Source organism: Streptomyces macrolidinus (assembly GCF_023887685.1).
Taxonomy (GTDB): Bacteria; Actinomycetota; Actinomycetes; order Streptomycetales; family Streptomycetaceae; genus Streptomyces; species Streptomyces macrolidinus.
This window is the reverse complement of record NZ_JAMWMR010000009.1, coordinates 56,781-114,451: the sequence shown is the minus strand read 5'-3', so window position 1 is coordinate 114,451 and position 57,671 is coordinate 56,781. Positions and strand designations below refer to the sequence as shown.

Here is a 57,671-nt window from a genome sequence, read left to right as displayed (position 1 = left end):
GGACGGCAGATCGACCCTGGGCAGGCTGAGCCCGGTGACGGAGGCGGTCGCGGTGGCCGCGGCGACGGCGACGAGTGCGGCCGGGACCTTGCGCAGGAGGTGCCCTGTCCGTCCGGGGAGCCGCGGCCAGACGAGCAGCACGGCCAGGGTCAGGGCGCTCACGGACAGGGCGGCCGGGTGCAGGCGGGCCAACTGTGCGGGCAACGCTCGGAGGTTGTCGAGGACCGCGCTCTGCGGGGTGCCCCCGAGCACGATGTGGAGCTGGGCCATGGCGATGGTGACGCCGATACCGGCGAGCATGCCGTGCACGATCGCGGGGCTGACGGCAAGCGCCGTACGCGCCACGCGCAGGCAGCCGAGGCCGATTTGGGCGAGACCGGCGAGGACGGTGACGGCGCAGGTCGTACGCCATCCATAGCGCTGGATGAGATCGGCGGTGACCACGGTGAGTCCGGCGGCGGGGCCACTGACCTGCAGCGGGGAGCCGCCGAGCCGACCTGCGACAAGCCCTCCGACGGCCGCGGCGACCAGACCGGCCTGGAGCGGGGCACCGGTGGCGAGGGCGATACCGAGGGACAGGGGGAGGGCGATCAGGAAGACCGCGAGGGAGGCCGACAGATCGGCGCCCGCGATGCGGAAGCGGCGGGGCGGGGTCGGCGGTGGACTGTGAGGTGGATGCAGGCGCTTCGTCCGAGTCGAGTCGGCGGTGCGGGCGGGGACGTAGGCGGACATGTTCCTTCTCCTCCGGCGCGGCGCGGTCGCGGAACGGTGGTCCCCGGGCCTGAGGGGCCGGGGCACAGAAGTGGGTCCCGACGCACAGCGGCGGGATATTCCAACACTGGGTAAATGGGTCGTAATGCAAGGTAAAGGAAGCGTATCGAAGGTCAGAGTGAATAGGGCAATGAGTCACCCGGAGGGGTGAACGAGTCATTTCATCGGCTTGTAATACAAGACGTGTCGGCAGCTCAGATGCCCTGGGTCGGACTGCTTTGAGGGCGACCGGGACCCGAATGACGCCGCAGAGCACCTGGCAGCACGGCGGCTTCTGCTGAAGGGAGCAGAGCGGGGGGGGGAAAGACGCCACCCCAGCGGCTCGTCGCGGGCGTCGCTATGGCTGCACCTGTGTCACCGCGACCGCCGGCTGCTCGCCGGGATGAGCCGCTCAGAGGCGGCGTGATGAGGGAAAGGGCAGAGGTGGGAAGGAGTGCGGAAGGGCTGCGCGGCTTGCTGATGCGGCGCGCGTCCTTCCTCGGGCATCCCTACAAGCCGCCGACCATGGAATGCCGCTTCATGGTCGACCGGTCGGAGGCCAAGGCCCAAGCGCCCCCGACCGGTTCGGCGGGGCACTCACACCGCAGCGGTCAGGCCCTCGCCGAGGACGAAGTCCGGGTCGATCTGTGCCGCCAGGTCGGAGCCGGTGCGCTCATTGCCCCAACTCGCCGCGTTCTTCAGGTGGAAGTGAACCATCTGGCGTGTGTAGCGCTCCCAGTCGCGCAGTTCGTACGTGGCGTCCGTGGCCATCTGGAGAACGCGCAGCGAGCGGCGGTTGGCGTCCTCGAGGAGTTCGAACCGGGGCGGGTGGCCCTTCTCCATGGAACGCACCCAGTCCGAATGCCCGATCGTGACGAGCAGGTCGTCACCGACCTCCGCCTGGAGGAAGTCGATGTCGTCCTGACCCTGCACCTTGTTGCCGACGACCTTCAGGACGACCCCGAAGTCGCGGGCGTACTCCTTGTACTGGCGGTAGACGGAGACCCCCTTCCGGGTCGGCTCGGCGACGAGGAAGGTGATGTCGAAGCGGGTGAACATGCCGGAGGCGAAGGAGTCCGAACCCGCCGTCATGTCGACCACGACGTACTCGTCACGGCTGTCCACCAGGTGATTCAGACACAGCTCCACCGCTCCCGTCTTGGAGTGGTAGCAGGCCACCCCCAGATCGGCGTCGGTGAAGGGGCCGGTCACCATCAACCGGACGTCGGCCTCGTCGAGTCGCACCGGATGCGCGCAGGCGTCGTACACCGGATTGTCTTCCCGGACGCGCAGCAGCCGTGAGCCTGCGCCGGGCGGTGTGGTCTTGATCATCGTCTCGGCGGAGGCGATCCGCGGGTTCGAGCCGCGCAGGTACTCCTTGATCAGCGGCAGTCGCTCCCCCATGGCGGGCAGCGCCCTGGCCTTCTCCTCGTCCAGCCCGAGCGCGGCCCCGAGGTGTTGGTTGATGTCGGCATCGACTGCGACGACGGGTGCTCCGGCGGCGGCGAGATGGCGGATGAACAGGGAGGACAGGGTGGTCTTGCCGCTGCCGCCCTTCCCGACGAAAGCAATTTTCATGTTCACGAAGCGTAGCTGTGTGATGGCTGTACGTGGTAGCCGAGCGTGAAGAAGACCACTCCTTCGAAGGAAGGGATGTGAGGGTGCGTAGGGTCGGACTCATGAGTTCGACAGGTGCGACCGATCCGCTTGCGGCCCTGGGGGCGCTGCCCGGTGTGGCCGAGTCCGTGGAGTCCGTACGCAAGGCCGTGGACCGGGTCTACGGACACCGGATCATGCGGCGCCGCAGCAACGAGATCACCTCCGAGGCGGCGCTGCGCGGCGCGCGCGGTTCGGCGGCACTGTCCGGTGCCGACTGGGCCCTGGAGGAGGTGCGCCGGCGCACGGACTTCAGCGGTGAGGACGAGGCCCGTACGGTCGGCGCGGCTCTCAGGCTGACCGCGGAGGCAGGGCAACTGCTGTCCATCTGGCGGCAGTCGCCCCTTCGGGTGCTGGCGCGGCTGCACCTGGTGGCGGCTGCGGACTCCGGCCTCGGGGTAGGGCGCCCGCGACAGGACGGCGAGCCGGTGGACGAGCCGCTCGTGGAGCTGCCGTTGCCCAGTGCGGCCGAGGTGTCGGGTCGCCTCGAGGGACTGTCCGAGCTGATCGTCGCGGGTGGTTCGGCCCCCGCCCTCGTCACCGCGGCTGTCGTGCACGGCGAACTCCTCGCCCTGCGTCCCTTCGCCTCTCACAACGGCTTGGTCGCGCGGGCCGCCCAGCGCATCGTTCTCGTGGGAAGCGGTCTCGACCCGAAGGCGGTCTGTTCGGCGGAGGTCGGCCACGCGGAACTGGGACGCGCGGCCTATGCGGCGGCGCTCGACGGCTATGCGTCGGGCACCCCGGAGGGCATGGCGGTGTGGATCGCCCATTGCGCGAAGGCGGTCGAGCTGGGCGCCCGCGAGTCCACCGCGGTCTGCGAGGCGCTCCAGCGCGGCGCGGCGTAGTCCCTGGGCGGCACGTGGTCATGAGGGAGGACCCGGTGCGGGCCCTTTGTCACAGAGTTGCGGCGGTACGAGATCTCGTACCGCCGCTGGCATGTTCATCGGGTTACCAAGCGTCCTCGATGTGTTGCCCATCAGGTCGGGAACTTCTGCCCGCCTCCTGGTGCGGCTGGCCCGTAATCGACGGGTCGACGTCGCGTGGGTGCCCAGTGTTCATGCTTCGGTCCGTGGGGCCAGTTGCGTTATAAAGGTGATCCTTTCGGATGGCTTCCTTTGGTCTCGCGGGCCTTAAGTCCTTTGTACTCCAGGGCCGAAGTGAGTGGAAGTCCTGGATGAGCTTCTTTACTTTCCTACTCAAAGAGGTATGAACCGGGCGCGTGAGGTGAGCCTGCGGGCGCACGCGTGGGCTCACACGGCTGGTGTCCGTCGTCGGTTCGCGTACCAGACCAGTCCTGCGGTCGCCACTGCCGCGCCTATCGCGGCCGCTGCGACGAGCGCGGGGCGCGGCCGTACGGACAGCCGCTGCTTGAGCGGGACCGGTCGATGGAAGTCCAGAATCGGCCACTCACGCGTGAGTGCCTCACGGCGCAGCGCCCGGTCCGGGTTCACCGCGTGCGGGTGGCCGACGGACTCCAGCATCGGCAGGTCGGTCACCGAATCGCTGTAGGCGTAGCAGCGCGCAAGGTCGTACCCCTCGGACTCGGCGAGTTCCCTGATCGCCTCCGCCTTCGTCGGCCCGTACGCGTAGTACTCCACCTCGCCCGTGAAGCAGCCGTCGTCGCCCACGGCCAGCCGGGTGGCCACCACCCGGTCGGCGCCGAGCAGGTGACCGATCGGTTCGACCACCTCAGCGCCGGATGTGGACACGATCACGACGTCGCGTCCGGCGGTGTGGTGGCCCTCGATGAGGGAGGCGGCCTCGTCGTAGATGATGGGGTCGATCAGGTCGTGAAGCGTCTCGGCGACGATCTCTTTGACCTGTCGGACGTTCCAACCGCGGCACAGCGCGGACAGATACTCGCGCATCCGTTCCATCTGGTCGTGGTCGGCGCCGCCCGCCAGGAACACGAACTGGGTGTATGCGGTACGCAAGACGGCTCTGCGGTTGATCAGTCCGCCTTGGTAGAAGGACTTGCTGAAGGTGAGTGCGCTCGACTTCGCAATGACCGTCTTGTCCAGATCAAAGAAGGCCGCTGTCCGGGGCAAGGAGTGGTTTTCCACGGCTCCGAGCATAGGCGCCCACCATTCGGCGTAAGGTGAGGCGTGTGGGTTTGCCTGAGAAGGCTCTCGGGTACACCATGGAAGTCACGGATCGTTCGCGACCGTGCTAACCCGGTCCGACTCCTCCCCCCCCGAGTCGGCCGTGGGGACGACCCCCGCTCTCCCCCCCGGCGGGGGTCGTCGCATGTCCGGGTGGGTTTTCGCCTCTCCTCAGTCCGTTCCGGAGCCGTGCAGCGGCTCTCCGGGCGATGATCGCTCACTCCCAAGATCCGTCACGGTACGTAGCCGTCGCGCTGCTCTGTGGAAGCCATCGAGGGCTCACCGTTATGGGTGACAGCGATATTCACAACCACTCAGCAGTCCACAGTTTTCGACCAAGATCCACATGATTTCCGGGACCGCTGCATCGTGATTCCAACGCGCTCCCACCGCCGGCGAGTTCATGGCCGGTTCGGTTTGTCGAGCGCGTATGGCCGGTTCGTATCGGCCGTTCATATGGAGGCCGGTTGCCGGTTCTCCGCACGAGCGGGAAGCGCGGGGCCACAAGGGCGCCGCGTGCCGGGCGGAAGACGCAGCGAAGGGGGCTGGAGATCGTGGCGGGAGCCATCACACAGGACGGGGCGGCCGTCGCCGAAGGACGACGGAGCGGGCCGCTGATCGTCACCGAGGACGCCGAACTCCTCGACGACTTGCTGCGCTTGTGCGCGGCGGCGGGCGCCAGACCTGAGGTCCATCCCGGGGTGCCCCGGCCTCGGGGCAGTTGGGAGGCCGCGCCGCTCGTCATCGTCGGCGACGATGCGGTGCGCCGCGTACGAGGGGCCGTGCGCAGACGCGGAGTGGTGCTGGTCGGGCGGGATCAGGACGATTCCGACGTCTGGCGGCGGGCCGTGGAGATCGGCGCCGACCATGTCCTGTTGCTGCCGGACGGTGAGCAATGGCTTGTCGACCGCATCGCCGACGTGGCCGAAGGGGTGGGCAGGCCCGCGCTCACCGTGGGCGTCATGGGAGGCCGCGGCGGGGCCGGCGCGTCCACACTGGCCTGCGCCCTGGCCGTCACCTCGGCACGAGAGGGGACGCGCACGCTGCTCGTGGACGCCGATCCACTGGGCGGCGGGCTCGATGTGCTCCTCGGTGGAGAGACCGCCGAAGGACTGCGCTGGCCGGCGTTCGCCGCATCCCGCGGCCGGGTCGGGGGTGGCGCCTTGGAGGAGTCCCTGCCCGAGCTGCACGCACTGCGGGTGCTGAGCTGGGACCGGGGCGACACGGTCGCTGTCCCGCCTCAGGCGGTTCGTGCCGTCCTCGCCGCGGGCCGGCGGCGCGGTGGCGCGGTCGTCGTGGACCTTCCGCGCCGCGTCGACGAGGGCGTCGCGGAAGTCCTCGCCCAAGTGGACGTCGGGGTGTTGGTGGTCCCCGCCGAGCTGCGCGCGATCGCCGCCGCGCGACGGGTGGCGACCGCCGTCGGCATGGTCCTGGCCGATCTGCGGATCGCGGTACGAGGGCCGTACGCGCCCGGCCTCGACGACCGTGAGGTGGCGCGGCTGCTGGGACTTCCGCTGGTCGGCGAAGTGCCGTACGAGACACCGCCGCCGGACGGCTCGGTACCGCCCGGAGGAGCGGTGCGGGGGCCGCTCGCCCGGTTCTGCTCGGCCTTCTGGGAGCGGGCGTCGGCGGGGCGGGGGACTGACGCATGAGTACGAGCTGGGTTGAGCCGGTGGGCGCGGACCCTGGCGCGAGGCGTGATGCGAGGGCGAGTGAGGGACTTGGGTACGCGACCGATATCGGCGAACGCGCACGGCTGTTGGACGGCGTGCGGCAGTGGCTGGCCGAGAGCGGGGCCGAGCCGACTCCCGCGCATGTGGCACAGGCCCTGCGGGCGCAGGGAAAGGTGCTCGGGGACGCGGAAGTGCTGGGCGCTGCCCACCAGTTGCGTTCCGAGTTGGTCGGTAGCGGCCCGTTGGACTCCCTGCTCGCCGATCCGACCGTGACCGACGTCCTGGTGGCGGCCCCGGACCGGGTATGGGTGGACCGGGGCGGTGGGCTGGAGCTGACGCCGGTGTCCTTTCCCGATGCGGCGGCCGTACGCCGTCTCGCACAACGCCTGGCGGCCGTTGCGGGGCGGCGGCTCGACGACGCCAGACCGTGGGTCGACGCCCGCCTGCCGGACGGCACCCGGCTGCATGCGGTTCTGCCGCCCGTCGCGGTCGGCTCGACCTGTCTGTCCCTGCGGGTCGTACGGCCACGGGCGTTCACCCTTGACGAACTGGTCACGGCGGGGACGGTGCCGCCGGGTGGTGACCGCGTCCTGCGGGAGCTGATCGCTTCTCGGCTCTCCTATGTGATCAGCGGCGGAACCGGTTCAGGGAAGACCACGCTCCTGAGCACGCTGCTGGGCATGGTCCCGCCGTCCGAACGGATCGTGCTGGCCGAGGACTCGACGGAGCTGCGGCCCGACCATCCCCATGTGGTGCGCCTGGAAGGACGGCCCGCGAACCAGGAGGGCGTGGGGCTCGTCCAGCTCGAGGACTTGGTGCGGCAGGCGCTGCGGATGAGACCCGATCGGCTGGTCGTCGGCGAGGTGCGCGGTCCCGAGGTTGTGTCTTTGCTCGCTGCCCTGAACACCGGTCACGAGGGCGGCTGCGGCACGCTCCACGCGAACGCGGCGGCGCAGGTGCCGGCCCGGCTGGAGGCGCTCGGGACGGCGGCGGGCCTGGACCGTGCCGCGCTGCACAGCCAATTGGCGGCTGGGCTGTCGGTGGTCCTCCACCTGGTGCGCGACCGGAACGGGCGGCGCCGGATCGCGGAGGTCCATGTGCTGGAACGGGACACGTCGGGCCTGGTGGTGACCGTGCCCGCGCTGCGGTGGGGCGCCACGGCGTTCACCCGCGAGCGGGGCTGGGAGCGGCTGCGGGAGCTGCTGCGAGGTGGGAGCGAGGGGAGTGAGGCGCCGTGACGGAGGTCGGACAGTTGTCGGTGGGTGCGGGACTGGTGTGTGCCGGTACGGCGGCATGGGTGATGAGCGCCTCGAGCACGTCGGGGCGGCGAGCCCGGCTGCTGGTCACGGGCGGCGGCGAGGCACCAGGGGGCGGTTCCCCGCCCTGGGCAGGGGTTCGTGCGCGTGTGCGGAGGTTGCGGGTCGAGTGGTGGTCGGTCGCCGTGGGTGCGGTGATCGCGGTGCTCGGTGCGTCCGTCCTGCCCCTGCTGGCCGGGGTCGGGGGTGTGCCTCTGCTGCGCCGGGTGCGGCTCGCGCGGGAGGCGCGGCTGGCGCGCGACCGGCGCGGCGAGGCGGTGATCGCGTTGTGCGGGGCGCTCGCCGGAGAGGTGCGCGCGGGGTGCCAACCCGGCGAGGCGCTGCTGCGCGTGGCCCGTGACGATGGTGGCCTCGGCGAGGCCCAGGCGACGGTGCTGGCGGCAGCGCGATTCGGCGGGGATGTGCCGGACGCACTCGCCAAGGCGGCACAGCAGCCGGGCGCCGACGGGTTGTCGGGACTTGCCGCGTGCTGGCGAGTGGCCGTGGACCGCGGTGCGGGCCTGGCCTCCGGGCTCGACCGGCTGGAGGCGGCGCTGCGCGCCGAGCGAGATCAACGGGCCGACCTGCAGGCCCAGTTGGCGGGGGCCCGTTCGACGGCGGTGCTGCTCGCGGGCCTGCCGGTCCTCGGTCTGCTGCTCGGCACCGGGCTCGGCGCCCGCCCACTGCACGTACTGCTGCACACGGGCGCGGGCCTGGCCTGCCTTGTGCTCGGCGGCGTGCTGGAGGGCGCGGGGCTGTGGTGGGCGCTGCGGATCGTGCGGGGAGCGGAGGCGGCATGAGCGCCGAGACCGTCCACAGGTGGGGAGTGGTCTGGGGAGCGTCCGCGCTGTGCTGGGCGGCGTGGCTGCTCGTCACGGCAGGACGTGAGCGGAGAGTGCGGCGTCGACTGGACGCGGCGCTGACGCAGAACAGCACGTGCGAGGAAGGCAGTTCGGGAACGCCCTGGATCCCCTTCGCTCGACGCAACATGCGGGCGCGGGCGGGCTTGCGGGTACCGCAGGGGCCGGGCCCGGTGCCCGACGGCGTGCGGCGGCGGAACGAAGTGCGGAACACCGTTCGGCGGTGGCTGCCGGTCGTGGGGGCGCTGTGCGTCGGGTGGGTGCTGATCGGAGGCGTGGGCGGACTGGTCGCCGGGGTGATCACCGGAGTCGGTGTGAAGCGGTGGCGAGCCCGGGAGGAATGCAACCGCCTCACGCGGGACTACGACCCCGCCGAGGTGGCCCGTCGGCTTCCGCTGGCCGCGGATCTGCTGGCGGCGTGCATCACCGCGGGCGCGAGCCCCGTGTCGGCCGCTCGGGCGGTGGGCGAGGCGTTGGGAGGCCCGGTCGGCGAACGGCTGGCCCGCGGGGCGGCCGAGGTGCGGCTCGGCGGCGACCCGGCGGACGCGTGGCGGCGATTGGCCGCCCTTCCCGGCGCCGGAGCGCTGGCACGGCTTCTGGAACGGGCGGGTGACTCCGGCGTACCGGCGGCCGTGCCCGTCGGGCGCCTCGCGACACAGGCCCGTGCCGAGTGGGGGCGCGCCGCGACGGCACGGGCGCGCCGGGCGGGCGTCATGGTCACCGCGCCGGTGGGGCTGTGCTTCCTGCCCGCCTTCATCGCGGTCGGGGTGCTCCCCGTCGTGATCGGACTCGCGGGAGGGCTCCTGGAAGGAGGTGGCGGATGACCGCGCACGGTACGCGGTGAACGACGACGGATCGGATGGGCCCGGTGGCCGGGAGGCACCGGACGGACCGATCGGTTCCAGCGGATCGAACAGCCCGAACGGATCGGTCAGGTCGACAGGACGAGAACTGCACGGGGGTTGAGATGTGCAAGACAGAACGAGTACGAGCCCGGATGCGGGCGTTGGCAGGGCGGGTACGGGCGGCCGTGCGCGGGGACGCGGGCATGGTCACATCGGAGTACGCCGTCGGCATTATCGCGGCAGTGGCCTTCGCGGCGCTCCTCTACAAGGTGTTGACGAGCGGGCAGGTCAGCGAGGAACTGCAGGGAATCGTGAAGCGGGCGCTCGATGTCCGGATGTGATGGGGAGAAGGGGCGTCCCAGACGCTGCGGAGGGCGCCGGGACGGTGGGTTCGTGACGGCGGAGGCCGCGGTCGTGCTGCCTGTCCTGGTGTTCGTCCTCGGCGTCTTCGTCTGGGCCTTGCTGGCCGTGTCCGCGCAGATCCAGTGTGTGGACGCCGCTCGGGCAGGGGCTCGGGCGGCGGCCCGGCAGGAGTCACCCGGTGTGGTGGAGGACACGGCGGCGCGGGCCGCGCCGAAGGGAGCGAAGGTCACCACGAGCCGCCAGGGCGACCTGGTGCATGTGACGGTCCTCGCCCGTACGCCGGGTCCGGCCGCGCTGCCGCTCGAAGTACGTCAAGAAGCAGTGGCGTCGGCGGAGGACGCGGTGGGGGTGGGCCAGTGAGGAGACATGAACCGGCGGGTGGGCGCGCGAGGAAGCGCGGGCCGACGGGAGAGAGCCGGTGCTCCGGGTTGGTGGCCTTCAACACCCGGATGCGGTCGCTGAGTTCGGACCGCGGCTCGGCGACTGTCTGGGTGGTGTGTCTGATCGGCGCTCTGTGCGCCGTGTTCGGGGTGCTGCTGTTCCAGGGGAAGGCCGTGCTGGCGCGCCATCGTGCCGCTGCCGCGGCCGACTTGGCGGCGCTCGCCGCCGCCGACCACTGGACGGAGGGAAGTGAGGCGGCGTGCGCCACGGCGCACCGCGTCGCGGAAGCCCAGGGCAGCCGGTTGCTGCGGTGCGTCGTCATGGGCGGTATCTCGGACGTCACGGCGGCTACGGCCGTGGGGCCGCTCTCCGCCGAGGTCAGGGCGAGAGCGGGCCCGGCGGATCCGGTGGGGCCGACGACGGCGTCCCCGGCGCCGCCCGGCTCTCCTCCTGCGGCTCGGCCGCCCGGCTCTCCTTCTCCTCCGGCGCCCCGCGCAACAGCACCGTGAGAAGGCGCACCGCCCCCCTCTTGTGCAGCGGGTCATTGCCGTTGCCGCACTTGGGGGACTGGATGCAGGACGGGCAGCCCGCCTCGCACTCGCAGGAGGCGATGGCCTGGCGGGTGGCGGTCAGCCAGGCACGGGCCGTGTGGAAGGCGCGTTCCGCGAAGCCCGCGCCGCCCGGGTGGCCGTCGTACACGAAGACCGTGGGCAGCAGGGTGTCCGGGTGGAGCGGGACGGAGACGCCGCCGATGTCCCAGCGGTCGCAGGTGGCGAACAGCGGAAGCATGCCGATCGAGGCGTGTTCGGCGGCGTGCAGGGCGCCGCCGAGGATCTCCGGGTTGATCCGGGCATGGTCCAGTTGGTCTTCGGTGACCGTCCACCACACGGCACGGGTGCGCAGCGTACGAGGAGGGAGGTCCAGTTTTGATTCGCCCAGTACCTCGCCGGTGATCACACGTCGACGGAGGAAGGAGACGACCTGGTTGGTGACCTCGACGGATCCGTAGCACAGCCGGCCCTCGCCCCAGGGGACCTCGATGTCGGTCTCCAGGACGGAGATGGACGTCGTGTCGCGGGCGATCGTCGAATACGGCGGGTCGGCCTGCTCGACCAGGGCGACCGAGTCCTCCAGGTCGAGGGAACGCACCAGGTACGTACGGCCCTGGTGCAGATGGACCGCCCCTTCGTGCACCGTCGTGTGCGCGGCGCCGGCGTCGACCGTGCCGAGCAGTCGCCCGGTGCCCGTCTCGACGACCTGCACGGGGCGCCCGCCCTGGCCGCGGATGTCGGCGAGGTCGGCGGCCCGCTCACGACGGGTCCAGTGCCAGGCCTTCGTCCGGCGGCGGAGCAGCTTCGCGGCTTCCAACTGCGGCAGCAGTTCCTCGCAGGCGGGTCCGAACAGCTCCAGATCCTCGTCCGTCAGCGGGAGTTCGGCGGCAGCGGCGCACAAGTGCGGGGCGAGGACGTAGGGGTTGTCCGGGTCGAGGACGGTGGACTCGACCGGCTGGGCGAAGAGGGCCTCGGGATGGTGGACGAGAAAGGTGTCCAGCGGGTCGTCGCGGGCGACCAGGACAGCCAGGGCGCCCTGTCCGGCCCGGCCGGCGCGGCCCGCCTGCTGCCACAGCGAGGACCGGGTCCCCGGGTAGCCGGCGATGAGGACGGCGTCCAGGCCCGAGACGTCGACGCCGAGTTCGAGTGCGGTGGTGGCGGCGAGGCCGAGGAGTTCACCGGAGTGGAGCGCGCGTTCGAGAGCGCGGCGCTCCTCGGGGAGGTAGCCGCCGCGGTACGCGGCCACCCGCCGGGCCAGGGAGCGATCGATTTCGGCCAGACGTTCCTGGGTGATCACCGAGATCAGCTCGGCGCCGCGGCGGGAGCGTACGAAGGCGACCGAGCGGACGCCCTGCACGGTCAGGTCGGTCAGCAGATCGGCGGTCTCGGCAGTGGCCGTGCGGCGGACGGGCGCGCCCTTCTCGCCATGCAGTTCGGTGAGCGGGGGCTCCCAGAGGGCGAAGACCAGGTCGCCACGAGGGGAGGCGTCGTCGGCCACCTCGACGACCGGGAGGCCGGTGAGGCGGCCCGCGGCCACCGAGGGCTCGGCGGCGGTCGCGGAGGCGAGCAGGAAGACGGGAGAGGAGCCGTAGCGGGCGCAGACGCGGCGCAGACGGCGCAGGACCTGGGCGACATGGGAGCCGAAGACGCCGCGGTAGGTGTGGCACTCGTCGATGACGACGTACTTCAGGGCGCGGAGGAAGGAGGACCAGCGTGGATGGGAGGGCAGTATGCCGCGGTGCAGCATGTCGGGGTTGGTGAGGACGTAGGTGGCGTACTGGCGTACCCATTCGCGTTCCTCGGGCGGCGTGTCACCGTCGTACACGGCCGCGCGGACCGCCGTGCCCAGAGGTTGTGAAAGTTCCTTCACGGATCGGCACTGATCTGCTGCCAGGGCCTTCGTCGGGGCGAGGTACAGGGCGGTCGCGCCGCGCCCGTTCGGGGCCTCCGCACCTTCCAGCAGGCGCGACAGCACCGGTACCAGATAGGCGAGCGACTTGCCCGAGGCGGTGCCCGTGGCGACGACCACCGAGTCGCCGTCCAGGGCGTGCTCGGCGGCGACCGCCTGGTGGGCCCAGGGGTGCTCGATACCCGCGGCCCGGACGGCGGCGATGACCTCGGAGCGGATCCTGTCCGGCCAGATGGCATGGCGGCCCTCGCGTGAGGGCAGGTGCTCCGTATGGGTGATGCGCGCAGCCCGGCTCGGCCCCGCGGCGAGCCGGTTCAGGACCGTGTCCGGGGCAAGGCGGGCCACGGGGTCCGCCGTGGGTCGATCGGATCGGTGATTCTTGGCCATCGGCACCGAGTGTGTCACTGGCGTGACGGACAATGGGACCAAGGCGTCGTGCACGCCTGCCGGTAAGTGATTGAATGCCATCGCGGCTGGCGAACCGTCCCGGGGGCTCTGCCGAGGTGTCCCGAGGGGCGACCGCTCGATAGCAAGGTGCTGGAGGATCCGTGGACCTGTCCCTGTCGACCCGTACCGTCGGCGATCGTACGGTCGTCGAGGTCGGTGGCGAAATCGACGTATATACCGCGCCCAAGCTGCGTGAGCAGTTGGTCGAGCTGGTGAACGACGGGAATTTCCACCTCGTCGTCGACATGGAGGGCGTGGACTTCCTCGACTCCACCGGGCTCGGCGTGCTGGTAGGCGGCTTGAAGCGCGTGCGTGCCCATGAGGGCTCCCTGCGGCTGGTGTGCAACCAGGAGCGCATTCTCAAGATCTTCCGCATCACCGGCCTCACCAAGGTGTTCCCGATCCACACCTCGGTCGAGGACGCGGTGGCGGCTACCGACTGACCGGTTCCGGGCCGAGGCGCCCGGACGGCAGAAGCAAGTAGGGGTGCCGGGCTCGTGCGGCCCGGTTCCCGGACCCCACGCCCGAAGTTCCGAGGGGGATGTATGGCCACCGTTGAGCTCCGCTTCAGCGCGTTGCCCGAGCACGTCAGGACCGCCCGACTGGTGGCGGCAGCGGTGGCGCGCAGGGCCGGGGTGGACGAGGCCGTACTCGACGAGGTCAGGCTTGCCGTGGGCGAGGCCTGCTCTCGGGCCGTCGGACTGCACCAGAGCAGCGGCATCTCGGCGCCGGTGCGGGTGATGCTGACCGAGGAGGAGAAGCAGTTCTCCATCGAGGTCGGCGACGAGGCGCCGCATGCGCCGATCGGTGGAGCACCGGGTGGCCCCGGTGCCGCCGACCCGGATGCGGAGACCGAGGAGGACGAGATGGGCCTCGCGGTCATCAAGGGCCTCGTCGACGATGTCGAGGTGTCCGTCGGCAAGGACGGCGGACTGATCAGGATGAGCTGGCCGGCCATGCCGCCCGGCACGCTCCCCGCCTGACCCTCCTCGCACCCCCTCTGCTCACCACCCCGAACGAGTCACGCCATACGAGTCACGCCATACGAGTCACCACAGAAGGGCCCCGTCCAGAACATGGACAGGGCCCTTCTTTTTGTACAGTCCTACCGCAATCCATGAATTGCTTCACCGTCATTTGCGCGATAATTTGATCAAGCGTCCATCTCGTCAATGTCTTTGAGGCGTTACCGCTTTCGGGTTCAATGCCTTGTGCACGATCTTTTGCTGAAGAGCGCGTGAAGGCTCGTTTCCGTTTACCTGGCCCTGTTTTGACCGGGTTCCGCTACCTACAATCCGTCCACATCTTGAGCTCAGCCCAAGCGTCAAGGAGGACGAATGGCGGGGCTTTCCACCCCTCAGCAGTTTCACTACCCCACTTCCCTCGCAGCCGCCGTACTGACCGACAGCAACCGTCACATCGTGATGGTCATCGGGGCGGTGGCCCTGGCGGCCCTCGTGGTCGCCGGAATCCTGGTGCGGCAAGTACTCGCGGCGGGCGAGGGCACCGACAGCATGAAGAAGATCGCGGCAGCGGTCCAGGAAGGCGCCAACGCCTATCTGGCACGGCAGTTGCGCACGCTCGGCGTATTCGCCGTGATCGTGTTCTTTCTCCTCATGCTGCTGCCCGCGGACGACTGGAATCAGCGTGCCGGACGCTCGGTGTTCTTCCTGATCGGTGCGGCGTTCTCGGCGGCCACCGGTTATATCGGTATGTGGCTCGCCGTACGAAGCAATGTGCGAGTCGCCGCGGCGGCGCGCGAGGCGACCCCGGCGGCGGGCGAACCGGAGAAGGATCTCACCGCCGTTTCGCACAAGGCCATGAAGATCGCTTTCCGTACGGGCGGCGTCGTCGGCATGTTCACGGTGGGGCTCGGGCTGCTGGGCGCCTCCTGCGTGGTGCTCGTGTACGCCGCGAACGCGCCGAAGGTCCTGGAGGGCTTCGGCCTCGGTGCGGCGCTGATCGCCATGTTCATGCGTGTCGGCGGCGGCATCTTCACCAAGGCCGCCGACGTCGGCGCCGACCTGGTCGGCAAGGTCGAGCAGGGCATTCCGGAGGACGACCCGCGCAATGCCGCGACCATCGCCGACAACGTCGGCGACAACGTCGGCGACTGCGCCGGTATGGCGGCCGACCTCTTCGAGTCGTACGCCGTCACGCTCGTCGCCGCGCTGATCCTCGGCAAGGCGGCGTTCGGCGACTCCGGGCTGGCCTTCCCGCTGATCGTGCCCGCGATCGGCGTCGTCACCGCGATGATCGGCATCTTCGCGGTGGCACCGCGCCGCGCCGACCGCAGCGGCATGTCCGCGATCAACCGGGGCTTCTTCATCTCCGCGCTGATCTCGCTGGCGCTGGTCGCCGTGGCCGTCTTCAGCTATCTGCCGTCGTCGTACGCCGACCTCACGGGCGTCTCCGACGTGGCGATCCGGGCCAAGAGCGGTGACCCGCGGATCCTCGCACTGGTCGCCGTGGCCATCGGCATCCTGCTCGCCGCCGTGATCCAGCAGTTGACCGGCTATTTCACCGAGACCAACCGCCGTCCCGTGCGGGACATCGGGAAGACCTCGCTGACCGGGCCCGCCACCGTGGTCCTCGCCGGTGTCTCCGTCGGTCTGGAATCCGCCGTCTACACCGCGCTGTTGATCGGACTCGGCGTGTACGGGGCGTTCCTGCTCGGCGGCACATCGATCATGCTGGCGCTGTTCGCGGTGGCGCTGGCCGGTACGGGACTGCTCACCACGGTCGGCGTGATCGTCGCGATGGACACCTTCGGTCCGGTCTCCGACAACGCCCAGGGCATCGCCGAGATGTCCGGCGACGTCGTGGGCTCGGGCGCGCAGGTGCTCACCGACCTGGACGCCGTCGGCAACACCACCAAGGCCATCACCAAGGGCATCGCCATCGCCACGGCCGTGCTCGCGGCCTCGGCGCTGTTCGGCTCGTACCGTGACGCGATCACAACGGCCGCGCAGAACGTGGGCGAGCGGGTCGGGGACGGCGGACCGCTGAGCCTGATGATGGACATCTCGCAGCCCAACAACCTGGTCGGCCTGATCGTGGGCGCGGCGGTCGTCTTCCTCTTCTCGGGGCTGGCGATCAACGCGGTGTCGCGGTCGGCGGGCGCGGTGGTCTTCGAGGTGCGGCGGCAGTTCCGCGAGAAGCCCGGGATCATGGACTACACGCAGCAGCCGGAGTACGGCAGGGTCGTCGACATCTGCACCAAGGACGCCCTCAGGGAGTTGGCCACACCCGGTCTGCTCGCCGTCATGGCGCCCATCGCCGTCGGGTTCACGTTCGGCGTCGGGGCGCTCGGCGCGTTCCTCGCGGGCGCGATCGGCGCGGGCACGTTGATGGCGGTCTTCCTCGCCAACTCCGGCGGCGCCTGGGACAACGCCAAGAAGCTCGTCGAGGACGGTCATCACGGCGGCAAGGGCAGCGACGCGCACGCCGCGACGGTGATCGGCGACACGGTCGGCGACCCCTTCAAGGACACCGCGGGCCCGGCGATCAACCCGCTGCTGAAGGTGATGAACCTGGTCTCGCTGCTCATCGCGCCGGCGGTCATCAAGTTCTCGTACGGCAGTGACAGGAACGTCGGCGTCCGGATCCTGATCGCCGTGCTCTCCCTGCTCGTGATCATGTTCGCCGTGTACGTCTCCAAGCGGCGCGGGATCGCGGTCGGTGACGAGGAGGGCGAGGCCGAGAGGGTCGCCAAGTCAGCAGATCCGGCGGTGGTGTCCTAGCCGGTTCCCCGGCACCCGCTTGCGCATCCGGCCCGACGCGGCCGTACCTGCGCCGACCGGGCGGGCGCACAGCGTTCATCACGACGCCGTGCGCCCGCCCGGTTCGTGTGCGCTCCGTCCGGCCCACTCTCGTGAGCCTTCTCTCGCCTGGTGCAAACAGCCGCAACGACGGGCATACGCGGCATTCGTCACCCGGGCGTCGGCCGGGCGACGTGTATCTTCCGGGGCCGAGAGAGCCTTGGAAGGGACCAATCCGGTGAACAAGAAGCTTGCGGCCGTACTGTCCGGCGGTGCGGTACTGGCACTGGCGCTGTCGGGATGCTCCAGCAGCGGTGGGAACGACGAGAAGCTGACGGCCTGGGCCACGAAGGTCTGTGACGCGACGAAGCCGCAGGTGAAGAAGATCTCCGAGGCCAACGCCGCGCTGGAGGAGGGCAAGTCGGAGGCCAGGCCGCCGAAGGAGGTCCAGAAGACCTATGCCCAGGCCTTCCAGGACCTGTCGGACGGTCACAAGGGCGTCGGGGCGGCCTTCGAGAAGGCGGGGGCGCCGGATGTGGACGGCGGCGCGGCCAAGCAGAAGAAGGCCGTCAAGGAGCTCGACGACAAGGCCGCGGCGTACGCCGATCTGAAGAAGCAGGCGGACGAGCTCGACACCAAGGACCAGACGAAGTTCGTCGTAGGGCTCAACGGGATAGCGAAGCAGAGCAAAGAGCTGAGCAAGATCGGGGACGACGCGATGAACCAGCTCGTGGAGGGCGACGTCGGCAAGGCGATGTCGAAGGTGGAGAGCTGCAAGAAGCCCGGCTCCGCGTCCGCTTCGCCGTCGGCCGGCTGAGCGGCGCGTTCGGCGCCCTCCGTACGCGCGTACGTATCTCCGATCTCCGTACGCGCGTACGTACGCATACACGTACGCGCGGAGCAATGAGGAACGGGCTGCCGCAGCGGGGGACACCGGCGACGGGACTTCCCACGCCACAATGGGGGCGTGAGTAACTCCAGTCCGGCCACCCTGCCTTCCCTCGACCACACCGATGTCACTGCGGAGCTGCGTGACGCCCTGCTCGCGGCCTCCTTCACCGCCGACGGGCTGCTCGAACTGCTCGGCGCACCCGCGTACGCGGCGCTCGCCCGGAGCGAGAACGTCCCCGCGCTCCGGGCGACGCGCGGAGACACTCCGGTGGAGGCGCTCGTACGGCTGTTCCTGTTGCAGCAGCCCGTGCCGCACGCGCGCGTGGCGGGTGTGCTGCCCGTCGACGAGTGTGTGGCGGCCGGCTGGCTGCTGCGCACCGGTACGGACGAGGTCGCCGCGACCGTGGACGTACGACCCTACGGCGGGCCCGGTGGCGAGGACTGGTTCATCGTGTCCGACCTCGGCTGCGCGGTCGGCGGGGCGGGCGGCATCGGCAGCCCGGAGGAGAACGTCGTCCTGGGCGTCGGCGGCGCCTCCACCACCCTCGCCGGGATCACCGTACGGCCCCCCGTCGGCTCCGCCCTCGACCTCGGCACCGGCTCCGGCATCCAGGCGCTGCACGCCACCCGGCACGCCACGCGCGTGACCGCGACCGACGTCAACCCGCGTGCGCTGCACATCACCGCGCTCACGCTGGCGTTGTCCGGCGCCCCGGCCGCGGATCTGCGCCAGGGCTCGCTCTTCGAACCGGTCCAGGACGGCGAGACGTACGACCTGATCGTGTCCAACCCGCCCTTCGTGATCTCGCCCGGCGCCCGGCTCACCTACCGCGACGGCGGCATGAGCGGGGACGATCTGTGCCGCGCGCTCGTTCAGCAGTCGGGGGAGCGGCTGAACCGGGGCGGGTTCGCGCAGTTCCTCGCCAACTGGCAGCACGTGGAAGGGGAGGACTGGCAGGACCGGCTGCGCTCCTGGGTGCCGCGCGGCTGCGACGCCTGGATCGTGCAGCGCGAGGTCCAGGACGTCATGCAGTACGCCGAGTTGTGGCTGCGGGACGCCGGGGACCACCGCCGTGACACGACGGAGTACCAGGCGCGCTACGACGCGTGGCTCGACGAGTTCGAGGCGCGCAAGGTGCGGGCGGTCGGCTTCGGCTGGATCGCCCTGCGCAGGACCGATGCCGCCGAGCCCTCGATCACGGTCGAGGAGTGGCCGCACCCGGTCGAACAGCCCCTCGGGGACACCGTGCGCGCGCACTTCGACCGCGTCGACTACCTGCGGGCGCACGACGACGCGGCCCTGCTCGCCGGACACTTCAGGCTCGCCGCCGAGATCGTCCAGGAACAGGTCGGGCTGCCCGGCGCCGAGGACCCCGAGCACGTGGTGCTGCGCCAGCACCGCGGCATGCGCCGCGCCACCAAGGTGGACACGGTCGGCGCGGGCTTCGCGGGCGTGTGCGACGGCACGCTGAGCGCCGGTCGCATCCTCGACGCCATCGCCCAACTCGTCGGCGAGGACCCGGTGCTGCTGCGCGATCGGACGCCCGCCCAGATCCGGCTGCTGATCGAACAGGGGTTCTTGGAGCCGGTGCGGTGAGGGGCGGGCGGTGACGGGCGGCTCCGCGGGAAGCGAAACCGGCCAACGCCGCGGATGACCCGTAGCCGCGGTGTGAGCCACATCGCATGCCGCCCACGCGCGCGTCGTCGCCGTAGCGGGGATCGCGCCGTGGCTCGGCACTTCACGTGGCCTGTGACGTCGCGGTTTCCCCGTAGCGCGACGCCGGAGAGCGTAGTAACCGGAAGGTGACGCTCCGAACAGGGTTCGAGGAGATGCCGGACACTCCGGGCGGCAGGAATGGTGGTAGTCGGGTTACCGTTCGAGTGGCCGTTGTGGGCTTTTCCCCTTCGACACGGGGACGGGATGTACCGTCACAGTCCGCAGCGTCACCATGATCCGACCCCCAGACGAAGGCCTGGGGAGGCGCCAACGTCGACCGGAGAGAAGAGCGAAGTTGTCCCCGACCAGCGAGACCGCACAGGGCGGCCGCCGACTCGTCATCGTCGAGTCGCCTGCCAAGGCGAAGACGATCAAGGGCTACCTCGGCCCCGGCTACACCGTCGAGGCGAGCGTCGGGCACATTCGCGACCTTCCGAGCGGCGCCGCCGAGGTGCCGGAGAAGTACACGGGAGAGGTCCGGCGTCTCGGGGTGGACGTCGACCATGACTTCCAGCCGATCTACGTCGTCAACGCCGACAAGAAGGCGCAGGTCAAGAAGCTCAAGGAGCTGCTGCGCGACTCCGACGAACTCTTCCTCGCCACCGATGAGGACCGCGAGGGCGAGGCCATCGCGTGGCACCTCCAGGAGGTGCTGAAGCCGAAGGTCCCGGTCAAGCGGATGGTGTTCCACGAGATCACCAAGGACGCGATCCAGGAGGCCGTGCGCAACCCGCGCGAGCTGAACAAGAAGCTGGTCGACGCCCAGGAGACCCGGCGCATCCTCGACCGCCTCTACGGCTACGAGGTCTCTCCTGTCCTGTGGAAGAAGGTCATGCCGCGGCTGTCGGCGGGCCGTGTCCAGTCCGTGGCCACGCGGCTCGTCGTGGAGCGCGAGCGCGAGCGCATGGCGTTCCGCTCCGCCGCGTACTGGGACCTGACCGGCACGTTCGGCACGGGCCGCGCCGGTGACCTCTCCGACCCGTCGTCCCTGGTGGCACGGCTCGCGACGGTCGACGGCAAGCGGGTCGCGCAGGGCCGTGACTTCGACTCGCTGGGCCGCCTGAAGAGCGCGAACACGCTCCACCTCGACGAGGACAACGCCCGCGCGCTGGCCGTCGCCCTGCAGGACACGCGGTTCGCGGTGCGCTCGGTCGAGTCCAAGCCGTACCGCCGCTCGCCGTACGCGCCGTTCCGTACGACGACGCTGCAGCAGGAGGCCAGCCGCAAGCTCGGCTTCGGCGCGAAGGCCACGATGCAGATCGCGCAGAAGCTGTACGAGAACGGCTACATCACGTACATGCGTACGGACTCCACGACGCTGTCGGACACGGCGGTCGCGGCGGCCCGAGCCCAGGTCACGCAGTTGTACGGCGCCGACTACCTGCCGCAGCAGCCGCGTACGTACGCGGGCAAGGTCAAGAACGCGCAGGAGGCGCACGAGGCGATCCGCCCGTCGGGCGACCGCTTCCGCACCCCGGCGGAGACGGGGCTGTCCGGCGACCAGTTCAGGCTCTACGAGCTGATCTGGAAGCGGACCGTCGCCTCCCAGATGAAGGACGCCACGGGTGACTCGGTCACGGTCCGGATCGGTGGCACGGCCGCCGACGGGCGCGACGCCGTGTTCAGCGCGTCCGGCAAGACGATCACCTTCCACGGCTTCCTGAAGGCCTACGTCGAGGGCGCCGACGACCCGAACGCCGAGCTGGACGACCGCGAGCGCCGGCTGCCGCAGGTCGCCGAGGGTGACGCGCTGACCGCCGAGGAGATCACCGCCGACGGCCATGCGACCAAGCCCCCGGCGCGCTACACCGAGGCCTCCCTGGTCAAGGAGCTGGAAGAGCGCGAGATCGGTCGCCCGTCGACGTACGCGTCGATCATCGGCACGATCCTGGACCGCGGCTATGTGTTCAAGAAGGGCACGGCCCTCGTCCCGTCCTTCCTGTCCTTCGCCGTCGTCAACCTCCTGGAGAAGCACTTCGGGCGGCTCGTCGACTACGACTTCACCGCCAAGATGGAGGACGACCTCGACCGCATCGCCCGCGGCGAGGCACGGGCCGTGCCGTGGCTGAAGCGGTTCTACTTCGGCGAGGGCACGGGCGACGGCGGTGCCGCGGAGGCCGGCAACGGCGACGGGGACCACCTCGGCGGCCTCAAGGAACTGGTGACCGACCTGGGCGCGATCGACGCGCGCGAGGTGTCGTCGTTCCCCGTGGGCCACGACATCGTGCTGCGGGTCGGCCGCTACGGCCCGTACATCGAGCGCGGTGAGAAGGACTCCGAGAAGCATCAGCGCGCCGACATCCCGACCGACCTCGCGCCGGACGAGCTGACCGTCGAGCTGGCCGAGGAACTGCTCGCCAAGCCGAGCGGGGAGCGCCCGCTGGGCACGGACCCCGAGACGAACCGGCCGATCGTCGCCAAGGACGGCCGCTACGGCCCGTACGTCACGGAGATCCTGCCCGAGGGCACCCCGAAGACGGGCAAGAACGCGATCAAGCCGCGTACGGCCTCGCTGTTCAAGACGATGTCCCTGGACACGGTGACGCTCGCCGACGCGCTGCGGCTGATGTCCCTGCCGAGGGTCGTCGGTAAGGACGCGGAAGGCGTCGAGATCACCGCTCAGAACGGGCGCTACGGGCCGTATCTGAAGAAGGGCACGGACTCGCGTTCGCTCGAGTCCGAGGAGCAGCTCTTCACGATCACGCTGGCGGAGGCGGAGGCGATCTACGCCCAGCCGAAGCAGCGGGGGCGCGCTGCGGCCAAGCCGCCGCTGAAGGAGCTGGGCGAGGACCCGGTCAGCGGCAAGCCGGTCGTCGTCAAGGACGGCCGCTTCGGGCCGTACGTCACCGACGGTGAGACCAACGCGACCCTGCGGTCGAGCGACAGCGTCGAGACGATCACTCCGGAGCGCGGCTTCGAGCTGCTCGCGGAGAAGCGGGCCAAGGGGCCCGCCAAGAAGACGGCGAAGAAGGCCGCGGCCAAGAAGACCACCGCCAAGAAGACGACGGCCAAGAAGGCGACGTCGACGGCGGCGAAGAAGACGGCCGCGAAGAAGACCACGGCCAAGAAGGCGACCGCGAAGAAGACCACGGCCCGGAAGACGGCGGCGTCGGCCGCCTCGAAGGCCGCGGAGGACTGAGCCCGCGCGTTCTCCCCAGCGGGCCGCCGTGTTCTCCTCGGCGGCCCGTCATACGGTCCGTCATGGTTTGCGCGATGCGCCCCGGCAACACTTTGGTGTCGGGGCGTGCGCGTGTTCGGGCAGCAGCACCGGACTGTCCGTGGCTGCCGATAGGCTGAAAGCATGACGCGAGCCGAGCAGCCAACGGCCCACACCCCGGCCCCCGACGACGCCCTGATCGCGGATTCACGCGAGCGCGCCGTCCGCGCCCTGCTGCGCAGGCCGCAGTTCAAGCGGTTGTGGAGCGCCCAGCTCGTGGGCGGCGTCGGCGACGTCCTCGCCCTTCTGGTCCTGGTCCTGCTCGCCTTCCAGGCGGCCATCACCGAGGGCTCCTTCGGCGGCGGCTACCGAGGCGTCTCGTTCGCTATCGCGACCGTCTTCGGCGCGCGCATCCTCGCCACGCTGCTCTTCGGGGCCGTCCTGCTCGGCCCGCTCACCGCGCTGACCTCCCAGGAGGGGCCGCTCGACCGCCGCTGGACCATGGTCGGCGCGGACGGACTGCGGGCCGCCCTGCTGATCGTCGCCCCCCTGTGGATCGACTGGTCCCCGGCGAACGCCCTCGCGGCGCTGCTGATCACCGCCTTCCTGACCGGCGTCGCCGAACGCTTCTGGAACGTGTGCCGCGAGAGCGCGGCGCCCGCCCTGCTGCCCGCGCCGCCCCCGGAAGGCGCCACGGTGCGCCCGCTGCCGGACCATCTGGACGCGCTGCGGCGCCTCTCGCTGCGTACGCGGTTCGTGGCGGTGCCCCTGGCCGCCGCCGGGATCGTCGTGGCGTCGCTGCTGAACAACCTGCTCGGCGCGGGCATCGCCTGGTTCGACCAGCACCACGCGGCCCTCTCCGCCTACGTCGCGGCCGGGCTGTTCGCCGCCTCCCTGTCGCTGGTCACCTTCCTCGAACTGCCCGACACCCGCACGCCCCGCGCGCGGTCGCCGCTGGAGGGCCTGCGCCGCCCCCGGACGGGCACGGTCGTCGACAAGGGCCGTACGGGCGCGATCCTGCTCCTGGTGCTCGCGTGCGCGGCGGTCGCCGGAGCCGTCTCGGCCGTCGTCGCCGTCTCCGCCCCGCAGGCCATGGACCTGGACGGCGGCCCGGTGACGTACGGTCTGCTGATCCTCGCGCTGACCGGCGGTACGGCCGTCGGTATCCGTACGGCGCCTCACATGCTGCCGTCCCTCTCGCGTCGTCGGCTGCTCGCGCTGGCGATCGCCTTCACCGGTGTCGCGCTGCTCGCCGCGGGTCTCGTCCCGGACGTCACCACCGTGCTGCTGATCGTGGCGCTCGCGGGTGTCGGCGCGGGCGCCGCCGCGAACACCGGGCACGCACTGCTCGACCAGGAGACCGAGGAGCACCGCCGCGCCCGGACGACCGAGCACCTGCACGCGGTCGTACGGGTCTTCGTCGCCCTGGGAGCGCTGGTGGCACCGGTGGTCGCCGGGCTCATCGGGCCGCACCGGCTGGAGAACGGCAAGTTCGTGTTCGAACACGGCGGTGCCGCGTTCGTCCTGATGCTGGTCGGCGCGCTGCTGCTGCCGGTCGCCGCCCTCGTCCTCGCCAAGGCGGACGACCGCTCCGGCGTTCCGCTGCGACACGACCTGCGCGACGCGCTGCGGGGCGGTGACGACCCCGTGGAGCAGCCCGCCGCCGCAGGCTTCTTCATCGCCCTGGAGGGCGGCGACGGCGCGGGCAAGTCCACCCAGGCCGAGGCCCTCGCCGAGTGGATCCGGGCCAAGGGGCACGAGGTCGTGCTGACCCGTGAGCCGGGCGCCACGCCCGTCGGCAAGCGGCTGCGGTCGATCCTGCTGGACGTCTCCAGCGCCGGTCTGTCGCACCGCGCGGAGGCGCTGCTGTACGCGGCGGACCGCGCGGAGCATGTGGACACGGTCGTACGTCCGGCCCTGGAGCGGGGCGCGGTCGTGATCTCGGACCGGTACATCGACTCGTCCGTGGCCTACCAGGGCGCGGGCCGCGACCTGTCCCCGACGGAGATCGCCCGGATCAACCGCTGGGCCACCGATGGCCTCGTCCCGCATCTGACCGTCCTGCTGGACGTCGCGCCGGAGACCGCGCGCGAGCGGTTCACCGAGGCGCCGGACCGGCTGGAGTCGGAACCGGCCGAGTTCCACGCGCGCGTGCGCTCCGGCTTCCTCGCCCTGGCCGCCGCGGCCCCCGGCCGCTACCTCGTCGTCGACGCCGGGCAGGGTCCCGAAGCGGTCACGACCGTGATCCGGCATCGGCTCGACCAGATGCTGCCGCTGTCCGAGGCCGAGGTGAAGGCCCAGGAGGAGGCGCGCAGGAAGGCCGAGGAAGAAGCCCGGAGGAAGGCTGAGGAGGAGGCCGCGCGCAAGGCCGAGGAGGAGCGGCTGGAGCGCGAGCGCCAGGAGCAGCTCGCCAGGCTTCGTGCCGAGGAGGAGGAGCGTAAGCGGCGCGAGCTGGAAGAGGCGCAGCGGCGCGAGGCCGAGCGGCAGGCGGAGGAGGCCCGGCAGCGGGCCGAGGAAGCCCGTCGTCGTGCCGAGGAGGAGAAGGCGCGGCTGCTGGCCGAGGAACAGGCACGGGCGGCGGAGGAAGCGCGCAGGAAGGCCGAGGAAGAGCGGCTGCGCCAGCAGGCCGAGGAGGAAGCCCGGCTGCGCGCCGAGGCCGAGGCGCGGCGTCTGGACAAGCAGCGGAAGGCCGAGGAGGCGCTGCTGCGCGCGGAGGAGGCACGCCGGGCCGCGGCCGAGGCGGCGACCTCGGCCGCCACACCGGCCAGGGGTACGGCCACCGGAGCGTCGGCGGACGCCACGCGACACGAGCCGCGTGAGTCGCATGAGTCGCGTGAGCGGCGCGAGCCGCGCGACGCGGCCACGCCCGACAACGAAATCACTGTGCCCACCCCGCTGATCACGCCGTCGAACGTGCCGGGCGGGGCGGCGGACGAGACCGCCGTCCTTCCAGCGGTGCAGGCCCCCGAGTCCGACGCGGAGACCACGGCGAAGTTGCCGATACCCCAGGGTTCGGCCGACGAGACGGCGGTTCTGCCGCCGGTGGCGCCGGGTGCCTCCGACGAGACGGCCGTGCTGCCCGCTGTCGGGGACGACCCCGCGCGCCGTGTGCCGCAGGGCTTCTTCCGTGACGAGCGCCCGGCGCCGCGACCGGACGGGGCCGAGGAGCGTACGCGCGAGCTGCCGCAGATGGACACCGAAGGCCGGCCGACCCGTCGGCGCCGCCCGGACTGGGCGGAGGAGACCCCGCTGGACGATCTGCCGACCCTGGCGGACGAACTGCTCGGCCCCCGCGACGACGACGGCCGGGACGAGGGTCGGGGACGCGGGCGGCGCTGACCCTGGGCCGGCCCGACCGGGTTCGCCGGGGCAGGGTCGGGACCAGGCCGAGGGCCTGCCGCGATGCCGCTGCCCGACCCCCGCTGTCAGTGGAGAACCCCACTGTCAGTGGTGCCCCGCACAATGGATCGCGGCGGGGCGAAGAACGACGGGAAGAACGACGGAAGGCGGTCTCCCATGACCGTGTGGGACGACCTGGTGGGCCAGGCGAAGGTGAGCGAGCAGCTTGCCGCGGCTGCCCGTGACGCCGACGCCCTGGTCACCGCGGCGGCGGCCGACGCCGCGCCGCCCGAGGCGTCGAAGATGACGCATGCCTGGCTGTTCACGGGCCCGCCCGGCGCGGGGCGTACACAGGCGGCGCGGGCGTTCGCGGCGGCGCTGCAGTGCGTGAGCCCCGACCGCGCGCTCGGCGGCGGCCCCGGCTGCGGCTTCTGCGACGGCTGCCACACCGCGCTCGTCGGTACGCACGCGGACGTGACCACGGTCGCCGCCGTGGGCACGCAGATCCTCGCCGACGACATGCGCGACACCGTCCGCAAGTCGTTCACGTCTCCGGCGAACGGCCGCTGGCAGGTGATCCTCGTCGAGGACGCCGAGCGGCTGAACGAGAAGTCGGCCAACGCGGTCCTGAAGGCAGTGGAGGAACCGGCCCCGCGCACGGTCTGGCTGCTGTGCGCGCCGTCCCTGGAGGACGTCCTGCCGACGATCCGCTCCCGCTGCCGCCACCTGAACCTGAGCACGCCTTCCGTGGCCGCCGTCGCCGACATGCTCGTACGCCGCGACGGCATCGAGCCCGCGATCGCGGACGCCGCCGCCCGCGCCACCCAGGGCCATGTCGACCGCGCCCGCCGCCTGGCCACGGACGAGCGCGCGCGGGAGCGCCGGGCCACGGTGCTGAAGCTGCCCCTGCGGGTCGACGACATCGGTGGTTGCCTCAGAGCCGCGCAGGAACTGGTCGACGCCGCCACGGAGGACTCCAAGCAGCTCGCGGAGGAACTCGACGCCAAGGAGACCGAGGAGCTGAAGGCGGCGCTCGGCGCGGCGCAGGGCGGTCGTATGCCGCGTGGCACCGCGGGGGTGATGAAGGAGCTGGAGGACAAGCAGAAGCGCCGCAGAACGCGCACGCAGCGCGACAGCCTGGACCAGGCCCTCACCGACCTCACCGGCTTCTACCGCGATGTCCTCGCCCTCCAGCTCGGCTCGCGCACGGCCCTCGCCAACACGGACGCGGAGGACGCCCTGGAGCGCTTGGCCCGCGGCGGTACGCCGGAGGCCACGCTGCGACGTATCGAGGCCATCGCCGCGTGCCGGACGGCCCTGGACCGCAATGTGGCGCCCTTGCTGGCGGTGGAGGCGATGACGATGGCGCTGCGGGCGGGGTGACGCAGGGCTGCCCTTGAGGGCGACAGGACCGCCGGGGGTTGCCTCTTGCAGGTGACGGAACCTGAGACCGGTTGACTCGGACTGCGTGACTCCGTCACTCGTACGAGGGGCATGCGCGACGGACGGCGATCAGTGCGGCATGCGTGGTTACGCTCAGGAAATGCAGATCAGGCGCACTTCCGGACCGCTCCGCCGCTCCCGCGCGTCCCGCTTCTTCGGCTCCTTCGGCGTACCGCGCCCGCCACACCTGGTGCGCACAGGCGGCGCGCTCCTCGCCACCGCGCTCCTCGCCTCGGCCTGCTCGTCCGGGAGTTCGAAGACGGCGCAGGGCGAGGTCCTGGCCCCGCTGCCCCGGTCCACGCCGTCGACGCTGGCCCCGTACTACGCGCAGAAGCTGACCTGGCGCGCATGTGGCGTGCCCGGCTTCGAGTGCACGACGATGAAGGCGCCGCGCGACTACGCCAAGCCGGCGTCGGGCGACGTCCGGCTGGCCGTCGCGCGCAAGAAGGCCACGGGCCGGGGCAAGCCCCTCGGCTCGCTCCTGGTGAACCCGGGCGGGCCGGGCGGCTCGGCGGTCGCCTACCTCCAGCAGTACGCCGGTGTCGGCTACCCGGCGGAGATCCGCGCCCACTACGACATGGTCGCCGTCGACCCGCGCGGCGTGGCCCGCAGCGAGCCCGTCCGCTGCCTCACGGGCCGTCAGATGGACGCGTACACACAGACCGACGTGACTCCCGACGACGACAAGGAGAAGAAGCAACTCGTCGACGCCTTCAAGCAGTTCGCGCGGAGCTGCGGCGAGCACACGCCCGATCTGCTGCGCCATGTCTCCACGGTCGAGGCTGCTCGGGACATGGACATCCTGCGCGCGGTGCTGGGCGACCAGCGGCTGAACTACGTGGGTGCGTCCTACGGGACGTTCCTCGGGGCGACGTACGCGGGCCTGTTCCCGGACCGGGTCGGCCGACTGGTGCTGGACGGCGCGATGGACCCCGCCCTGTCCGCCCGCCGGACCAACGAGCAGCAAACGGCGGGCTTCGAGACGGCGTTCCAGGCCTTCGCGAAGGACTGCGTCCATCGAGCGGACTGTCCGCTCGGCGGCCCCGGCACGTCACCGGCGAAGGCCGGGCGGAACCTGAAGGCGTTCTTCAAGAAGCTCGACGCGTCCCCCATCCCGGCGGGTGACGCGGACGGCCGCAAGCTCGGCGAGGCCCTGGCCACGACCGGGGTGATCGCGGCGATGTACGACCAGGAGGCCTGGCCCCAGTTGCGGGAGGCGCTGACCTCGGCGATGCGGAAGAACGACGGCGCGGGCCTGCTCGTCCTGTCGGACAGCTACTACCAGCGGGACGCGGACGGCAGGTACACGAACCTGATGTTCGCGAACGCGGCCGTGAGCTGTCTGGACCTGCCGTCCGCGTTCTCGACTCCCGAGGAGGTGGAGCGAGCGCTCCCGGCGTTCGAGAAGGCGTCGCCGGTCTTCGGCGAGGGCTTGGCCTGGGCGTCGCTGAACTGCGCCTACTGGCCGGTGAGAACGACGGGGCAGCCGCACCGCATCGAGGCCAAGGGGGCGGCGCCGATCCTGGTGGTGGGCACGACCCGCGACCCCGCGACGCCCTACCCCTGGGCCCGGTCCCTCGCCTCCCAGCTCTCCTCCGCCAGGCTCCTGACCTACGACGGCGACGGCCATACGGCGTACGGCCGAGGCAGCCGCTGCATCGACACGAGCATCGACGCCTACCTGCTCAAGGGCACCCTGCCGACGAGCCGGAAGCACTGCTCATAGGCACCGGCGCACACCCCGGAGACGCGCTTCCGGGGTGTGGTCAGAGCACCTCGGGAAACTGTGTAGACTTACCGACGTTGCTGATCGCACCATAGTGCGGACAGCGCGCCGCCTTAGCTCAGATGGCCAGAGCAACGCACTCGTAATGCGTAGGTCTCGGGTTCGAATCCCGAAGGCGGCTCCATTCGAACCCCAGCGCAGACGATGTCTGAGCTGGGGTTTTGTGTTTCCTTGATCGGCGTGTGGTCCAGTCCACCGATCTCTGCCTGCTCGCCCTTGCAGGCGGGCAACGTCGCCGGGCCCTGGCGGCGTTGCCCGGCCCGGAGGTCAGATCCGCGTGGCAAGCGGGACGGAGATCTGCTTCATCCAGTTGCCGGTTGCGAAGTCACGTGCCTTGATGACGACGCGATCGCGGTACACGTCCACCTGGAGTCCCTGGTTGAAGTGTCCGGGGACCGTGTCCTCGCCGCCCTGGCCGTTGTCGGCGAAACCGGTCTGCACCGCACCCGTGTTGATCACCGAGAAGCCGTCGATGTTGGCGGTGCCCGGCACGACCCGGCGCACATACCAGTCGGACAGGGTCAGGTCCCAGTGGGTGTGGCCGCTGAACAGGAACACGTCGCGGTGGCGCCCGAGGAGGCCGAGAAGGCGGTCGGGCTGGAGGTAGTCGCTCATGTAGATCTTGCTGCGGGTACCGGAGACGGTGTCGGGCAGCGGGTGATGGGTGATCACCATGACCGGCTTGCGGCGCCGCGCCCAGTACTGCAGGCGTTCCTCGAGCCACTGGAACTGCGCCTCACTGATCCACACCTCGTCCCACAGGGAGTTGTCGTGGTACTTCATGTAGCGCTCGGTGCCGAGGGTCAGGATCGGGATGCCGCCGAACGTCGTCTCCGCATAGATCGTGGAACGCTTGGCGAAGCGGTAGAAGCTGCGGAAGAGGGAATCCTCGGTGGTGCCGTTGGGCCAGGTGTCCTGGGCGAGGGTGTCCGGGTCGGCCCACTTGGGGACGTAGAACTCGTGGTTGCCTATGGCCCAGGCGATCTTGTGCGGCTTGGGGCCCTGGTCCAACGCCTTCTGTACTTCGGCGTATTCGAAGTCGTAGCCGCGCGGGGTGATGTCCCCGGCGACGGCCATGCCCGAGGAGTGCGGGTTGGTGGCCTTGATGTCTTTGAGCGCCTCGGTGAAGTCGCTGAGGTCGCCCTGAATGTCGCTGATGACGTTGAACGTGGTGACAAGCTTGCCGCCGCCGGCGGCTGGTGCGGCCTCGGCGGGCACCTGGGCGAGACCTCCGAGCGCCAGGGTTCCAGCGGTCGCGCTCAGTAGGGATCTTCGGTCCACGGTCATTCCTTTCGGCGTCGCGCGGGACGCGGGACAGCAACCCCGCGCGTTGGGCCAGACCCGTTATCGATAAGCGATCAAGCGGGCGGGTAGGTGAACGTCCCTCGACATTTCGACCGTCGGCCCGATCGTCACGCCCACCGCCGCTCTTACCGGAAGTGGACCTGCCGCTTCGTGCGGCTGCCGTCCGTGGTCTCGTCCTGCTTCGCGGTCTCAGGTCGTCAGCAGGACCCCGGCGTACGCCGCGGCTCCGACGACCAGCCAGGAGCCCAGGCCGAGCAGTGCCATGCGGGCGCCGCCGGTGCGGGCCAGGGTCGGCAGGTGTACGGCGCTGCCGAGGCCGAACAGGGCGGCGGCGAGGAGCAGTTCCTGCGCGGTGTTCGCGGCGTCGAGCACTTCGCTGCCGAGCAGCCCCGTGCTGCGCAGGACGACCATCGCGAGGAAGCCGACGACGAACAGGGGCAGCAGGGCGGGGCGGTGGCCGTCGCCGTTCGCGGGGTGCCCGGTGTTCTTGCGGCGGCGGCTCAGGGCCACCCCCGCGACCAGCGGCGCCAGCATCGCGACTCGGATCAGCTTGACCAGGACCCCCTCGGTCAGCGCCTGCGGCCCAGCGGTCTGGGCGGTGGCGACGACCTGCCCGACGTCGTGCACGCTGGCGCCGACCCAGTGCCCGAACTGCGTCGCGTCCAGGCCGAGCGGGGTCCTGAGCAGGGGCAGTACGGCGATGGCGAGCGTGCCGCAGAGCGTCACCAGGGCGACCGACGAGGCGACCTCCGCCTCGTGCCGCGCGCCGCCCTTGTCCTTGCCGAGCACACCACTGACCGCGCCGATCGCGGAGGCACCGCAGATCGAGTAGCCGGTGGCGACGAGCAGCGACTGGTCGTCGGAGAGCCCGATCCTGCGGCCCATCCACCGCGTCCCGAAGAACGTGATCAGGACGACCCCGACCACCATGACCAGGGACTGCCAGCCGAGCCCGGCCACGTCGCCGAGGCTCAGCTTCAGGCCGAGCAGCACGATGCCGAGCCGCATGAGCCGCTTGCCCGCCAGGGACAGGCCGGGCCGGGCGACACCGCGTACGAGAGGAGCGGCGCCTGGCAGATGCGCCGCGACGACACCGAGTACGACGGCGACGGTGAGCGTCGGCACGGCGGGCACCAGTGCGTGCACCGCGAAGGCCACCGCCACACCGACGACGGCGAGCGCGAGACCCGGCACGGCGCCTCGTCTGCGCGGGGCGGCGGGGGACGGGGTGCGGCGCGCATCGGACGTGCGGCGTTCGGGACCGGCGAAGACCATGATTTTCAGCCTGCGCCGGGCGGGCGGCGCTCGGTAGACGCGATCTAGTGGGCAGGCCATAGAGTTCCCCTATGGCCCCTGCCCCTGCCTCTGCCCCTGAGTCCTCCGACGCGCATCCGCGCCCGCTCCCCGATCTGCATGCCCTGCAACTGCTGGTCTGCGTCGCCGAGACCGGGAGCCTGGGGCGGGCCGCCGCGCGGCTGCGCATCAGCCAGCCCTCCGCGAGCGCCCGGATGCGCACCCTGGAGCGGCGCCTGGGCCTGCGGCTGCTCGACCGCTCGCCCTCGGGTTCCCGGCTCACCCCGGCCGGTGCCGTGGTCGGCGACTGGGCGCGCTCCCTGCTCGAACAGGCCGAGGCGCTGGTCGCGGGCGCCGCCGCACTGCGCTCCCGGCAGGACCACCGGCTCCGGGTGACCGCGAGCCTGACCATCGCCGAGGAACTGATGCCGGGCTGGCTGGTCGCGCTGCGCGAGGAGGGGGCCGACACGCATGTCGGACTCACCGTCACCAACAGCTCCGGAGTGATCGAGGCGCTGCGCCGCGGGAGCTGTGACCTGGGCTTCGTCGAGGGCCCCTGGGTGCCGGACGACCTGCACCGCACCGTGGTCGGCCGGGACCGTCTCGCCGTGGTCGTGGCCCCCGGTCACCCCTGGGCTCGGCGCCACCGTCCGCTGAGCGGCCGTGAACTCGCCGACACCCCGCTGCTGCTGCGCGAGCCCGGTTCCGGCACCCGCGAAACCCTGGAGAAGGCGCTGCGCCCGTACGACGGTGTGGCCGTGCCGGTCCTCGAACTGGGCTCCACCGCGCCCTTGCGCAGCGCGGTCGCCCGAGGCCTGGCGCCCGCGGTGCTCTCCGCACTGGCCGTTCAGGAGGACGTGGGCCACGGCCGCCTGGTCGAGGTCGAGGTCGACCCGGCCGTCCCGCTGCGCAGGCTGCTGCACGCGGTGTGGCTCAAGGGCCGTGAACTGCCGGACGCGGCACTGAGACTGCTCGGGGTGGCGCGGTCGGGCTGAGGGCTGAGGCCTGTCAGACAGGCCCCGGGGACTCTCGCCCTCGCTCCCGGCGTCGGGCGCCTCAGGCCGTTCGCGACGTCATGCGCTGGCGTACGGCCTCGTAGGTGAAGAGGGCCGCCGAGACCGCGACGTTCAGGGAGTCGACCTGGCCGAACATCGGGATCTTCGCCTTGGTGTGGTTGCCCGCGAGCCAGCGGTCCGACAGGCCGTACTTCTCACTGCCGACGAGGATGGCCGTGGGGCCGGTCATGTCGAGGTCCGTCATCAGGACGTCCGTGTCGGGGGTGGCGGCGACGACGTCGACCGCGTGTTCGGCCAGCCAGTTCATGACCTCCTCGGAGCCCGCCGAGGCGATCGGCACGGCGAACACCGTGCCCTTGCTGGCCCGGATCACGTTCGGGTTGCCCCAGTCGGTCACGGGGTTGGCCGAGATCACGGCGGTCACACCGGCCGCGTCCGCGGTGCGCAGCATCGAACCCAGGTTGCCGGGCTTCTCGACGCTCTCGCAGACGACGAAGAGGGCGTGCTCGTCGACCTCGATACGGGACAGGTCGGTCTCGATGTCCGGGACGACGGCGAGCCAGCCGTCCGGGCCCTCGCGGTAGGCGGCCTTGTCGAAGGCCTGGCGGCTGAGGCTGTAGAGCGCGGCTCCCTGCTCGGCGGCGCGGGACACCACGTTCCGCGGGTCCGAGTCGCCGGTCAGCGCGGGGCAGAAGTACAGCTCACGGGGGCGGACACCGGCGCGCAGGGCGAGGTCCAGTTCCTCGTAGCCCTCCACGAGGGTCACTTGGGCGTTCTGCCGGTTCCGCCGGCGGCGGAGAGCGGCGAGTTCCTTCACACGAGGGTTGCTCGGGCTGGAGATTTCCTTGGGTGAACCAACCCGTGGGGTGGACGGCATCGGCGGTGGGAATCACGGCGCCTCACGGGCTCCGATCCTCCGCCCCCTTTCTTCTGGTGCACTGCGCGCGGTCGTGGTCAGGGTACATGCGGGTCCCGCGCCGGAGCCGCCCGCGCGAGGGAGTGCGCGCCCGCCCGTACGGTCGGAAGATCGGCCCGGTAGCTGGCCCGAGGGCGGCAGCCGCGGTCGCCGGGCGCCTTCCCGGTGAGCTGACATCGGGCGTCTTCTCGGTGAACGGCTAGCATCACCCGCACAGTTGTCGGTGGGGATGGGGTGGAAGTCGTGGCACAGCCGGATGCGCGGTCCGGGCCCCGTATCGCCGTGGCCGTGGTGACCATGGGCAATCGGCCCGCCGAGGTCGACGCCCTTCTTCTGTCCGTGGCCAAGCAGGACCTCGCCCCGGCCCGCGTCGTCATCGTCGGGAACGGCTGCCCGCTGCCCGAGTTCGCGGAACGCCTCGGTCTGCCCGGCGAGGTCACCTGTATCGAGGTCGACGAGAACCTCGGCTGCCCTGGTGGCCGCAATGTGGCCCTCGCCAGGCTGCGGGAGTTCGGGGACGTCGACATCGTGGTCGACCTCGACGACGACGGGCTGCTCGTGGACGCCGATGTGCTCCGGCGCGTACGGGATCTGTACGCGGCCGATCCCAAGCTCGGCATCGTCGGGTTCCGTATCGCCGACGAGCACGGCGAGACCCAGCGGCGGCACGTGCCGCGGGTCGGCGCCACCGATCCGATGCGCGGTGGGCCGGTGACCGGGTTCCTCGGCGGTGGGCACGCGCTGTCCATGGCCATGCTCGCCGAGACCGGCGACTGGCCCGCCGAGTTCTTCTTCGCGCACGAGGAGACGGATCTGGCCTGGCGGGCCGCCGACGCGGGCTGGACCATCCTGTACGCGCCCGAGCTGCTGCTCCAGCACCCGAAGACCTCGCCCGCCCGCCACGCCATCTACTACCGGGTCACGGCGCGCAACCGGGTGTGGCTCGTACGGCGACGGCTGCCTCTCCTGCTCATTCCGGTCCACCTCGGGGTGTGGACGGCCGTCACGCTCCTGCGGACGCGCTCGGCGGGCGGGCTGAAGGCCTGGTTCGGCGGGTTCATGGAGGGGCTGCGGACCTCGGGCGGCGAGCGACGGCCCATGCGCTGGCGCACGGTGTGGCGCCTCACCCGGCTCGGCCGGCCGCCGGTCATCTAGTCGGCCACCCGGTCGTCCATTCGGCCACCGGTCATCTCATCTACCGGCCGCCGGTCGTCCAGCCGACCGACCGGCCGTCACTTCGCGTCCGCGTAGCACTCCACCACCGCCGTCGTGAACGGAATGCGTACCGGCGTCTCGCCGAACGTCAGCCGCATCGCCAGGTCCGAGGCCTCCTGGATCGCCGCGGCCACCGTGTCCGCCTCCTCGGCCGGGCAGTGCACGATCACCTCGTCGTGCTGGAAGAAGACCAGCTCGGCGGCGAGGTTCGCGCAGGACCGGCGGAGGGCGGCGAGCAGGAGCAGCGCCCAGTCGGCGGCGCTGCCCTGCACGACGAAGTTGCGTGCGAAGCGGCCACGGGCCCGGGGGTTGTGGGACGCGTACCCCGGTATCCACTGCTCCGGGTCAGTAGGCGACGAGCCGTCCGCAGGTGACGGGACTTCCGTGGGTGAGGGGCCCTCCTGTGGGATGCCCGCTTCCTCCGTCGCGTTCTCGGACGCCCCGCTAGCCGGTGGGCACGTCCGCCCGAGCCAGGTCCGTACGAGTCGGCCCTCCTCGCCCGCGCGGGCCGCGTCGTCGACGTACGCGATCGCTCTCGGGAAGCGGCGGCGCAGCGCGGCGAGGTTCTTCAGGCCGTCGCCGGAGGTCTGGCCGTAGATCGCGCCGAGCACCGCGAGCTTGGCCTGGGCGCGGTCGCCGGAGAACGCGCGGTCCGACACCGACTGGTAGAGGTCGGCCGTACGGCCCGCGACCTCCATGAACGCCGGGTCGCGGGAGATCGCGGCGAGGACGCGCGGCTCCATCTGGGCCGCGTCGGCCACGACCAGCCGCCAGCCGGGGTCGGCGACCACGGCCCGCCGGATGACCTTGGGGATCTGCAGGGCACCGCCGCCGTTGGTGACCCAGCGGCCCGTGACCGTACCGCCCGGCAGGTACTCGGGCCGGAAGCGGCCGTCGCGCACCCAGTCCGTGAGCCAGGACCAGCCGTGGGCGACCCAGATGCGATACAGCCTCTTGTACTCCAACAGGGGCCGCACGGCCGGGTGGTCGAGGGACTCGAGCTCCCAGCGGCGGGTGGAGCGCACCTTGATCCCGGCCTGCGCGAACGCCTTGACGACATCGGCGGGCAGATCGCAGCGGACCCGGCGCCCGAAGGCGGCCGACACCTCCTCGGCCAGCTCGGCCAGGCGCCGGGGCTCGCCGCCGCCCGCGTACCGCTCGCCGAGCAGGTCGTGCAGCACCTCGCGGTGGACGTCCGCGCGCCAGGGCAGCCCGGTCCGGTTCATCTCCGAGGCCACGAGCATGCCCGCCGACTCGGCGGCGGTGAGCAGCCGCATCCGGCCGGGGTGGGCGGTGGTGTCGTGACGGCGCTGCTGGTCGGCGTAGACCGCGACCAGGTCCTGGAGGGGGATGTGGGTGGGGCGTGGTTCGAAGAGGGAGGACTGGGCGCCCGGTTCGGCGGCGCGCTGCGGGGGATCCGGGGGTACGGGGCCGCCGCGCAGCCGGGCCAGCGCGGCGGCGGCCGACCGGGGCTCGCCGAGGTGCCCCTCATGGCCGAGGAGGAGGGTCTCGGCGGCCTCGACGTCGTAGCACCGGTCCACGCGCACCCCCGCGGCGAGCAGCCGGTGCTGGACCTCGGCGGTGGACCGCCACACCCACCGGGTGACCTCGGGCCGTGCCCGTACGGCCCCGACGAGATCCCCCTCCTTGACCACGGACCCCGCGAGCAGCCCGTCCGGGCCGAGGGCGGCGACCTCCACGCCGCCGTCCTCGGCCGGGGCGAGAGCCCAGCGTCCGGTCATGTCGCGAGTGTGGCAGAGGGGTCTGACAACGGCCCGGGACGTGCGCCCGAACCTCCGCGCTCAGCCCTTCTGTTCGCGGGCCTCGAGCTGTTCGCGGGCCTCGAGGAACTGGGCGAGCATCTTCGTGACGTACTCCTCGGTCGCCGCCTTGGTGATGCCGAGGCCGCTGAGCACGCCCTCGCCGTTCTCCAGTTCCAGGAGCGCGAGCAGGATGTGCTCCGTGCCGATGTAGTTGTGGCCGAGGCGCAGGGCCTCGCGGAAGGTGAGTTCGAGGGCCTTCTTCGCCGCGGGTGCGTACGGGACGAGTTGCGGGACTTCCTCGACGCGGGGCGGCAGAGCCGCGGTCGCCGTCTCGACCACCGCTTCCGGCGAGACACCCTGTGCGGTGATCGCCTTGACCGCGAAGCCCTCCGGCTCGGCGAGCAGCCCGAGGACGAGGTGCGCGGGGTGGGTCTCGGCGTTGCCCGCGGCCCTCGCGCCGTCGTGCGCGGCCATGACCACGTTGCGCGCGCGGACCGTGTAGCGGCTGAACCCGTGGCTCGGGTCGAGATCCACGGACTCCTTGGGCACGAAGCGCTTCTGGGCCGCCTGCCGGGTCACGCCCATGCTCTTGCCGATGTCGGTCCAGGACGCGCCCGAGCGCCGTGCCTGGTCCACGAAGTGGCCGATCAGATGGTCGGCCACGTCGCCGAGGTGCTCCGCGGCCAGCACCGCGTCCTGGAGCTGGTCGAGCGCGTCGGGGTGCCCCTTCTTGATGGCGTCGATGAGGTCGTCGAGGCGCAGATTCGTCGGGTTGTGCGCGTTCTCCGTCATGTGTCAACCGTAGGTTGTCACCCCTGCATTGTCAACTGATGGTTGACATGCGAACCGTGGTGTTCGCTCCCGCCCATGTCACGATCGAACGCGTGAGTACGACGACCACCGTGGACCGCGCCTTCCGGGCCGCCCTCTACGACGACACGGACGCGGCCCTCGACACCGGCGCCTCCCTGCTCGCCGCCGACCCCTCGGCCGACGACGAACTCGCCCGGCGCGGCGAGCAGTTCGTGGCCGCCGCCTGGCGACGCGGCTGGCAGCCCGCCGACGTCGTACGACTGGTGCGCCGGGAGCTGGACGACAGCCACGTACGCCTCGTCTCGACGCTGATCCGCGCGGAGGCCGGGCAGCGGCCGTCCCCCGGCCCGCGCTGGGCCGCCCAGCTCCAGGACCTCGACGCGGAACCCCTGCGCGTCCCCGACCGCTTCTCGTACGCCACCGCCGCCCTGGAGCTGTACCGCCTGCTGCTGCGCCTGCCCGCCCTCGAACCCCTCGACGCGCCCCGGTCCGCCGCCCCACGGCAGCCGGAGTCCCGCATGCTCACGCGCATCCGCGCGCTGCTCGCCAAGGCGGAGGCGACCGGATACCCGGAGGAGGCCGAGGCGCTCAGCGCCAAGGCGCAGGAGTTGATGGCCCGGCACAGCATCGACGAGGCGCTGCTCGTCGCCCGTACGCATGCCAAGGACGCGCCCGGCGCCTGTCGCGTCGGCGTCGACGCGCCCTACGAGAGCGCCAAGGCCGTGCTCCTGGACGCGGTCGCGACCGCCAACCGCTGCCGGGCCGTGTGGCACGAGGCGCTCGGGTTCTCCACGGTCGTCGGCTTCGAAGCCGATCTGGAGGCCGTCGAACTCCTCTACACCTCGCTGCTCGTGCAGGCCACCACCGCGATGACGACCGCGGAGGCGGCGCAGCGCAAGGGCGGCCGGAAGCGCACGAAGACGTTCCGGCAGTCGTTCCTGGCCGCGTACGCGCACCGCATCGGCGACCGGCTCCGGGCCGCCGCCGAGGGGCAGGCGGCCGGGCACGAAGGGGAGTTGCTGCCGGTGCTCGCGGCCCGGGACGTGGCTGTCGCACAGCGCACCGAGCTGCTGTTCCCGGACACGGTCACCACCCGGCTGCGCGGCGTCAGCGACGCGGCGGGCTGGGAGCAGGGGGCCGCCGCCGCCGATCGCGCCCAGGTCGCGGGGCGGCGACGGCTTCCCTGACCGCGGCCCGCGCGGCCACTCCCTGACCGCGCGCACGCGGCCCGCGTGGCCACTCCCCGACCGCGCGCACGCGGCCCGCGTGGCCACTCCCTGACCGCGCGCCCCGTCTCAGTCGCCCGCGACCTGCACCGGGCTCACCGACGCGTCCGGAGTGTGCGCGTCCTTGAGTGCCACCTCTCCGAACGTCCAGCGGTGGCTCTGCGCGTCGTCGGCACCCGGGAGGGTGATCTTCAGGGTCTTCGCCGCGGCGCTGAGCGAGCCGCCCGCCTTCCCCCGGACGTAGGTGAGGGTGAAGGTCGCCGTCTCGTCCTTGTGCAGCGTCACCTTCACCGGCTTCGTCCCCTTCTCCTCCGCGACGCGCCACGACGTGGTGCCGTCCGTCAGCTCGACGCCGGGGAAGCCCTCGAAGACGCATGTCCCGGTGCCGTTGTTGGTGAGGGTGACCGGGACGTTGCCCGTGTCGCCCGCGGTGGTGGCCGCGTTGCCGGGGCCCACCTCGACGGCGGTGGAGCACGCGGAGTCCTTCTCGGCGGTGTCGTCGCCCCCGCCTCCGCAGGCGGTCAGGGTCAGGGCCGCGGCGAGGGCGGTGACGGCAAGGGGGAGGCGGAGCGTACGCATGTGGGTCCTCTGGAGTCGTGACGGTCTTCCTGGATCATCACGCAGGCGGGCGCCCACGCGGGCCGCGCCCCCTCGAATGCGCTGTGCGCCGTCCGCCGGAATGTGCTGTGCGCCGTTGGCCGTGAATGTCGAGATAGATCCTGTATGTCTCCCTTACGCTGACGGAATGAGCTGGGTGCGGGCGCTGAAGGAGGCCGCGCGCTCGGGGCTGAGGATCGAGCGCAAGCGACTCGACCCGCTGCTCGCGGTGCGCGGTGCGACAGGGCTCGCGCTGGTGATCGCGGCCAGTCTGTGGCTGTTCGGGCCCGTGGTGGCGGCCAGTTCGGCGTTCGGCGCGTTCCAGGCGGCGATCGCGACCTTCCAGCGCAGTTGGCGCCCACGCCCCGAACTCGCCCTCGTCTCCGGGACGAGCCTCGCCGTCTCCACCTTCGTCGGCTATCTCACCGTCTCCCGGCTGCCGTTGTTCCTGGTCCTGCTCGCCGTCTGGACCTTCCTGGCCGGGCTGTTCTGGGCCGCGGGCCCGACGGCCGGTCTGATCGCCTCCTCGAACGTCGCGATCATGCTGGTGACGGTCACCCTGCCGGCGTCCGTGGCGCAGGCCGCCGAGCACGCCGCGATGATGATCGTCGGCGGTCTGGTGCAGGCCGCCCTGGTCATGCTGTTCCCGGTACGGCCCTGGGGGGCCCATCGCGACGCGCTCGCCGATGCGCTGGCCGCCGAGGCCGACTACGCGCGCCGGCTGCGCGACGACCCGGTCGCACCCTTCGACCCGCTGCCGCTGATGGAGGCCCGCGACGCCGCCGCTCTCACCCCGCGCCAGGCCCGCCGCCGCCCCGCGCAGCTCCACGGCACCCGCGGTCTCGCCGAACGCCTCCGTCCGGTGCTCGCCTCGCTGGCCGACCCCGCCGTCGGCGTTCCGCGCGAGGGCCGCGCGCGCGAGCGCGTACGCGAACTGCTCGGCGCCGCCGCCGACATCCTCGACGCCGCGGCGGGCGCCATCCGCCACGGCACCCCGCTCGACCTGCCGGCGCACGCGGTGGCCGCCCTCAGGACCCCGGACACGGAGGCGATCCTCACCGGCCCGGTGTACCGGACGTCGGAACGGCTGCGGACCCTGCTCCAGGACGTCCTGGAGACGGCCGGGGCCACCCGGCAGGAGGAGACGGCCGTCGCCGGGGGCTCCCCGCCCCGGTACCGCGAGCGCCCCGACCTCCTCCGCATGGTCCCCACCGTCCTGCGCACCCTGCGCGCGGAACTGCGCCCCGGCTCCCCGGTCGCCCGCCACGCGGCCCGCGTCGCGGTGGTCGCCGCCGTGGGGTACCTCCTCGGTGACGTCCTGCCCTTCGGCCATGGCTACTGGGCCCCGCTGGCCGCCGTCATGATCATGCGTCCGGACTTCTCCCAGACCTACAGCCGCGCCGTCGGTCGGTTCTGCGGCACGCTCGTCGGCGTCGCCCTCGCCACCGGCGTCGTACGGCTCGGACCCGCGGACCCTCTCCTGTCCGGTGCCCTCGCCGTGCTCGCCGCCGCTCTGATGTACACGGTCCGGCGCACCGGGCAGATCGCGGCCCAGGCCTGTATCGCCGCGTACGTCGTCTTCCTGCTCGGCATGGCCGGGGAGCAGTGGACCCAGACCGTGCCCGAACGTGTCCTGCTCACCCTGCTCGGCGGTGTGCTCGCCATGCTCGCCTACGCGGCCTACCCGGCCTGGGAGACGCCGCGGCTCCGGGGCCGCCTGGCCGACTGGCTGACCGCGCAGGGCCGGTACGCCGCCGCCGTCATCCGTCACTACGCCGAACCCGTCGGCAAGTACGCCCCCGATGTGCGGGAGGCCATCCTGCGGGCACGCACCGCCCGCGCCGCCTGGCACACGGCCGTGGACCGGGCCCGCAGCGAGCCGGTGCGCCACCGGGGGCTGTCGCGGGCCGCCGCCGACGGGGCCGAGGAGGCGCTCGCCGAGACGGGCCGCGTCGCCATGCTGCTGGAGGCCCACCTCCCCGAGCGCGGAGCGGCCCCCGTCCCGGCCGCCGCCCGCTTCGCGGACGCCCTGCGCTCCGCGACGGAACAGGGCGCCAAGGCCGTACGGGAACGCCGCCGCCCGTCGTGGGACGCCCTGCGGGAGGTGCTCCGGGACTGGGACGCGGAACGGGCGGCGGCGGGCGACGACGCCTGCGGCGCGCTCGCTCATCAGGGCGCGGGGCTGGTCCTCACCGCCCTGGAGGACCTCAGCGAGGCTCTCGAACCCGATGCCTCGCGCAACTGCGGGGACTCCACGCCCCGTTGAGCGGGGCGGGTGGGGTCAGGACCCGACGCTCGGCAGCCCGCTGGGCAGTTGCCCGCCCTCGGACTTCGTGTACGTCTCCGCGCCGAGGCCGCCCTCCCACGTCACCTTCATGCTGGTGGCGTCCACGGAGTCGACCATGCCGGTGCCGCGCTCCTTGCCACCGGACGTGCACGTGAGGTGGATCATCTGCATGCCCGCCTCCTCGCCGGCGGTCCCGCTGCACACGTCGCCGCCCGTCGCGAAGAGCGCGGCCTTGGCACCGGTGATCACCAGCGCCACGGCCTTGCCGTCGGTCGTGGCCAGCCAACTGCCCTCCAGCTTCCCGGCCTTGGCGTCCGAGGCCTTGGCGTCCGGGGTGGCGGAGCCGCCGTCGGTGTCCGCCGTGGTCGCGCGAGCGCTCGGCTTCGCGCTCGCGTCGTCCCCGGAGTCGCTGCTGCAGCCGGTCAGCAGGAGCGCGGCCGACAGACCCGCGACCGCGAGCACGCTGCGCGCCTGCCGGTACGTGACATGGTTCGCCGAAGTCACTGAAGTCTCCCCAGGGTGCCGATGACGCCGTCAGGACGATCGCAGCAAGCTACCAGGCGGACACGCGTCGCCGGGCGGTCTCCGGCGCCATGACCACCGGAGCCGGGCCGTCACGAACGCTGTCACGAACGCCGAGCCGGGCGGCGGGTGGAACAGGAAGGGCGCCGCGTGCGTCTCCGTCAAGGGACCGCAAAAGCTGTAACCGCAGGAACACCCCTCGTGCACGTGCATCTGCTCGCGCATATGCACGTGAACGACGTTATGATCCGGGTCAGTTGACCGTTGCATCAATGGCCACACCAGCCACTGCACCATCCGGGGAGCGACCTGTGGACCACGACGTGTACGACGTGGACGACGTGTACAACGGCATGGCTGCGACCGAACTGCACGGAGTGGTCTGGCAGAAGAGCCGGCACAGCAACTCGCAGGGATCCTGCGTGGAGTTCGCCCGGCTGCCCGGGGGAGAGGTGGCGGTGCGCAACTCCCGCTTCCCCGACGGTCCCGCGCTGGTCTACACCCGCGCGGAGATCGAGGCGATGCTGCTGGGCGTCAAGGACGGCGAGTTCGACCACCTGATCGTGTGAGAATGCGGCACGTGAACAGGTCGCGGTCGAGCGGCCGTTGAGCCCTGGGCCGGTGACACGCGTAGAAACGCGGCCTCAAAGAGAGCCGTGGCCGGTCACTCGGTGTACGGCGACGACGACGGCGCGGGCAGCCGGAACAGCGCCCAGACCGCCTTGCCGCTCAGCGTGCCTGCCAGCGGGTGCCAGCCCCAGCTGTCGGCGAAGGAGTCCACCAGGAACAGTCCGCGTCCCGACTCCGCCGAGAAGTCCTCCGAGCCGCCCGCGACCGGGCCCTGGTGACTGGGGTCGCGCACGGCGCACACCAGGCGCGCGGTCCAGCGCATCAGATGCAGCCGGACCGGCGGTTCCGGTTCGTTCGCGAGCAGGGCGGGCGTGGGCAGCGCGTGCCGCAGCGCGTTCGTCACCAGCTCGGAGACCACCAGGCAGACATCGTCGAAGCGGTCGCCGACATCCCACTGCACGAGCGTGTTGCGGGTGAAGTGCCGTGCCTCGCGCACCGCTTCGAGCCGGGCGGGCAGGGCGCAGGAGGCGGCGCTGGACGCGGCGGCGGGATCAAGCGGCGGAAGTCCCTGCCGTAAGGGCTCGAGCATGGTCGATCCATTCGTCCCCATGCGAGGCACTCCCGGGTGTTCGCGGTCGTGGCGATGCAGCGGTGGCGCGGGACCATGGTTTCGGATGCGCCAAGCAGATGCAAGGGCAGATGCACGTGCACGAGCCGGAATTGGCCCCCACCGTCTGCTTTCTACTCGTTTCTTCTGTCACTTCCTTCACCCTTCCGTGCAGTCTCCGATCCACCTCCGCGTCTCGACTTGACTGCTTTCCCTGTCTGTAACCGCACGAGTACTGCTTGAAGTGTTTTAGTGGCAGACTGCGCGGGCGAAGACGTTGGGGAGGCGGACCGAAGTGAGCGCTGGGGACTCGAGCGGCTCGGTGGTGCGGCGCATTCTGCTGGGATCCCATCTCAGGCGCCTGCGTGAGGGGCGCGGCATCACGAGAGAGGCGGCCGGATACTCGATCCGGGCCTCGGAATCGAAGATCAGCCGCATGGAGTTGGGACGGGTTAGCTTCAAGACGCGCGATGTCGAGGACCTGCTGACGTTGTACGGAATCACCGACGAGGCCGAACGCACCTCACTGCTCTCCTTGGTCAAGGAGGCCAATGTCGCCGGGTGGTGGCACAGTTACTCGGATGTGCTGCCGAACTGGTTCCCGACGTACGTCGGCCTGGAGGGCGCGGCGCATCTGATCCGGTCGTACGAAGTCCAGTTCGTGCACGGCCTGTTGCAGACCGAGGCGTACGCGCACGCGGTCGTGTCCCGGGGCATGAAGGGCGCCGCTGCCGCCGACATCGAGCGACGGGTGGCGCTGCGGCTGGAGCGGCAGAAGTGCCTGGTCGCGGAGAACGCCCCGGAGTTCCAGGTGATCCTCGACGAGGCCGCCCTGCGTCGCCCCTACGGCGACCGGGCGGTGATGCGCGGCCAGCTCCAGCATCTGATCGACCTCTCGGAGCGCCCGAACGTACGGCTGCAGATCATGCCGTTCAGCTTCGGCGGGCACTCCGGCGAGAGCGGCTCCTTCACCATCCTGAGCTTCACCGAGTCCGACCTGTCCGACGTGGTCTACATGGAGCAGCTCACGAGCGCGCTCTACCTGGACAAGCGTGAGGACGTCGGTCAGTACGAGACGGCGATGAAGCAGTTGCAGCAGGACAGCCCGGGACCGGCCGAGAGCCGCGATCTGCTGCGAGGCCTGCTCCAGCTCTCCTGAGGCCCCTTGCCGGTATCCGCGGCGGAGCCGTTGTCCGCGGCGGAGCCGGTATCCGTGACGGAGCCGGTATTCGGAGCGGACGCCCAACTCCCTTTGTACGCAAGTACGATGACGTCCAATCAGCGCATGGTGTGATCGCGTGCGGGTGCACGGGTGACACGGGTGTCTGCTTCGGCTGCAAGGGATTGAGGGGTCACATGTCGTCCTGCTTCACCGATCTCGCTCAGCAGTACATCGGCGGCCAGTGGCGCCCCGGCAGGGGCTCCTGGGACATCATCGACTTCAACCCGTACGACGGCGAGAAGCTGGCATCGATCACGACGGCCACGGTCGACGAGGTCGACGAGGCCTACCGGGCCGCCGAGGCCGCCCAGAAGAAGTGGGCCGCCACCAACCCGTACGCCCGTCGGGCCGTGTTCGAGAAGGCGATCCGGGTCATCGAGGACCGCGAGGACGAGATCACCGAGGTGATCATCGCCGAGCTGGGCGGCACACGTCTGAAGGCCGCCTTCGAGTTGCACCTCACCAAGGAACTCCTGCGCGAGTCGATGCAGTTGGCGTTGCGCCCCGAGGGCAAGATCCTTCCCTCGCCGGTCGACGGCAAGGAGAACCGGCTCTACCGCGAGCCCGTCGGCGTCGTCGGCGTGATCAGCCCGTTCAACTTCCCCCTCTTCCTGTCGATCAAGTCCGTCGCCCCGGCGCTGGCGCTCGGCAACGCGGTGGTCCTCAAGCCGCACCAGAACACGCCGATCATCGGCGGCTCCCTGATCGCGAAGATCTTCGAGGACGCGGGGCTGCCGGGCGGCCTGCTGAACGTCCTGATCACGGACATAGCGGAGATCGGCGACGCGTTCCTGGAGCACCCGGTCCCGAAGGTCATCTCCTTCACCGGCTCCGACGCGGTCGGCCGCCATGTCGCGACCGTCTGCGCCTCGTTCTTCAAGCGTTCGGTCCTCGAACTCGGCGGCAACAGCGCGCTGGTGGTGCTGGACGACGCGGACATCGACTACGCGGTCGACGCCGCCGTCTTCAGCCGGTACGTGCACCAGGGCCAGGTCTGCATGGCCGCGAACCGTGTCCTGGTGGACCGTTCGATCGCCGAGGAGTTCACCGGGAAGTTCGTCGCCAAGGTGAAGTCGCTGAAGGTCGGGGACCCGCGCGACCCGCAGACGATCATCGGCCCGGTGATCAACTCCGCCCAGGCGAAGGCGGTGTCGGGGGTGGTCGACCAGGCGATCGCCGAGGGCGCGACGGCGCTGGTGCACGGCGTCACCACCGACAACCTGGTCGCCCCGTCCGTCCTGACGGACGTGCCCGCCGACTCCGCGCTGCTCCGGCAGGAGGTCTTCGGCCCGGTCGCCTTCCTCATCCCGTTCGACGGTGAGGAGGACGCCGTCCGGATCGTCAACGACACCCCGTACGGCCTCAGCGGCGCCGTGCACACCGGAGACATCGAGCGCGGCGTGGCCTTCGCCCGGCAGATCGACACGGGCATGTTCCATGTGAACGACGGAACGGTCCATGACGAGCCGCTGATCCCCTTCGGTGGTGAGAAGCACTCGGGCATCGGCCGGCTGAACGGCGAGATGACGATCGAGGCCTTCACCACCCAGAAGTGGATCTCGGTGCAGCACGGGCGCAGCAGCTTCCCGTTCTGAGGCGGCGCGCCGGGACCGCGCGGGCACGGGCTTCAGGGCGTCAGTGATGGAAGCTCGTGGCCGCCTCCCGGTCCCGCGTCAGCGGACACGGCTGCCGGCGCAGGTCGGGCAGCAGGCGGGTCAGGTCCTCGATCAGCAGCGCGGCGAGGTCCGACGAGAAGCCGTTGCGGCACACGATCCGCAGCACGGACAGATCCTGGCGGTTGGCCGGGAAGGTGTACGCGGGCACGAGCCAGCCGCACTCGCGCAGGCGCCGGGAGACATCGAAGACGTCATAGGCCGTCACCTCCGGTGCGGTCGTGAAGGCGAAGACCGGTAGTTCGTCGCCGCGGGTGAGAAGGCGGAAGTCGCCGAGCGCCTCCACCCGCGCGGCGAGCGACCGCGCGACGTCCCGGGTCGTCTGCTGGACCGCCCGGTAGCCGTCGTGGCCCAGCCGCAGGAACGTGTAGTACTGCGCCACGACCTGGGCCCCGGGCCGGGAGAAGTTCAGCGCGAAGGTCGGCATGTCGCCGCCCAGGTAGTTGACCCGGAACACGAGTTCCTCGGGCAGCGCCTCCTGGTCACGCCACAGCACCCAGCCCACACCCGGGTAGACCAGCCCGTACTTGTGGCCCGAGGTGTTGATCGACGCGACCCGCGGCAGCCGGAAGTCCCACACCAGGTCCTCGTCGAGGAACGGCGCGATCATCGCCCCCGACGCGCCGTCCACATGCACGGGGATGTCGAGGCCCGTGCGCTCCTGGAGGGCGTCCAGGGCCGCGCACAGCTCGGCGATCGGCTCGTAGGACCCGTCGAACGTGGAGCCGAGGATGCCGACGACCCCGATGGTGTTCTCGTCGCACAGCTCGGCGGCGGCCTGCGGGTCCAGATGGAACCGGTCACCCTCCATGGGCACCTGACGCGCCTCCACCTCCCAGAACGCGCAGAACTTCTCCCAGCAGACCTGCACGTTCACCCCCATGACGAGGTTCGGGCGGGCGTCCCGCGAGGGGTAGCGGTCCGCGTTGCGCCGGGCCCAGCGCCGCTTCAGCGCCATCCCGGCGAGCATGCACGCCTCGCTCGAACCGGTCGTCGAACAGCCTACGACCGCCTCCGGGTCCGGGGCGTTCCACAGGCTGGCGAGCATCGCCACGCAACGGCGCTCCAGTTCGGCGGTGCGCGGGTACTCGTCCTTGTCGATCATGTTCTTGTCGCGGCACTCGTTCATCAGCACCGTCGCCTGGTCCTCCATCCACGTGGTGACGAAGGTGGCGAGGTTCAGCCGCGAGTTGCCGTCCAGCATCAGTTCGTCGTGGACCAGTTGGTACGCGGTCGAGGGCAGCATCGGCCCCGAGGGCAGCCGGTTCTTCGGCGGTGCCTCGGTCATCTCGACGACCGGGTTCGCCTCTCCGAAGAAGGGGTTGAGCGGTGTGGAGTGCGCGTCGCGCTTCCTCGGGCCTGAGTGGAGCGGCATGGTGTCTCGTCTCCCATCGCGTCGGCGGTGCGTGCGGCTACCGTCTCATCGGATCGGCGGGCTCTTTCGGTTCATCGGTTCATCCCCGCGTTTCCCGGCATCTCGGCTTGCACCTCACGTGACGTGATGTCCCAGTCTGGGGCGCGTACCCAGAAGGGAGCGGAAGTGAGCTACTCGGTCGGCCAGGTCGCCGATTTCGCGGGTGTGACGGTGCGCACCCTGCACCACTACGACGACATCGGCCTGCTCGTCCCGGGCGGGCGCAGCCACGCGGGTCACCGGCGCTACAGCGACGAGGACCTCGACCGGTTGCAGCGCATCCTGTTCTACCGGGAGCTCGGCTTCCCGCTCGACGAGGTCGCGGCGCTGCTCGACGACCCGGACGCGGACCAGCGCGCACACCTGCGCCGCCAGCACGAACTGCTGACCGCCCGGATCGAGAAGCTGCGGAAGATGGCCGCGGCCGTGGAGCAGGCCATGGAGGCACGCAGGATGGGCATCAACCTCACGCCCGAGGAACGGTTCGAGGTGTTCGGGGACAAGGACCCCGAGCAGTACGCCGAGGAGGCCGAGCAGCGCTGGGGCGGCACGGAGGCCTACGCCGAGTCGCAGCGCCGCGCCGCCCGCTACACCAAGGAGGACTGGAAGCGGCTACAGGCCGAGGCCGACGACTGGAGTGAGCGCTACACCGCACTGGTGGCCGCCCGTGAGCCCGCGACCGGCCAGGCCGCCATGGACATGGCCGAGGAACACCGGCAGCACGTCAGCCGCTGGTTCTTCGAGGTCCCGTACGAGATGCACCGGTGCTTCGCGGAGATGTACGTCTCCGACGAGCGCTTCAAGGCGTACTACGACGCGAAGTGCCCCGGACTCGCCGAGCATCTGCACGACGCGATGCTCGCCAACGCCGCCCGCCACGAGGGATGACGAAGAGGGGGTGCCGATCCTGGTCGGCGCCCCCTCCTCGTCGCTGTGGCCTACTCCTGGACGACGACCACGGCCGTCCCGTACGCGCACACCTCCGTGCCGACGTCGGCCGCCTCGGTCACGTCGAAGCGGAACGCCAGGACCGCGTTGGCGCCACGCGCGCGTGCCTGCTCGATCAGCCGCTCCATGGCCTGGTTGCGGGTCTGTACCAACGTCTTGGTGAGCCCCTTGAGCTCGCCGCCGATCATCGACTTCAGGCCCGCGCCGATCTGGCTGCCCAGGTGCCGCGAGCGCACCGTCAGGCCGAAGACCTCGCCGATGACCCGTTCCACGCGGTAGCCCGGTATGTCGTTCGTCGTCACGACCAGCACGTCCGACTGAGGACCCTGCCCGCCACCGAATTCCTCGATACTCATGCCGCCCAGCCTGACACAGTCCCACCGGGAGGCCCTGCCGGGCGTCCGTGGAACCGAGGGGTGTACACCATCCGTTGATAGCTTTGTGCGGCAGCACCACGGAGGGCGAACCGCCGCCGTCCGTCCATACCCCTCAGGAGCCCGGAACCGTGACGACGCTTGCCCTCGGCCCGAGCTGGCTGGATCCGAACTTTCTGCTCGACAACTTCGGCATCTGGGGCCTGCTCCTCATCATCTTCGCCGAGTCCGGCCTGCTCATCGGCTTCTTCCTGCCGGGCGACTCCCTGCTGTTCACCTGTGGCCTGCTGATCACGTCCGACCAGTTGGACTTCCCGCTGTGGGGGGCCATCGCGTTGATCTGCCTCGCCGCGATCCTCGGCGACCAGGCCGGCTACATGTTCGGCAAGAAGGTCGGCCCCTCGCTCTTCAACCGCCCGGACTCCCGCCTGTTCAAGCAGGAGAACGTCACCAAGGCGCACGAGTTCTTCGAGAAGTACGGCCCCAAGTCCCTGATCCTGGCCCGCTTCGTGCCCATCGTGCGGACGTTCACGCCGATCATCGCGGGCGTCAGCGGCATGCGGTACCGCTCGTTCCTGGTCTTCAACGTCATCGGCGGCGTCCTGTGGGGCGCGGGCGTGACCCTGCTCGGCTCCTGGCTCGGCAACATCGACTTCGTCAAGACCAACATCGAGGCGATCCTCATCCTGATCGTCCTCATCTCGGTGATCCCGATCGCCATCGAGTTCCTGCTGGCGCGCTCGAAGGCCAAGAAGAACGCCGCCGCTCAGGCCACGGAGCAGCCGGAGGCCGCGCAGACCCCCGAGGCCTGGCCGCAGCCGTCCCCGTGGCAGCAGCCGCAGGTCATGGACGACGCGACGACCCAGCTCCGGCCGGTGCAGCAGGACCAGGCCTACGGCGACCAGGGCCAGGCCTACGGCGATCAGGGCCAGGGAGCCCACCCCGCGCAGGGGCAGCAGCCGTACGGCCAGCAGCAGCCGTACGGCCAGCAGCAGCCGTACGGCCAGCAGCAGCCGTACGGCGAGCAGCAGGGCTACGACCAGCAGCAGGCGTACGGCCAGAACCAGCAGCCCTACGGCTACCCGCAGCAGTACCCCCAGGGCCACCAGCAGCCCCAGCAGCCGTACGGCTCGAACCAGGGCCGGCAGGGCTACGGCCAGCCCCAGCAATATCCGGCCGGCTACGACCAGGACCCCGAGGGCTACCGCGCCCCGTAGAAGCTCAGAACCCTCGGGTGCGTTTGGCGGCCCGCCGTCCCTCGGCGGGGCCGCCCGGCACCCGCAGGAACAGCCGCGAGATCTCCGAACCGAGGTTCACCCCGATCGCGATGGCCATCGCCAGCGAGGCGGCCCTGGCCAGGGACACCAGGCCCTTGTCGATGTTGTCCTGCGCGATCGACAACAGCCCGAAGTACGTCGCCGAACCGGGCAGCAGAGGCCCGATCGCGGCCGTCGTGTACGGCAGCGCGGACGCGAAGCGGTAGCGCGACAGCAACTGCCCGAACAGGCCCACCAGGCCCGCCGCGACCGCCGTGGAGGCGACCGGCGAGATATCGCCCGGGTAGTGCATCGCCCCGAACACACTCCACGCGACGCCCCCGTTGAGGGTCACCCACAGCACGGTGGACCGCTCCTGCTGGAGCAGGATCGCGAAGGTCAGCGACAGCAGCATCGACGCGGCGATCTGGATGAGAGGCCGCTGGGTCGGGTTCAGCGCCGTGTCGGGATTCAGCTCGGCGCCGAGCTTCACACCGAAGTACAGGACCACCAGGACGCCGATGACGATGCCGACGAAGAAGTACATGACCTCCAGCAGGCGCGCCGCCGCGGTGATGTAGAAGCCGGTCAGGCCGTCCTGCACACCCGCCACCAGGGCCCGTCCGGGCAGCAGCGCGAAGAGCCCACCGGTGATCACCGCGGACGCGCGTACGTCCACATGGGCGACCGTGAGCGCGACGCCGATCGCGGCCGGGGGCATCGCGGCCACCAGGAACTGGTAGAACTCCGGCAGTCCGCGCCCGGCGCACAGCCATGCCAGCCGGTCGCCGAGCATCGCGCCGAGCGCGGCGGCGAAGAAGACGATGACGTCACCGCCGACGAGCACGGAGGCCGCTCCGGCGAGCAGCCCGCTCGCCGCGGTCAGGACCCAGCCGGGGTAGGGGTGGCGGTTGCGGCGGATCAGCGCGAGCCGCCGGTAGGCCTCCTCCAGGGAGACATGGGTCGTCGGGTCGCTCAGGTCGTCCACGAGCTGGAACACGGCCGACAGGCGCGTGTAGTCCGTGCCGCGGCGGCGCACCGTCCGCGAGGCCGTCACGGGGTCGTCGACCAGCGACGGCTGGTACGAGATCGACAGCAGCGTGAAGGTGGCGGTCGGCTCGCACCGGTCGAGGCCGTAGGAGCGGCAGACCGCGAACATCGCGGCCTCCACGTCCTCGGCGCCCTCGCCGCCCGCCAGCAGCAGTTCACCGATACGCAGGGTCAGGTCGAGCACGCGCGGGACGGCGGGACCCGTCTCGTCGGGCTTCTGCGTGGGCTCCAGGGCGGGCCGCTCGGCCACCGGCATCCGCAGCATCGTGCGCATCCGGTCCTGCCAGGGCGCCTCCTTGGTGAGCCGGACGGCGGGGACCCCGGACGGCGGCGTGAAGGCGCTCGGCGCGCTGCCCGCGCTGTAGGTGCTCGGCACGCTGAACGCCGAACCCTCGGACTCGGCGGCGGACGGATGCGGCACCTCCAGCCCCTCCGGGACGGCGAACTCCGACGTCGTCTCGGACTCCGTACCGGCCTGCGGCGCCACGCCGAGCCCCGCGGGAAGGGCGAACTCGGAGGTCGTGGAGGACTCGCTCTCGCCCCGGCCCTGGGGCGGCGCGTTCCGCGCCTCGTCCGACCGCGGCTTGCGGTCTTCCGGCTCCGGCTCGGCCACCACGTCCGCCTCGCTTCTCCTTCGCATGGTCTCCGGTACCTACCTCCCGTACGCCCCAGTATGCGCACCAGTACGACAACGGGCCGCGTCACCCCGGTGGGAGTGACGCGGCCCGTGCAGGTCAGGGCGGGTCAGTGACCGCCGTGCTCCTCGAAGCGCTTGTACGAACGCTCGATCTCGGCCTCCGCGTCCGCGCGGCCCACCCAGTCGGCGCCCTCGACGGACTTGCCGGGCTCCAGGTCCTTGTAGACCTCGAAGAAGTGCTGGATCTCCAGGCGGTCGAACTCGGACACGTGGTGGATGTCGCGCAGGTGCTCCACCCGCGGGTCCGACGCCGGCACGCACAGCAGCTTGTCGTCGCCGCCCGCCTCGTCCGTCATCCGGAACATGCCGATCGCGCGGCACTTGATGAGGCAACCGGGGAAGGTCGGCTCCTCCAGGATGACGAGGGCGTCCAGCGGGTCGCCGTCCTCACCCAGGGTGTTCTCCACGAAGCCGTAGTCGGCCGGGTAGCTGGTCGAGGTGAAAAGTCGACGGTCCAGGCGGATACGACCGGTCTCGTGGTCCACCTCGTACTTGTTCCGCGAACCCTTCGGGATCTCGATCGTGACGTCGAATTCCACCGGTGGCTCCTCCATGATCAGCACATAGTTCTGGTGATTAAGTGTCCCTCACGCGGGTGTGTGATTGCGAAAGGGGCTGGTGGTCTTGGTGGAGCGGAGGGTCTGGCGGGCCGCGAGGCCGCGTCTCGCACGCGTCGAGCAGGCCGTCGTACCGCGTCTGGCGCGGGCCGCGCGCGCCGTGCGTCCGCGCTCCGGCAGGTTCACCACCCCACAGCTCACGGGCGTCGCCGCCCTCCTGGGCCTGGCACTCGCGGCCGGGCTCGTGACCGCCGCCGGTCCCTGGGACTCCGCGGGCCAGCGTACGGCCGAGCGCGACCGGGCCACAGCGTGGGACCGCGAGGGTGGCGCAGATCACGGCGGTGGCTCCGGTGCGACGGGCGACGCGCCCGCGCCCGCGCCGAGCGCCGCGTCCGTGCTGGCCGCCCTCGGCGCCGTCACGGGCGACACCGGCCCGCAGACCCCGGCCGGGCTGACCCACGTCCTCGACCCGCTCCTGCGTGACGCCTCGCTCGGCCCCCGGCGCTCCGCCGTGGTCCTCGACGTCGCCTCCGGCAGACGCCTGTACGCCAAGGGTGCGGACGACGCGCTGACCCCCGCCTCGACCACGAAGATCGCCACGGCCGTCGCCGTGCTCTCCGCGGCCGGTCCCGACCACCGGTTCACCACCCGCGCGATGCTGGAGCCGGGAGGCGACAAGCTGGTGCTCGTCGGTGGCGGCGATCCGACCCTGACCGCCCGCGAGAAGGCCGACGGGGCGAGCCTGCGCACCCTCGCGGAGAAGACCGCCACGGCCCTGAAGCAGCGGCACGTGACGTCCGTGGCGCTCTCCTACGACACCTCGCTGTTCGCGGGCAAGGCGCTGCACCCCATCGGGGTCAACCCCAACCTCGCCGAAGTCACCGCGCTGATGGCCGACGAGGGCCGCGCGGACGCCGCCACGAGCGGTCCGGCCGACCGCGTCCCGGACCCGGCGGCGGACGCGGCCCGCACCTTCGGCGACCTGCTCGGACGACACGGGATCAAGACCTCGGCGCCCCGCGCGGCGAAGGCCACGCCCCACGCGCGGACCGTGGCCTTCGCCCAGTCGCCGCCCCTGTCCGCCGTGGTCGAGCGGATGCTGACCACCAGCGACAACGACATCGCCGAGGCCCTCGCCCGCCAGACCGCGCTCGCCACCGGCGGCCGGCCGAGCTTCGACGGGGGCGGCGCCGCGATCGCCGCCCAGTTGAAGAAGCTCGGACTGCCGCTCAAGGGCGCGCACTTCGGCGACGGCAGCGGCCTGAACCGGGACGACCGCACCACGGCCGGCCTGCTGACGGCGCTCCTCGCCACCGCGGGCTCCCCCGCGCACCCCGAACTGCGCACGGTCCTGACCGGGCTGCCGGTGGCCGGGTTCACGGGCACCCTCAGCGACCGCTACGAGGACGACGCGCAGCGCTTCGGCATCGGCGTCGTACGGGCCAAGACCGGTTCCCTGACGGGCGTCAACGCCCTCGCGGGCACCGTGGTCGACACGGAAGGCCGCCTGATGGCCTTCGCCTTCCTGACGGACGGCTCGATGGACCAGACGACCGCCAGGGCGGCCCTGGACCGCATGGCGGCGGCCCTGGCGCACTGCGGCTGCCGGTGACAGCCCGGCCACCGGCGCCAGGGGTCCCGTACCCGGAGGGCGCCCCGGTGTCGGTGTCGCACCCCTCACCGCACTCGCGCGTGAGCACGTACCGTTGACGCATGACGCGCATCGGTGGTCCCGAGTTGGTCGACTGGAAACTCGCGGTGGCGACCGCGACCCGGCTCCTGCGGCCGGGCCCCGAAGTGAGCCGCGACGAGGCACGGGCCGTCGTCGCGGAGCTGCGCCGGCACGCGAAGGCCTCGGAGGAGCACGTCCGCGCCTTTACCCGGCTGGGTGAACAGGGCGCGCACGGCACCCCGGTGCTCGTCGTGGACCGCCCCGGTTGGGTGAAGGCGAACGTCGCCGGGTTCCGGGAGCTCCTCAAGCCGCTCCTCGACAAGATGCAGCAACGCCGCGGGGCCGGTCCGGGCAGCGCCGTCGTCGGCGTCGTCGGAGGCAAGGTCACCGGCGTGGAAGTGGGCATGCTCCTGTCGTTCCTGTCCTCCCGGGTGCTCGGCCAGTACGAGACCTTCGCCCCGGCCACCCGCGACCTCCCGGCCGGTGCGAACGGCGGCGGACGCCTGCTGCTGGTGGCGCCGAACATCGTGCACGTGGAGCGCGAACTCGACGTACAGCCCCATGACTTCCGCCTCTGGGTCTGTCTGCACGAGGAGACCCACCGCACGCAGTTCACCGCGGTGCCCTGGCTGCGCGACCACCTGGAGGGCGAGATCCAGGCCTTCCTGGCGGAGACCGACGTCGACCCCATGACCCTCCTGGAGCGCATCAGGGAAGCCGCCCAGTCGCTCGTCGGAGGCCGCCCCGAGGGCGAGGAGGGCGACGAGGCCCACTCCCTCGTGGAACTCGTGCAGACGCCCACCCAGCGGGAGATCCTCGGCCGGTTGACCGCGGTGATGTCCCTCCTGGAAGGACACGCCGACTACGTGATGGACGGCGTCGGCCCGGATGTCGTCCCCTCCGTCGCCGAGATCCGCGAGAAGTTCCAGCAGCGCCGCGCCAAGGGCGCCTCCCGCCTCGACCTCGCTTTGCGCAAGCTGCTCGGCCTGGACGCCAAGCTCCGGCAGTACCGCGACGGCGAGCGGTTCGTGCGCGCGGCGGTCGAGCAGGTCGGCATGGACGGCTTCAACCACGTCTGGACCTCGCCGAACACCCTCCCGACCAAGGCGGAGATCGCCAAACCGGCGGACTGGGTCGCGCGGGTGCACCGCAAGGCGGAGTCGTGAGCCCGCGCGAGCGCCGTGCACACCGCGTGCCGCCCACGGCAGGAGAACGCCCTGCCAATCACTCGTCCGAGGGACCGTGTGTCATGGATAGGCGTGCGATGCTCGGGGAACGGCCCGCTTCTGTCACCATCGACACACTCTGAGTGACCGTACCGGGCTCACCCCCCGAATCTTTATGAAGGGAACCGGACATGGGTCCCCATCCTGCGGTCGCGGCGATACGCCTGGCGGTCCGCCGCGTCCTCCACGACATCCTCATCGAGCAGCACACCGATACCGAGCAGCACACCGTTACCGAGCAGCACACCGGCGTCGAGCAGCGCACCGGCGTCGGGCAGCAAGCCGACCGCACGAACCGCGAGCGCCCCCGCGCGCCGCTCGTGCTCGTGGCGTGCTCCGGTGGCGCCGACTCCATGGCGCTCGCCTCCGCCCTCGCCTTCGAAGCCCCCAAGCTCGGCATCCGCGCCGGCGGCATCACCGTCGACCACGGCCTGCAACCCGGCTCCGACCTCCGCGCCGACGACGTGGTGCAGCGCCTCCGCTCCCTCGCCCTCGACCCGGTCGAGTCCGTCGCCGTGACCGTCGGCCGCGCCGGAGGCCCGGAAGCCGCCGCCCGTGACGCGCGCTACGCCGCGCTGGACGCCGCCGCCGAGCGCCATGGCGCCGCAGCCGTCCTCCTCGGGCACACCCGTGACGACCAGGCCGAGACGGTCCTGCTCGGCCTCGCCCGCGGCTCCGGCATCCGCTCCCTGTCCGGAATGGCCGCGGTCTCGGGGGCCGGCGGCCGTTACCGCCGCCCCTTCCTCCTCCTCGACCGGCAGACCGCCCGCAAGGCCTGCCTGGTCCAGTCCCTGCCCGTCTGGGACGACCCCCACAACACCGACCCGTCCTACACCCGCTCCCGGCTGCGCCACGAGGGCCTGCCCGCCCTGGAGAAGGCGCTCGGCAGAGGCGTGGTCGAGGCCCTCGCCCGCACGGCGCAACTCTCCCGTGACGATGCCGACGCTCTCGACAGCTGGGCGGGACAGGCCGAGTCCTCCGTACGCGACGCCACCGGTCTTCTGGAGTGCGCCAAGCTCTTCGCACTGCCGCCCGCCGTGCGCCGCCGGATCCTGCGGCGCGCCGCCATCGAGGCCGGTGCTCCCGCCGGTTCCCTCTTCGCCCGTCACATCGAGGAAGTGGACCGCCTGATCACCGGCTGGCGCGGCCAGGGGGCCATCAATCTCCCGGGCAAAGTCGTCGCTCAGCGTCAGGGTGGCAGACTGGTGATTCGGCAAGGCTGACATCGCGCCTCCGCGAGGAGGCGTCCGGCTCTCCCCTTCGGGAGGGGCCGGTCAGCCGGCCGGCGAGCCGAAGGGCCGCGCTGCCGTCGTACGAGACGACCGCGCGGGGCGCGCGGTACGTGGCCGTACGCGGCTGCCTCGCGCGGACGTTCCGGGTGCGGTCGACCGTGGAGAGCGGCACCGGCACCCCTGAGGCGAGCGGGCAATCAGTGCGGGACGACCGAAAGTGATGCGGGTGGACGCGAAAGACATGGGTGCCGACCTCGAGAAGGTACTCATCACCAAGGAAGAGATCGACGCGAAGCTGGCCGAGCTGGCCGCGAAGATCGACGCGGAGTACGCGGGCAAGGACCTGCTGATCGTCGGTGTGCTCAAGGGCGCGGTGATGGTCATGGCCGACCTCGCGCGGGTGCTGTCCACCCCCGTCACCATGGACTGGATGGCGGTGTCCTCCTACGGCGCGGGCACCCAGTCCTCCGGCGTCGTGCGGATCCTCAAGGACCTCGACACCGACATCAAGGGCAAGCACGTCCTCATCGTCGAGGACATCATCGACTCCGGCCTGACCCTGTCCTGGCTGCTGTCCAACCTCGGCTCGCGCGAGCCCGCCTCCCTCAAGGTGTGCACGATGCTGCGCAAGCCGGAGGCCGCGAAGGTCGCCATCGACGTCGAGTGGGTCGGCTTCGACATCCCGAACGAGTTCGTCGTGGGCTACGGCCTCGACTACGCCGAGAAGTACCGCAACCTCCCGTTCGTCGGTACGCTCGCGCCTCACGTCTACGGCGGCTGACTCTCCGGGGGTTCGGCCGTCGCTCCCGGCGGCCGAACCCCGGTTCTCGCAAGACCGCCGGGAACCTCGACGGGTTTCGTGCCGTTGAGATGCGTAGGCGGTGTTGCCAGGAGTCCCCTGCGGCTACGGGTGGCGATCCTGGGGTACCGTCAGAAGAACTGTCTTTGTCTTTATCAAACTCACTATGGCAGGAGGGACGGGGCGGCATCGCTCCGTATGGATGGACGTGAAGCGATACTTCCGTGGGCCGGTCATGTGGATCGTGCTGGCCGTCCTCGCCGTGGTCGTGTTGATGCAGGTCGTCGGCTCCTCCGGCGGCTACAAGACGGTGGACACAGGCCAGGTCGTGGCGGCGATCAACGCCAACAAGGTCAAGTCGGCCAAGCTCACCACCGGCGACGAGCAGGTCATCAAGGCCTCGCTCAAGGACGGCGTCAAGATCCAGGGCAGCTCCAAGATCCAGGCGAGCTACATCGGCGATCAGGGTGTGAACCTGGCCAACACCCTCCAGGA

The 57,671-nt window shown here is 71.2% G+C and carries 46 protein-coding genes, 1 tRNA gene and 1 pseudogene (2 of these 48 cut by a window edge); 32 read left to right on the top strand and 16 right to left on the bottom strand.

The window, feature by feature from the left end; all coding sequences use genetic code 11:
- Positions 1-732 carry the 5' portion of a bifunctional SulP family inorganic anion transporter/carbonic anhydrase gene (locus NGF19_RS13415; protein ID WP_252425087.1) on the bottom strand. It extends 1,659 nt beyond the left edge of the window, so 732 of the gene's 2,391 nt are visible here — the first part of the coding sequence; the start codon lies at positions 730-732; its stop codon lies off the left edge, out of view.
- Positions 733-1,347: 615 nt separating this feature from the next.
- The gene (locus tag NGF19_RS13410) at positions 1,348-2,328 is read right to left on the bottom strand and encodes an ATP-binding protein (protein ID WP_252425086.1); all 981 of its coding nucleotides are present in this window, start codon (positions 2,326-2,328) and stop codon (positions 1,348-1,350) included.
- A 101-nt stretch (positions 2,329-2,429) separates the two neighbouring features.
- Here NGF19_RS13410 and NGF19_RS13405 point away from each other — a divergent pair, with 101 nt between their 5' ends.
- Positions 2,430-3,251, top strand: a complete 822-nt coding sequence (locus tag NGF19_RS13405; RefSeq protein ID WP_252425085.1) for a Fic family protein — start codon at positions 2,430-2,432, stop codon at positions 3,249-3,251.
- Positions 3,252-3,656: 405 nt separating this feature from the next.
- Here NGF19_RS13405 and NGF19_RS13400 read toward each other — a convergent pair whose 3' ends face one another.
- The gene (locus NGF19_RS13400; RefSeq protein ID WP_252425084.1) at positions 3,657-4,481 is read right to left on the bottom strand and encodes an HAD family hydrolase; all 825 of its coding nucleotides are present in this window, start codon (positions 4,479-4,481) and stop codon (positions 3,657-3,659) included.
- Positions 4,482-5,062: 581 nt separating this feature from the next.
- Between NGF19_RS13400 and ssd the strand changes: the two genes are divergently transcribed.
- From ssd to NGF19_RS13365, 7 genes and pseudogenes are all read left to right on the top strand, one after another.
- Positions 5,063-6,160: a septum site-determining protein Ssd gene (gene ssd, locus NGF19_RS13395; RefSeq protein WP_252425083.1), complete on the top strand. Its 1,098-nt coding sequence runs from the start codon at positions 5,063-5,065 to the stop codon at positions 6,158-6,160.
- Positions 6,157-7,419, top strand: a complete 1,263-nt coding sequence (locus tag NGF19_RS13390; RefSeq protein ID WP_252425082.1) for a TadA family conjugal transfer-associated ATPase — start codon at positions 6,157-6,159, stop codon at positions 7,417-7,419. Before ssd ends, NGF19_RS13390 begins: the two co-directional genes overlap by 4 nt.
- The gene (locus tag NGF19_RS13385; protein WP_252425081.1) at positions 7,416-8,276 is read left to right on the top strand and encodes a type II secretion system F family protein; all 861 of its coding nucleotides are present in this window, start codon (positions 7,416-7,418) and stop codon (positions 8,274-8,276) included. The genes NGF19_RS13390 and NGF19_RS13385 overlap by 4 nt, the downstream gene beginning before the upstream one ends.
- Positions 8,273-9,160, top strand: coding sequence for a type II secretion system F family protein (locus tag NGF19_RS13380; protein ID WP_252425080.1), 888 nt, complete (start codon positions 8,273-8,275; stop codon positions 9,158-9,160). Before NGF19_RS13385 ends, NGF19_RS13380 begins: the two co-directional genes overlap by 4 nt.
- A 143-nt stretch (positions 9,161-9,303) precedes the next feature.
- Positions 9,304-9,522 carry a DUF4244 domain-containing protein gene (locus tag NGF19_RS13375; protein ID WP_252425079.1) on the top strand — a complete coding sequence of 73 codons (219 nt, stop codon included), beginning with the start codon at positions 9,304-9,306 and terminating at the stop codon, positions 9,520-9,522.
- A 52-nt stretch (positions 9,523-9,574) separates the two neighbouring features.
- Positions 9,575-9,904 (top strand): TadE family type IV pilus minor pilin, encoded by a 330-nt coding sequence (locus NGF19_RS13370; protein ID WP_308288482.1) that lies wholly within the window; start codon positions 9,575-9,577, stop codon positions 9,902-9,904.
- Positions 9,905-9,993: 89 nt separating this feature from the next.
- Positions 9,994-10,263 (top strand): annotated as a pseudogene (locus NGF19_RS13365) (Rv3654c family TadE-like protein); the annotation flags it as partial.
- A 40-nt stretch (positions 10,264-10,303) separates the two neighbouring features.
- Here NGF19_RS13365 and sftH read toward each other — a convergent pair.
- Positions 10,304-12,853, bottom strand: a complete 2,550-nt coding sequence (gene sftH, locus NGF19_RS13360) for a DEAD/DEAH box helicase (RefSeq protein ID WP_252425077.1) — start codon at positions 12,851-12,853, stop codon at positions 10,304-10,306.
- Between the two features lie 80 nt (positions 12,854-12,933).
- Between sftH and bldG the strand changes: the two genes are divergently transcribed.
- The 10 genes from bldG (at position 12,934) to NGF19_RS13310 (ending at position 29,050) form a co-directional block, all read left to right on the top strand.
- A complete protein-coding gene (bldG, locus tag NGF19_RS13355; RefSeq protein WP_252425076.1) occupies positions 12,934-13,275 on the top strand; it encodes an anti-sigma factor antagonist BldG in 342 nt (113 codons plus the stop codon).
- 102 nt (positions 13,276-13,377) lie between these two features.
- Positions 13,378-13,815, top strand: coding sequence for an ATP-binding protein (locus NGF19_RS13350; RefSeq protein ID WP_252425075.1), 438 nt, complete (start codon positions 13,378-13,380; stop codon positions 13,813-13,815).
- Positions 13,816-14,169: 354 nt separating this feature from the next.
- The gene (locus NGF19_RS13345) at positions 14,170-16,575 is read left to right on the top strand and encodes a sodium-translocating pyrophosphatase (RefSeq protein ID WP_252425074.1); all 2,406 of its coding nucleotides are present in this window, start codon (positions 14,170-14,172) and stop codon (positions 16,573-16,575) included.
- A gap of 238 nt (positions 16,576-16,813) precedes the next feature.
- Positions 16,814-17,410: a small secreted protein gene (locus tag NGF19_RS13340; RefSeq protein WP_252425073.1), complete on the top strand. Its 597-nt coding sequence runs from the start codon at positions 16,814-16,816 to the stop codon at positions 17,408-17,410.
- Positions 17,411-17,560: 150 nt separating this feature from the next.
- Positions 17,561-19,081, top strand: coding sequence for a DUF7059 domain-containing protein (locus NGF19_RS13335; protein WP_252425072.1), 1,521 nt, complete (start codon positions 17,561-17,563; stop codon positions 19,079-19,081).
- A 415-nt stretch (positions 19,082-19,496) separates the two neighbouring features.
- Positions 19,497-22,340 carry a type I DNA topoisomerase gene (topA, locus tag NGF19_RS13330; RefSeq protein WP_252425071.1) on the top strand — a complete coding sequence of 948 codons (2,844 nt, stop codon included), beginning with the start codon at positions 19,497-19,499 and terminating at the stop codon, positions 22,338-22,340.
- A 162-nt stretch (positions 22,341-22,502) separates the two neighbouring features.
- Positions 22,503-25,697 carry a dTMP kinase gene (gene tmk / locus NGF19_RS13325; protein WP_252425070.1) on the top strand — a complete coding sequence of 1,065 codons (3,195 nt, stop codon included), beginning with the start codon at positions 22,503-22,505 and terminating at the stop codon, positions 25,695-25,697.
- A gap of 177 nt (positions 25,698-25,874) precedes the next feature.
- On the top strand, positions 25,875-27,080 hold the full coding sequence (locus NGF19_RS13320) for a DNA polymerase III subunit delta' (RefSeq protein ID WP_252425069.1): 1,206 nt from the start codon (positions 25,875-25,877) through the stop codon (positions 27,078-27,080).
- Between the two features lie 160 nt (positions 27,081-27,240).
- The gene (locus NGF19_RS13315; RefSeq protein ID WP_252425068.1) at positions 27,241-28,866 is read left to right on the top strand and encodes an alpha/beta hydrolase; all 1,626 of its coding nucleotides are present in this window, start codon (positions 27,241-27,243) and stop codon (positions 28,864-28,866) included.
- 107 nt (positions 28,867-28,973) lie between these two features.
- Positions 28,974-29,050: transfer RNA gene (locus NGF19_RS13310), tRNA-Thr, on the top strand.
- A gap of 143 nt (positions 29,051-29,193) precedes the next feature.
- Here NGF19_RS13310 and NGF19_RS13305 read toward each other — a convergent pair.
- Together NGF19_RS13305 and NGF19_RS13300 are read right to left on the bottom strand one after the other, a co-directional pair.
- Entirely contained in the window at positions 29,194-30,207 is a 1,014-nt protein-coding gene (locus NGF19_RS13305; RefSeq protein WP_252425067.1) for a metallophosphoesterase family protein, read from the bottom strand.
- Between the two features lie 213 nt (positions 30,208-30,420).
- The gene (locus NGF19_RS13300) at positions 30,421-31,506 is read right to left on the bottom strand and encodes a YeiH family protein (protein ID WP_252425066.1); all 1,086 of its coding nucleotides are present in this window, start codon (positions 31,504-31,506) and stop codon (positions 30,421-30,423) included.
- Positions 31,507-31,577: 71 nt separating this feature from the next.
- On the opposite strand from NGF19_RS13300, the gene NGF19_RS13295 reads away from it, so the two are divergent.
- Positions 31,578-32,519 (top strand): LysR substrate-binding domain-containing protein, encoded by a 942-nt coding sequence (locus tag NGF19_RS13295; protein ID WP_252425065.1) that lies wholly within the window; start codon positions 31,578-31,580, stop codon positions 32,517-32,519.
- 61 nt (positions 32,520-32,580) lie between these two features.
- Here the strand turns inward: NGF19_RS13295 and NGF19_RS13290 are convergent, their stop codons facing one another.
- On the bottom strand, positions 32,581-33,357 hold the full coding sequence (locus NGF19_RS13290; RefSeq protein WP_252425064.1) for an RNA methyltransferase: 777 nt from the start codon (positions 33,355-33,357) through the stop codon (positions 32,581-32,583).
- Between the two features lie 342 nt (positions 33,358-33,699).
- Here NGF19_RS13290 and NGF19_RS13285 point away from each other — a divergent pair, with 342 nt between their 5' ends.
- On the top strand, positions 33,700-34,611 hold the full coding sequence (locus tag NGF19_RS13285) for a glycosyltransferase family 2 protein (RefSeq protein WP_372505655.1): 912 nt from the start codon (positions 33,700-33,702) through the stop codon (positions 34,609-34,611).
- A gap of 77 nt (positions 34,612-34,688) precedes the next feature.
- On the opposite strand, the gene NGF19_RS13280 is transcribed toward NGF19_RS13285, so the two are convergent.
- Positions 34,689-36,413 carry a bifunctional 3'-5' exonuclease/DNA polymerase gene (locus tag NGF19_RS13280; RefSeq protein WP_252425063.1) on the bottom strand — a complete coding sequence of 575 codons (1,725 nt, stop codon included), beginning with the start codon at positions 36,411-36,413 and terminating at the stop codon, positions 34,689-34,691.
- Between the two features lie 60 nt (positions 36,414-36,473).
- On the bottom strand, positions 36,474-37,226 hold the full coding sequence (locus tag NGF19_RS13275; protein WP_252425062.1) for a Clp protease N-terminal domain-containing protein: 753 nt from the start codon (positions 37,224-37,226) through the stop codon (positions 36,474-36,476).
- A 92-nt stretch (positions 37,227-37,318) separates the two neighbouring features.
- On the opposite strand from NGF19_RS13275, the gene NGF19_RS13270 reads away from it, so the two are divergent.
- Entirely contained in the window at positions 37,319-38,434 is a 1,116-nt protein-coding gene (locus tag NGF19_RS13270) for a DUF2786 domain-containing protein (RefSeq protein ID WP_252425061.1), read from the top strand.
- Positions 38,435-38,542: 108 nt separating this feature from the next.
- Here the strand turns inward: NGF19_RS13270 and NGF19_RS13265 are convergent, their stop codons facing one another.
- Entirely contained in the window at positions 38,543-39,052 is a 510-nt protein-coding gene (locus NGF19_RS13265) for a DUF4232 domain-containing protein (protein WP_252425060.1), read from the bottom strand.
- A gap of 166 nt (positions 39,053-39,218) precedes the next feature.
- Between NGF19_RS13265 and NGF19_RS13260 the strand changes: the two genes are divergently transcribed.
- Positions 39,219-41,336 carry an FUSC family protein gene (locus tag NGF19_RS13260; RefSeq protein ID WP_252425059.1) on the top strand — a complete coding sequence of 706 codons (2,118 nt, stop codon included), beginning with the start codon at positions 39,219-39,221 and terminating at the stop codon, positions 41,334-41,336.
- Between the two features lie 15 nt (positions 41,337-41,351).
- Here NGF19_RS13260 and NGF19_RS13255 read toward each other — a convergent pair whose 3' ends face one another.
- The gene (locus tag NGF19_RS13255; RefSeq protein ID WP_252425058.1) at positions 41,352-41,861 is read right to left on the bottom strand and encodes a hypothetical protein; all 510 of its coding nucleotides are present in this window, start codon (positions 41,859-41,861) and stop codon (positions 41,352-41,354) included.
- A gap of 329 nt (positions 41,862-42,190) precedes the next feature.
- Between NGF19_RS13255 and NGF19_RS13250 the strand changes: the two genes are divergently transcribed.
- Positions 42,191-42,448 (top strand): DUF397 domain-containing protein, encoded by a 258-nt coding sequence (locus NGF19_RS13250; protein WP_252425057.1) that lies wholly within the window; start codon positions 42,191-42,193, stop codon positions 42,446-42,448.
- A gap of 95 nt (positions 42,449-42,543) precedes the next feature.
- Here the strand turns inward: NGF19_RS13250 and NGF19_RS13245 are convergent, their stop codons facing one another.
- Positions 42,544-43,038 (bottom strand): ATP-binding protein, encoded by a 495-nt coding sequence (locus tag NGF19_RS13245; RefSeq protein ID WP_252425056.1) that lies wholly within the window; start codon positions 43,036-43,038, stop codon positions 42,544-42,546.
- A gap of 340 nt (positions 43,039-43,378) precedes the next feature.
- On the opposite strand from NGF19_RS13245, the gene NGF19_RS13240 reads away from it, so the two are divergent.
- The gene (locus tag NGF19_RS13240) at positions 43,379-44,215 is read left to right on the top strand and encodes a Sco1979 family transcriptional regulator (RefSeq protein WP_252425171.1); all 837 of its coding nucleotides are present in this window, start codon (positions 43,379-43,381) and stop codon (positions 44,213-44,215) included.
- Positions 44,216-44,412: 197 nt separating this feature from the next.
- Positions 44,413-45,873: an aldehyde dehydrogenase family protein gene (locus NGF19_RS13235; protein ID WP_252425055.1), complete on the top strand. Its 1,461-nt coding sequence runs from the start codon at positions 44,413-44,415 to the stop codon at positions 45,871-45,873.
- 40 nt (positions 45,874-45,913) lie between these two features.
- Here the strand turns inward: NGF19_RS13235 and gad are convergent, their stop codons facing one another.
- Positions 45,914-47,326, bottom strand: coding sequence for a glutamate decarboxylase (gad, locus tag NGF19_RS13230; RefSeq protein WP_252425054.1), 1,413 nt, complete (start codon positions 47,324-47,326; stop codon positions 45,914-45,916).
- 165 nt (positions 47,327-47,491) lie between these two features.
- Here gad and NGF19_RS13225 point away from each other — a divergent pair, with 165 nt between their 5' ends.
- Positions 47,492-48,253 (top strand): MerR family transcriptional regulator, encoded by a 762-nt coding sequence (locus NGF19_RS13225; RefSeq protein WP_252425053.1) that lies wholly within the window; start codon positions 47,492-47,494, stop codon positions 48,251-48,253.
- A gap of 50 nt (positions 48,254-48,303) precedes the next feature.
- On the opposite strand, the gene NGF19_RS13220 is transcribed toward NGF19_RS13225, so the two are convergent.
- A complete protein-coding gene (locus NGF19_RS13220) occupies positions 48,304-48,669 on the bottom strand; it encodes a YbjQ family protein (RefSeq protein WP_252425052.1) in 366 nt (121 codons plus the stop codon).
- Positions 48,670-48,818: 149 nt separating this feature from the next.
- Here NGF19_RS13220 and NGF19_RS13215 point away from each other — a divergent pair, with 149 nt between their 5' ends.
- Positions 48,819-49,904: a DedA family protein gene (locus NGF19_RS13215; protein ID WP_252425051.1), complete on the top strand. Its 1,086-nt coding sequence runs from the start codon at positions 48,819-48,821 to the stop codon at positions 49,902-49,904.
- Between the two features lie 4 nt (positions 49,905-49,908).
- On the opposite strand, the gene NGF19_RS13210 is transcribed toward NGF19_RS13215, so the two are convergent.
- Positions 49,909-51,633, bottom strand: a complete 1,725-nt coding sequence (locus NGF19_RS13210) for a threonine/serine exporter family protein (RefSeq protein ID WP_252425050.1) — start codon at positions 51,631-51,633, stop codon at positions 49,909-49,911.
- Between the two features lie 104 nt (positions 51,634-51,737).
- Entirely contained in the window at positions 51,738-52,229 is a 492-nt protein-coding gene (locus NGF19_RS13205; protein WP_252425049.1) for an inorganic diphosphatase, read from the bottom strand.
- A 79-nt stretch (positions 52,230-52,308) separates the two neighbouring features.
- Between NGF19_RS13205 and dacB the strand changes: the two genes are divergently transcribed.
- The 5 genes from dacB to ftsH all read left to right on the top strand — a co-directional run.
- Entirely contained in the window at positions 52,309-53,859 is a 1,551-nt protein-coding gene (gene dacB / locus NGF19_RS13200; protein ID WP_252425048.1) for a D-alanyl-D-alanine carboxypeptidase/D-alanyl-D-alanine endopeptidase, read from the top strand.
- Between the two features lie 101 nt (positions 53,860-53,960).
- Positions 53,961-55,085, top strand: a complete 1,125-nt coding sequence (locus NGF19_RS13195) for an Rv3626c family coenzyme F420 biosynthesis-associated protein (protein ID WP_252425047.1) — start codon at positions 53,961-53,963, stop codon at positions 55,083-55,085.
- 191 nt (positions 55,086-55,276) lie between these two features.
- Positions 55,277-56,368, top strand: a complete 1,092-nt coding sequence (tilS, locus tag NGF19_RS13190) for a tRNA lysidine(34) synthetase TilS (RefSeq protein ID WP_252425046.1) — start codon at positions 55,277-55,279, stop codon at positions 56,366-56,368.
- A 229-nt stretch (positions 56,369-56,597) separates the two neighbouring features.
- Complete coding sequence (gene hpt / locus NGF19_RS13185; RefSeq protein WP_252425045.1) at positions 56,598-57,158, top strand: hypoxanthine phosphoribosyltransferase; 561 nt, start codon at positions 56,598-56,600, stop codon at positions 57,156-57,158.
- Positions 57,159-57,378: 220 nt separating this feature from the next.
- A protein-coding gene (gene ftsH, locus NGF19_RS13180) for an ATP-dependent zinc metalloprotease FtsH (protein ID WP_252425044.1) crosses the window boundary here: on the top strand, positions 57,379-57,671 show its start. It continues 1,723 nt past the right edge of the window; only the first 293 of its 2,016 coding nucleotides appear in the window; the start codon lies at positions 57,379-57,381; its stop codon lies off the right edge, out of view.

Coding starts and splice junctions, on each gene's coding strand:
- NGF19_RS13280 (WP_252425063.1), bottom strand. CDS start 36,413: ATGACCGGACGCTGGGCTCTCGCCCCGGCCGAGGACGGCGGCGTGGAG.
- NGF19_RS13195 (WP_252425047.1), top strand. CDS start 53,961: ATGACGCGCATCGGTGGTCCCGAGTTGGTCGACTGGAAACTCGCGGTG.
- NGF19_RS13295 (WP_252425065.1), top strand. CDS start 31,578: ATGGCCCCTGCCCCTGCCTCTGCCCCTGAGTCCTCCGACGCGCATCCG.
- NGF19_RS13245 (WP_252425056.1), bottom strand. CDS start 43,038: ATGCTCGAGCCCTTACGGCAGGGACTTCCGCCGCTTGATCCCGCCGCC.
- NGF19_RS13350 (WP_252425075.1), top strand. CDS start 13,378: ATGGCCACCGTTGAGCTCCGCTTCAGCGCGTTGCCCGAGCACGTCAGG.
- NGF19_RS13260 (WP_252425059.1), top strand. CDS start 39,219: ATGAGCTGGGTGCGGGCGCTGAAGGAGGCCGCGCGCTCGGGGCTGAGG.
- NGF19_RS13300 (WP_252425066.1), bottom strand. CDS start 31,506: ATGGTCTTCGCCGGTCCCGAACGCCGCACGTCCGATGCGCGCCGCACC.
- tilS (WP_252425046.1), top strand. CDS start 55,277: ATGGGTCCCCATCCTGCGGTCGCGGCGATACGCCTGGCGGTCCGCCGC.
- gad (WP_252425054.1), bottom strand. CDS start 47,326: ATGCCGCTCCACTCAGGCCCGAGGAAGCGCGACGCGCACTCCACACCG.
- NGF19_RS13275 (WP_252425062.1), bottom strand. CDS start 37,226: ATGACGGAGAACGCGCACAACCCGACGAATCTGCGCCTCGACGACCTC.
- NGF19_RS13400 (WP_252425084.1), bottom strand. CDS start 4,481: ATGCTCGGAGCCGTGGAAAACCACTCCTTGCCCCGGACAGCGGCCTTC.
- NGF19_RS13235 (WP_252425055.1), top strand. CDS start 44,413: ATGTCGTCCTGCTTCACCGATCTCGCTCAGCAGTACATCGGCGGCCAG.
- NGF19_RS13375 (WP_252425079.1), top strand. CDS start 9,304: ATGTGCAAGACAGAACGAGTACGAGCCCGGATGCGGGCGTTGGCAGGG.
- hpt (WP_252425045.1), top strand. CDS start 56,598: ATGCGGGTGGACGCGAAAGACATGGGTGCCGACCTCGAGAAGGTACTC.
- NGF19_RS13380 (WP_252425080.1), top strand. CDS start 8,273: ATGAGCGCCGAGACCGTCCACAGGTGGGGAGTGGTCTGGGGAGCGTCC.
- NGF19_RS13220 (WP_252425052.1), bottom strand. CDS start 48,669: ATGAGTATCGAGGAATTCGGTGGCGGGCAGGGTCCTCAGTCGGACGTG.
- NGF19_RS13265 (WP_252425060.1), bottom strand. CDS start 39,052: ATGCGTACGCTCCGCCTCCCCCTTGCCGTCACCGCCCTCGCCGCGGCC.
- NGF19_RS13390 (WP_252425082.1), top strand. CDS start 6,157: ATGAGTACGAGCTGGGTTGAGCCGGTGGGCGCGGACCCTGGCGCGAGG.
- NGF19_RS13405 (WP_252425085.1), top strand. CDS start 2,430: ATGAGTTCGACAGGTGCGACCGATCCGCTTGCGGCCCTGGGGGCGCTG.
- sftH (WP_252425077.1), bottom strand. CDS start 12,853: ATGGCATTCAATCACTTACCGGCAGGCGTGCACGACGCCTTGGTCCCA.
- NGF19_RS13345 (WP_252425074.1), top strand. CDS start 14,170: ATGGCGGGGCTTTCCACCCCTCAGCAGTTTCACTACCCCACTTCCCTC.
- NGF19_RS13210 (WP_252425050.1), bottom strand. CDS start 51,633: ATGCGAAGGAGAAGCGAGGCGGACGTGGTGGCCGAGCCGGAGCCGGAA.
- NGF19_RS13315 (WP_252425068.1), top strand. CDS start 27,241: ATGCAGATCAGGCGCACTTCCGGACCGCTCCGCCGCTCCCGCGCGTCC.
- NGF19_RS13320 (WP_252425069.1), top strand. CDS start 25,875: ATGACCGTGTGGGACGACCTGGTGGGCCAGGCGAAGGTGAGCGAGCAG.
- NGF19_RS13410 (WP_252425086.1), bottom strand. CDS start 2,328: ATGAAAATTGCTTTCGTCGGGAAGGGCGGCAGCGGCAAGACCACCCTG.
- tmk (WP_252425070.1), top strand. CDS start 22,503: ATGACGCGAGCCGAGCAGCCAACGGCCCACACCCCGGCCCCCGACGAC.